Here is a 57671-nt window from a genome sequence, read left to right on the forward strand (position 1 = left end):
GTGCTCAGGATCCTGCTGCTGATAGCCCTTGGCCTGGTCGGCTTTGTGGCCTGCCTGAGGAACAAGCAGGAAAGCCGCCACTGATCCCGAAAGTATAAGCCAGGGCCCACGCTCCATCTTTCCATTCCATGAAGATGAGCGCGGGCCCTGTTTCTTTAATTCCTGTGCTGCTGCCGTTGCCGAAGCAGTATTCGCCACCAATTCGGACCGGACTGAGAGAAGACAGCATATTGCTTCTCGTCAGCTGGTTGCTGGGCCTGTCAGGGTCAAGAACTTGAATGGCTGCAAAACACCCGACTTGAATCCCAGATATTGCCCTTAATTTCTGTAGCCTTGAAAAGGCAAATAAAAATATAGATGCATTGTTGTGCTCTATGCAGTTGCCTTAATTGGGGGTAAGTCAAAAGCAGAGTTGATTTGTTCTAGAGCATGATTTCATTGTGATTTGGGGGGTATTGTATTGAAGCGTTTGCAAGAACGGGGCGCTAAGGGTTCACAAGGTGTGAGCCGTCCGATAATTGCCGTTCTGGTAACCCTTCTGGCGACACTGGCCATGGTTGTTCCGCTTGTGCTGAGCGCTCTGTCGGCTGGTCAGGCCAATGCCATCGATGAGCAGGACGAGACGGCCAGCAGGAAGCCTCTGCTCTATAGGATGTTGGGCTACAACAACAAGCTTGATTCCTATCAGGATGAGCTGCGCATGGACTTTATCCTGCGCGTGAAACACAACGAGTTCGACCCCTCTTGCGCCGATGCTACCAACAGTGCCGACACCAAGGGCAGTTGTAATCTGGCCTTTGTCTATCAGTACAAGGGGTCAGATGACACTTCCTTTTATCGCAGAATAAAGTATCTGAACACCATAGCTTCAGCATCATCCTCGGATCAGCCCTGGTCAGGAGCATATAAGTGGGCACAAAATAAAGACGAGTATTTCACCGTGCACACGATAATCAATTCCGGTTTATATGATTATCTGACCGTCTCCATCGAGGGTGATTTGGCGCTTAAGAATTCTGCTGATGCGTCATATTATCAGCCTGGTGGGGCCAGCGAGCCGGTGAATATCTACGCAGTTGTTGGCAAACAGGACGACGCACTATCTTGTCTTCGTCCAGGTAGTTCATGGAGTTGGAGCTCCGGAATCGATAATTGTCGCAATTTTAACCCTGACACCATGATTAATGCGCCGGACAGGGTATCCAACATTACCTCAGACTTAACGGCAGATGGCAAGGATTTCACCTTGTATATGCAGACATGCCTGGGCAAGGGCGCTGATCTTCAGTGCAGCGGCCCATATTCTTGGGTAGGCTGGAACAGCAACCCAAATCTCTATGGGGGCAATCAGGCTAATTGGGGCATGGTAACCGACTATGGTTTTCCTGACTATAAGAGCACTACTACTGGGGCAATCGCCGGCACTGCTCCGGGCACAGCCCCGGCACGATCCTTCTTCGTGTACTGGCTGAATGTGCGCGGCAGCACTAGAGATAATCCTGATGGCATCTGTTCTGAGACCAATTCGTATTATTACCAGTGGGTGGCTCTGAAGGATAGTGAATGGGTGCCTGTTGATGAGCTGACCCCTGAGCCGGTCCTGGTGACAGGCCAGCAGCCGTCTCCCAATTCGGTCACCACCACGGTTAGCAAGGCAGCCCAAGTCAGTAAGTATTCTGCTTTCAACTTGCCTCAACAAGCGGATAACCCCAATGAGATGTTTGCCACTGATAAGGATGGCAATCCTATGCCTGCCCAGAAGGCTGACGGCGGGATTGATTTCAAGGAGGCCAAGGCCAAGCAGGATCTTGATGGCTATTTCAAGATGGTCACCTGGCCAGTCACCACGAATCGGGACGGCAGCGCTTGTACCGTCAGCCCTGAGGTATACAACCCTGATCAGAAAGGTCTCGTTGGTATACGTGACGGCATGAGCAGCTCGGATATAGAGCGAAATATTGCTGCGGGCTGGACGATCAATAGTGCCTTCTATCAGTATGATGTGCCTCGTCCTGATGATCCGACGATCACGAAGATTGAGAACGATGCCGACAGCGCTCTCGATGCTTCAGGGAGCGTGTATACGTCGACACTTGATCCGGTGGTCAGTGGTGAGTGCACGCCTTCCAAGGATGCTGCGCGTCCCAACAAGGTTGTTCTCTATGGCGAGGATCCTGCCAATCCGATTGCTGGCGGGCAGCGTTCGAATGGTGAGGACCTGGTGAAAGCAGCGGATACGTGGGGGTTCAGGCTGGGCGAGACTGTCTGCAAGGTCGATCCCAAGAGCAAGCAGGGAGGATCCTGGCAGATACAGGACACCAATAAGCAGTATCCTTCACCAGACCCAGGCAACAAGTACAGCGGCTACAGGCGGTACCATGCCTGGGTGATCGAGTCTATCTCCGGGTTCGGTTTGACTTCCTTCTTCTCGAATGTTGGAACGGCTTATTTTGTCTCCGAGGAGAACGCGCCGGATGCGAGCAAACTCGCGGTCACTGTGCCTCATACCGTCAACGGGAGCCTGCCTGCGGATTCAGTTGTTGTGTTCAATGGCGAAGCGTCTCCTGTATATACGGCCTGGACCTCAGGAGAGCTGGGGATGACGGATTCCAGGATGGCTGTTTCGATGAAGCAGAAGACCGCCTCGGATTGGACGCCCCTGGTGACTACCCCAGCCAACACCTTCCAGAGGGATGCGGCGGCCGGCACCACGTCTTCCGTGGAAGATTCTGCAACAGGCCTCACGCTGGGCCTGAACAAGACAACGGCATCCACTTGGTCCTGGACGCTGAACATACCCACTGATAGGTTCAGCGGCTACGACGGCAGCGACGAGAAGCAAATGTATGATTTCCGCGTTGAAATGGTTAACCCGACGAGCAGCCGGTCAGAGCCTGCGTCCATCGAGCGAAAGGTCGACATGACACCGACAACGCTGGTCTTGGAGCGGTACGATGTGTTCCAGGTGGCTGGCAAGGCCTATAAATACGTGGACGGTGATACGAAGGTTCCCGAGACCAAGGGCACCGTGGTGCATGTGACCTGGCCTGGCGGCAGCGGCACGGATGTCGTTGTGGGGGACCAGGGTTCATGGCAGGTGGTTCCCCCTGAGGGTGTTAATCAGGGTGAGTTCTCTGCCCAGGTGCTTTCTGATGATGCTGAAGGTGCTGATGCGCAGGGCAGGTTCCAGGGTGGGAATCAGTCGGCTTCGGTGTCGCAGGAGTTGGAGTTCCGGCCTTCCAATTCGGCTTTGCCTTTGACCGGCGGCTGGCCGCTTTCCGTGCTCAGGATCATGCTGCTGATAGCCCTTGGTCTGGCCGGCTTCGTGGCCTGCCTGAGGAGCAGGCAGGAAAGCCGTCACTGATTACGGCGGCATAAGACAGGACTCGCCCCCACCTCATGAAATTGAAAGGCTGGGTGGGGAGTGGGTTCTGCCGTTGTCCAACCGACCCCCATCCCCAATGCAGACTGTGATTAGTCAAGACTCTGGACGGCCGCGAAACACCTTTGTCTGAATCCCGGATCACGCTTTCAGTCTCGGTACTCTTAAAGCATGTAAAGGGAAAAAGAAGATGCCATAAATGAAGATGCAGCACTTGTGCTTCAGGGTTTCGTGGCCTGCACCGGGGACCAATCAAGCGTGCAGTCCATCTGATCCTGGAGATGGTTGCATCGTGGTGTGGGGGGTAGCGTGTTGAACCGATTGCATGAAAGGGGCAATAAGGGTCCACGGCATGTGGATCGCCCCATAGTTGCTCTTTTGATAACCCTTCTGGCGACCCTGGCCATGGTTGTTCCGCTCGGGCTCAGCGCTCTGTCGGCAAACCAAGCCAATGCCATCGCTGGGCAAGGCGAGACGGCTAGCAGGAAGCCGCTGCTCTATAAGATGCTTGGTTACAACGACAAGATCGATTCCTACCAGGATGAGTTACGCATGGATTTCATCTTGCGTGTGAGGCACAACGATTTCAATCCTAATTGCGCCAATGCTACCAACGGTGCTGATACCCAGGGCACTTGTAATTTATCCTTTGTATATCCGTTCTGGGGTTCGCTGAATCAAACCTGGTATCGCAGGATAAAGTATTTGAATACTATAGCTTCAGCATCATCCACAGATAAGCCTTGGTCTGGAGCCGCCAAGTGGGCGAAGAATAGGGATGAGTACTTCACAGTACATAAGATAATTAACTCTGGTTTATATGACTACTTGGCTATTTCGCTTGAAGGTGATTTGAACCTCAGGGATAATTCCTCCGATCCTTCATACTATAAAGCTGGTGGTACAAGCGAGCCCTTAAATATCTTCGCGGTCGTTGGCCAACAGCAGGGAGCACTGTCGTGTGGTAGTCCAGGTTCTCCGTGGAATTGGAATTCCGGAGTTGATGAGTGTGGCAGTTTCGATTCTAAAACCATGATTAATGCGCCGGATAGAACATCCAATATTACCGAATCTTTAACGGCGAACGGCAAGAACTTCAAGCTGTATATGGGGGACTGCCTAGGCTCGGATGCTAATCTTCAATGCAGCGGACCATACTCGTGGATCGGATGGGATGACCAGCCGAAGCTCTACGATGGGAATCAAGCTAACTGGGGCATGGTGACCGATTATGGCTTTCCCGCCTATTCTGACGTTGATGATGGAAACATTGTTGGAAATGTCAACGGTACTCAACCAGGGGTGGCGCCGGCACGCTCCTTCTTCGTGTATTGGGAGAACCCCCGCGGAGGCAATGTCGGTAAGGGCATATGCTCCGAGACCACGTCATACTACTATCAATGGGTAGGTCTTAAAAACAATACTCAATGGGTGCCTGTCGATGATCTGACTCCTGAGCCGATCCTGGTGGAGGGCCAGAAGCCGAGTCCGAACACATTGACTACTACTACTTGGACCCAAGGAATAGTCGATGCTAATGCGGCCTTCAATTTGCCTAAGCAGCCGAATAATTCCAATGAGATGTTTGCCACTGACAAGAACGGCCAGCCTATGCCCGCTCAGAATGCTGATGGCTCCATTGACTTCAAGAAGGCCAAGGAAGACCAGGGTCTGGACGGCTATTTCAAGCTGGTTACCTGGCCTGTGACCAAGAACTTGAATGACACCGGCACCGTCAACAACTGCAATGTCAATCCCGAAGTATACAACCCCATGCGCAAGGGTCTCGCGGGCATTGATGATGGCATGTCTGACGCGAAGAAAGATGAGAACCTGACTGCAGGATGGACCATCGATACCGCCTTCTATAAGTATGATGTGCCTCGTCCCGATGATCCGACGATCACCAACATCCAGAATGATACTGACGGTTCCTTGAATGCCTCAGGGAGCGTCTATACCGGCAAGCTTGATCCTGTAGTCAGCGGTGAGTGCACTCCCTCCAAAGATGACACACATCCCAACACGGTTACTTTGTTCGGAGAGGATCCCGGCAATCCCTTCAAGGAGGGGCAGAGCAAGAGCAGTGACGATCTGGTGAAAAGCTCGGACTCTTGGGGGTTCAAGCTGGGAGAGACCGTATGCAGGGTCGATCCCAAGAGCAAACAGGGAGGGTCCTGGCAGATACAGGACACCAATAAACAGTATCCGTCGCCGGATCCGGGCAACAAGTACAACGGTTACAGGCGCTACCATGCCTGGGTGACTGAGTCCGCCTCCGGGTTCGGCCTGACCTCCTTCTTCTCGAACATAGGCACAGCCTATTTCGTCTCCAACGAGAATGCTCCGGATGGCAAGCTCTCTGTCACAGTGCCCCATACGAAAAATGGGATTCTGCCGGCAAACTCGGTCGTCACCGTCAAAGGGACTGTTTCACCTATATATACGGCCTGGTCCTCGGGAGGACTGGGGATGACTGATTCCAGGATGGCCGTTTCCATGAAGCAGAACACTGTTTCGGATTGGACCAGTCTGCTGACCACTCCGGCCAATACCTTCCAGCGGGATGCAGCAGCCGGCACCAAGTCTTCCGCCACGAACCCCACATCGGGCTCTGTGCTCAATATTGTCAAGACGACGGCTTCCACCTGGTCCTGGACCTTGAACATACCCGCTGACAAGTTCACCGGCTACAACGGTGACGATGAGACAGAGAAGTATACCTTCCAGGTCAAGATGATCAACCCTCTGAATGTCCCTTCGGATCCGGCTTCCATCAACCGGACGGTCGACATGACGCCAACTACTCTGATCCTGCAGCGGTACGATGTCTTCCAAGTGGCGGGCAAGGCCTATAAGTATGTCAACGGCAACACTAAGGTTCCTGAGACCAAAGGCACCATGGTCCATATAACCTGGCCCGGCAAGGGCAGCACCGATGTCGCCGTGGGAGACCAGGGTTCGTGGCAGGCGACTCCGCCTGAGGGCATCAATCAGGGAAAATTCACCGCTCAGGTTGCCTCCGATGATGCTGAAAGCAGTGATCCTCAAAGCGGCAACTTCCAGGGAGGAAACGAGTCGGCTGCGGTGTCGCATGGGCTGGAATTCCGGCCCTCCACCTCATCCCTGCCCTTCGCCGGAGGATGGCCGCTTTCCGTGCTCAAGATCCTGTTGATGTTGATACTGGGTCTGGCTGGCTTTGTGGCCTGCCTGAGGAACAGGCAGGAAAGCCGATACTGATTTCGGCTGCATAAGGCAGGGCCTGCGCTCACCTCCGTGGAATGAAGGGGATGGGGGCAGGCCCTGCTGGCGTTTCCTGTGCGCGAGATGGCGCTCGAACCCGCACGTCTGAAGGCAGCTGGAGTAAGAACCGCTTGACAGTATCAAACTGTCTTTCTTGCCATGACAGAGTGGCTTCCACCTACGACCCAGACCAGTCAGATGAAGACCGTAAACGGTCGCGAAATACCGGTTGCGAAACGCCCTATATGTATCCCAGATCGTGCTTGCAATTTCAGTGTTCGTAAAGCGCGTAAAGAAAAAGCAATGATGCTATTTTATTATCTCTATGATAGGGTCGAAGTTATTGGGGACAAATTAAAAGCAAAGTAGAGCCGCTCTAAGGAATAATTATATCTTGGTTTGGGGGTATGGTATTGAAGCGATTACAAGAACGGAGCGCCAAGGGTCCGCAGCATGTCAGCCGTCAGATCATCGCCGTTCTGGTAACCCTTCTGGCGACGCTGGCCATGGTTGTTCCGCTTGGGCTGAGCGCCCTTTCGGCCAATCGGGCCAATGCCGTTGATGAACAGGACGAAACGGCCAGTAGAACACCGAAGCTCTATAGGATGATGGCCTTCAACGACAGGATCGATGCCTACCAGGATGAGCTGCGCATGGACTTCATCCTGCGCGTGAAGCACAATGAGTTTAAGCCGGATTGTGTCGGTGTTGGTGGAACTGACACCAAAAATCCGTCACAATGCAATCTATCTTTCATCTATCAGTTTGTTGGTTCTGACAACCCTGGCTATTACAGACGCGTGCGGTATATGAACACCATTACTCCAGATGATTACGTAGACAACAATAAAAATGCCTATGCTTATGATGGGGCCTTAGCCTGGGCTAAGAATCAGGATGAGTTCTTCACCGTTCATAAGATAATCAATTCTGGTTTGTACGACTACCTGACCATATCCATTGAGGGTGATATGAATATCGCGGATTCGTCCAAAGATCCTGCGAAATTTGCGGCTGGCGGTCACCCCGAGCCCTTGAATGTCTTCGCCATCGTTGGTGACCAGAATAAGGCCCTGTCTTGCGGTAGTTCTTCCTGGTCCTGGACTACCAATAACTGCAGCAATTTTGATCCTGCTTCCATGAGTGATTTACAGGCTCAGGATAGATATTCAAATATCACGGCAAGCATGTCCCAGGACAAACAGATGAAAGTGTATATGGGTTACTGCTTGGACAGCAAAGCAGATATGAAGTGCAGTGGCCCTTATTCTTGGGTCGGTTGGGACACCAACCCAAATCTCTATCAAAACAATCAGGCTAACTGGGGCATGGTGACGGATTACGGTTTTCCTGACTATAAGGGCAACACTACTGGGCAAATCAATGGCACTGCTCCGGGCACAGCTCCGGCACGGTCATTCTTCGTGTACTGGTTGAATCCGCGTGGCAGTACCAATGATAATCCTGATGGCATATGTTCTGAGACCAATTCGTATTATTATCAGTGGGTGGCTTTGAAGGATAGCGAGTGGGTGCCTGTTGATGAGTTGACCCCTGAGCCGGTGCTGGTGACAGGCCAGCAGCCGTCTCCCAATACGGCGACTACCACGACCAGCAAGGCAGCCCAAGTCAGTAAGTATTCCGCTTTCAACGTGAGCCCAAAGGATCCGAGGTATCTCGACAACCCCAACGTGCTTTTTGCAACCGACAAGGATGGCAATCCTATGCCTGCTCAGAAGGATGATGGCGGGATTGATTTCAAGCTGGCCAAGGAGAAGCAGGATCTTGATGGCTATTTCAAGATGGTCACCTGGCCTGTTACCACGAATCGGGACGGTAGCGCTTGTACCGTCAGTCCTGAAGTGTATAACCCCAAGAGCGCTGGTCTTGTAGGGATAAACGATGGTATGTCCACCGTTGAGAAGGATACGAATATCGCTGCGGGCTGGACGATTAATAGTGCCTTTTATAAGTATGATGTGCCTCGTCCTGATGATCCGACAATCACCAAGATCGAGAATGATGCGGATGCCGACTTGGATGCTTCTGGGAGCGTGTATACGACCAAGCTTGATCCGGTAATCAGCGGTGAGTGCACGCCCTCCAAGGATGCTGCCCGTCCCAACAAGGTCACTCTCTACGGGGAGGATCCCAACAATCCTATTGCGGAGGGGCAAGGCGCGAATGGCGATGACCTGGTGAAAAGCTCGGACACATGGGGATTCAGGTTGGGCGAAACCGTATGCGAGGTCGACACCGGTAGCAAGCAGGGGGGCTCCTGGCGGATACATGACACGAACAAGCTGTATTCGTCCCCGGATCCGGGCAACAAGTACAGCGGCTACAGACGTTATCATGCCTGGGTAACTGAATCTATCTCCGGGTTCGGCCTGACCTCCTTCTTCTCGAATATCGGCACGGCGTATTTCGTCTCAGGCGAGAACGTTCCGGATGCGAGCAAGTTCTCGGTCACGGTGCCTCATACGGTAAACGGGAGTCTCCCGGCGGATTCGGTGGTCACATTCAAGGGTGAGGTGTCGCCTGTGTATACGGCCTGGTCCTCGGGAGGGCTGGGGATGACGGATTCTAGCATGGCTGTTTCCATGAAGCAGAATGCTGACTCGGACTGGACGCCCCTGGTGACCACCTCGGCCAACACCTTCCAGAGGGATGCAGCGGTCAGCACGGTGTCTTCCGTCGCGGATTCCGCGACAGGTCTTACGCTGGGCTTGACCAAGACGGCGGATTCCACCTGGTCCTGGTCGCTGGATATTCCTGCTGACAAGTTCGCTGGCTATAACGGCAGTGACGAGACGCAGACCTATACCTTCCAGGTTGAGATGATCAACCCGATGAACCTACGCTCGAACCCGGCATCCATCGAGCGCAAGGTCGACATGACACCCACCACACTGGTCTTGGAGCGGTACGACGTCTTCCAAGTGGCTGGCAAAGCCTACAAGTATGTGGACGGGGACAGGAAGATTCCCGAGACCAAGGGGACCGCTGTCCGGATAACCTGGCCTGGAAATGGCAACAACAGCACCGATGTCATTGTGGGGGACCAGGGTTCATGGCAGGCGACTCCGCCTGAGGGTGTCAACCAGGGTGAGTTTACTGCTCAGGTGCTTTCCGACGATGCCGAGGGCCCTGATGCCCAAGGCAGGTTCCAGGGCGGGAACCAGTCGGCGTCAGTTTCGCATGAGCTGGAATTCCGCCCCTCGACGTCCTCTCTGCCTCTTACCGGCGGCTGGCCGCTTTCGATGCTCAAGATCATGCTGCTGATAGCCCTTGGTCTGGTGGGCTTCGTGGCCTGCCTGAGGAACAAGCAGGAAAGCCGCCACTGATCCCGGCAGGATCAGACAGGGCCTGTTCTTGCAGGCCCTGTTCTTAATACCCGTGCGCGAGATGGGACTCGAACCCACACGTCCGAAGACACAGGAACCTAAATCCTGCGCGGCTACCATTACGCCACTCGCGCGTACGACATACCCTGCCATTGAAAGGGCAGCTGGTGGAAGAGCCACTTGACAGAATCGAACTGTCGACCTTCTCATTACGAGTGAGACGCTCTGCCAACTGAGCTAAAGTGGCCTTCGCCTCCCGTCCGGACCTGCCGGAAGAAGACAACATGCTACATCATACTGGATGCGCGCGATAAAAACGCTTTGGGTTTCGGGCCGAGGGTGTACAAGCTTCTTGACACAATGGAGGTATGGATCTCAATGATTTCTATGCCGTCATTCCGGCCGGTGGCGTGGGTACCCGGCTCTGGCCATTGAGCCGTCAGGACCGGCCCAAGTTTCTCTATGATCTGTTGGGGTCAGGCAGAACCATGATCCAGGGTACTTTTGACCGGCTGGCTGGCATCTGCGGGGCCGATCATGTGGTCGTCTCCACTGGCCAGCGGCATGTGGACCAGGTGCGCCAGCAGCTTCCGGATCTGGCTGAGGACGCGCTCTTTGCCGAGCCTGTTCCCCGCGATTCCACGGCGGCTATAGCCCTGGCGACTGCTGTGCTGGCCCAGCGGCACGGCGGGGAAATCATCGTGGGCTCCTTCGCCGCCGACCACGTTATCCGCGACGACAAAGCGTTCGCAGCCTCGGTGGGGCAGGCGGTGGCAGCGGCCCGGGCCGGTTATGTGACCACCATCGGCATCGCCGCCTCTCGTCCCTCCACCGCCTTCGGCTACATCCACCAGGGTCCCTCCCTGGCCGATCGCATTCCCGGCGCCCCGGATGCCCACCTGGTCAGCGAATTCGTCGAGAAGCCGGATGCCTCTACAGCCCAGGCCTACCTGTCTACAGGGGAGTACCGATGGAACGCCGGCATGTTCGTCATGCAAGCGCAGGTGCTCCTGGACTGCCTGCGTCGTTACAAGCCTGAGCTCCACGCCGCGGTCATGGCCATTGCCCAGGTCTGGGATCAGGGCGGGCAGGCCCGCAGCCAGGCCATGGAGGAGCACTGGCCGAGCATCGAGAAGATCGCCTTCGACTATGCCGTAGCCGAGCCCCTATCGGCGGCTGGTGGCGTGGCGGTTGTTCCAGGGGGCTTCGATTGGGATGACATCGGCGACTTCAATTCAGTGGCGGGCCTGCTGCCGTCGTCCAACAGGCGCAACATCAAGATCCTTGGAGACGCCGACCGGGTCATGTATCTGGATTCAGCCGGAGACATGGTCGTGCCCGGCTCGGAACGCACGGTTGCTCTTCTGGGTGTGGATGACATGATCGTCGTCGACACTCCCGATGCTCTCCTGGTGGCCCCCCGGGCCCGCAGTCAGGAAGTCAAGGACATGGTGGCCAAGCTGGCCCAGTACGGCTGTGACGACATACTCTGACAGCGATCCGGCTCCGTTAAGAAAATTGACTGATTTTGTTGTCTTCTGTCTGCTTTTGTGAGTAGTTTGGGTTACAGAACCGGGTGCTCGGTAGACCGGGCATCACCTCATGAAAGGACCCGAACAACCATGGCCATCAATCCTCCAGTGGACGCTACCAGCACCAAGGCCTGGGCGGCCTTGCACCAGCACTTCGACGACATGCAGCGCCAGGGGATCGATCTGCGCGCATGGTTCGCCAAGGACCCGCAGCGCACCGAAAAGCTCAGCTTCGAGCTGGGTGATCTCTATATCGATCTGTCCAAGAACCTGATTCAGCCTGAGACCCTGTCCCTGCTGGCCCAGCTGGGCCGCGAGGTCGGCCTTGAGGAGCGGATCGAGGCCATGTTCAACGGCGAGCACATCAACAACACCGAGGACAGGGCCGTTCTGCACACAGCCCTGCGCCGTCCCGAGGAGGATCGCGGCCGACTGATTGTGGACGGCCAGGATGTGGTGGGCGATGTCCGCGACACCCTCAAGCGCATCTATGCCTTTGCCGACCAGGTCCGCTCGGGCAGCTGGACCGGTCTGACCGGCAAGCGGATCACCACCGTGGTCAATATCGGCATCGGCGGTTCCGACCTTGGTCCGGTCATGGCCTACGAGGCTCTGAAGCCCTATGCGGATGCCGGCATCAGCGCCCGCTATATCTCCAACATTGACCCCAACGACCTGGCCGAGAAGACGCGCGATCTGGACCCGGAGACCACGCTCTTCATCATCGTCTCCAAGACCTTCACCACCCTGGAGACCCTAACCAACGCCCGCCAGGCCCGCGCCTGGCTTCTGAAGAGCCTGGGGGAGCGTGGCCTGCTGTCCAAGGACGGCGAGGATCTTTCGGCCGAGGCCATCCGTCGGCACTTCATCGCCGTTTCCACCGCCCTGGACAAGGTGCGCGACTTCGGCATCGATCCTGACAACGTCTTCGGCTTCTGGAACTGGGTCGGCGGCCGGTACTCGGTGGATTCCGCCGTGGGCACCTCCCTGGCCATCACCATCGGCCCCGAGCGCTTCGAGGAGTTCCTCAAGGGCTTCAACACCGTTGATCGCTACTTCCGCGCCACTCCTCTGGATCGGAACGTAGTTGCCCTGATGGGTCTGCTCAACGTCTGGTACGTCAACTTCTTCGGCGCCCACTCCCACGCCGTGCTGCCCTATGACCAGTATCTGCACCGCTTCCCGGCCTACCTGCAGCAGCTGACCATGGAGTCCAACGGCAAGTCCGTGCGCTGGGACGGCACCCCGGTGACCAGCCTGACCGGCGAAATCTTCTGGGGGGAGCCCGGCACCAATGGCCAGCACGCCTTCTACCAGCTCATCCACCAGGGCACTCGCCTGATTCCCGCTGACTTCATCGCCTTCGCCAACACTCCCAACCCGGCCAAGGACGGCGACCAGGACGTGCATGAGCTCTTCCTGGCCAACTTCCTGGCCCAGACCAAGGCATTGGCTTTCGGTAAGACCGCCGACGAGGTCCGCGCCGAGGGCACTCCGGAGGCTATCGTCCCTGCCCGTGTCTTCACTGGCAACCGGCCCACCACCTCCATCTTCGGCGATGCGCTGACCCCGGCAGCCCTGGGCGAGCTGATCGCCCTCTACGAGCACATCACGCTGACCGAGGGTACTGTTTGGGGCATTGATTCCTTCGACCAGTGGGGCGTTGAGCTGGGCAAGAAGCTGGCTCGCGAGATCACCCCGGCCATCTCCCGGGACGACCAGGCGCTGGCCGAGCAGGATCAGTCCACTAAGTCCCTGATTGCCTTCTACCGGGCCCACCGCCGCTAATGTCCAGCCGGGCCCATGCAGGTCCGGCTCGTGGTATATTATTGGACAGTTGTTTGCCGGAAGGGTAGCTGCCGCATGGGCTCCCTTCCTTTCAGGTCCAGCCGGATGCTCCGGCGGATCGGCACCCCCGACGGCAGACCGTCGGGTTCCGTCGAGGATCGCCTCCTTTGGTGGTTGCGGTCCATGTCATGGGTCGATGTGCGGCGGCCATGGAGGAACAGCATGAACGCGATTCAGGAATTTGACGCCAGCCACATGAAGCCTGCGGAGCAGATCCCCGACTTCCGTCCCGGCGATACGGTCGAGGTCAACGTCAACATCACTGAGGGCAATAACTCCCGTATCCAGGCTTTCACAGGCGTGGTGATCGCCCGCCAGGGCTCCGGCGTGCGCGAGACCATTCTGGTGCGCAAGGTCAGCTTCGGCGTGGGCGTCGAGCGTCGCTTCCCTCTGCACTCCCCGCAGATTGACTCCATCAAGGTGCTGCGCCACGGCCGTGTCCGCCGCGCCAAGCTCTACTACCTGCGTGGGCTGCACGGCAAGGCCGCCCGCATTGTCGAGCGTCGCGACAACAAGGCAGAGTCCAACAAGTAGGATTCAGCCAGGGCGACCCAGTCCAGGCCTGGCCGCTAACACCCGGGATGTAATGCTCCCGGGTTTTTCCATGCTTGGGTGTGTACGCTATGAGGCATGCGGAACCTTTTTGCGTGTGGGTTCCGGCGGATGACAAGGAGTGGATATGGCCCTTCGGGATGAGGAAGCAACCTCGTCGGGACTCTGGTACCCGGACGGCAGGCAGGCCACCTCAGCCCCGGTGCCGCCCCGTCATGCCTTCGACCGCCCGGGTGGGCGCGGCTCCACCAAGGGCAGTCACCCGCGGCTGGGCGAGCGCGGTTTCCTGCCCGAGTTTTTGTTCGAGCTGGTTGCCTTGCTGGCCGTCGTCGCCATCCTGCGCATATTTTTGTCAGCATCTACGTCATCCCCTCCGGTTCTATGGAGAACACCCTTGGCATCGGAGACAGAATCCTGACCACTCACCGGCTGACCAGGTCCATGATGGCCCCCCGCCGAGGTGATGTGGTGGTTTTCACTGATCCTGCCAACTGGCTAGGCGAAGAGTCCACACCCAGCTTTCGCGGCAGTCACCTGGTCAAGCGTCTGATCGGCATGCCCGGCGACACAGTGGCCTGCAAGGGTCATGGCGCCCCAGTCACCGTCAACGGTGTCGCCTTGGATGAGAGCTCCTACCTGCGTCCAGGAGTGGAGCCCAGCTCCTTTGCTTTCAAAATCAAGGTGGATCCTGGGTACGTCTTTGTCATGGGCGATAACCGTTCCAACTCCGCCGATTCCCGCCTGCACAAGGACGACGGCCACAATGGTCTGGTCCCCATGGACAACATCAAGGGCACCGCGCTGCTGACCTATTACCCGGTGGGCAGCTGGAAGCTGCTCAACAACCAGCACAAGGTCTTCGACTCTGTGCCCGAGCCGACGCAGGACTGAACCGGCTGTGAGGCGGATCCTGCCGACCCTGGCCACCGAGGCTGCCTTGGCTGACCAGGGAGCTGAGTATGTGCTGGGCCTGGATGAGGTCGGCCGTGGGGCCCTGGCGGGTCCGGCCATGGTCGGCGTGGTGGCGGTCCGGTCCGCCGACCTGCCTCATCTGAAGGTCCCTGACGGGGTGGCTGATTCCAAGATGCTGACCCCTGCGCGTCGACTGGCCATGTACCGTGACCTGGAGGACTGGGCTGCCGGTTGGGCGGTGGGGGCCTGCTCCAATCATGAGATCGATCAGTGGGGCATCGTCCACGCCCTGGGCATCGCCGCCCTGCGTGCGCTGGCCGAGTTGGAGCATGGGATGGGCCTGGGAGCAGACTGCAATCTGGCTGCCATCCTCGACGGTCCCCATGACTACATCACACCGGCAGCCGACAGTTTTGACGCCCCTGACCTCCCGGTTCTGCCCAAGGTTTCCACCCAGGTCAAGGGTGATGCCCACTGTGCCAGTGTGGCCTGCGCAGCAGTCATCGCCAAGGTCACCCGTGACCAGCTTATGGTTCGGCTGGCTGCCTCCGATCCCGCCCTGGCCCCCTACCAGTGGGAGCACAACAAGGGCTATGGGTCGCCTGCGCACCTGGAGGCCATTCGCCGTCTGGGGCCCAGCCGTCTGCACCGGGTCAGCTGGCATTTGCCTTCGTCCGGTCCCGGCAGGGGCTAATATCGGAACGGTCGACACGGCTATCGGAAGAAGGTCACATGCCCGCAGGCAGCGGGGGCAGGTCACGGTCCAAACGCCCCTCCATGTTCGAGGTTGCCCGGCTGGCCGGGGTTTCTCACCAGACCGTGTCCAGGGTTATCAACAACTCTAAGGACGTTTCTCCAGCCACCCGGATCAAGGTCCAGCAGGCCATCAGGAAGCTGGGCTACCGTCCCAGCAACTCTGCGCGGGCCCTGGCATCCAGCCGCAGCCGGACCATCGGACTGGTGGCTGGCGGTGTCAGTCTCTTCGGGCCTGTTTCGTCAATCACGGCCATCGAGACCGTGGCCCGTTCCCATGGACTGTTCATGTCGGTCATGATGGTGGACGAGTCGGCCTGCACGCTTGCCGGATTCCAGGAACTCTGCGGCACCTTCTTGGAGCAGAATGTGGATGCCTTCATCTTTCTGACGCCGACCGACACCATGTTCCAGGCCGCCTGCCAGGTTGAGGTGAGCCAGCCCCGGGTCATCGTCACCTCCACGCATGGCATCACCAGCGTCGAAGAGGCCTTGAGCCGCAGGCGGGGTGACGGCCGTATTGCCCTAACCGGAATCGACCAGTGGGGTGCCGTTCAGCGGCTGGCCCGACTGCTGGTCTCCCGGGGCCATAGGCGGGTGCTCTACATGGCCGGACCTGCGCAGTGGCGGGATGCAGCCACCCGGCTGGCCTCCTGGAAGGTGGCCTGCGCTCGCTGCCGCATACGAACAGCCGTGGTCCACGCCCGCAGCTGGGAGGCAGGGGAGTCCTACACGCTGATGAACCACCTGATCGATCAGCGGGGCATGAGCGGTACCTCCCTGCCTTCAGCCGTGGTCACTGCCAATGACAATCAGGCTGTGGGCGTGGCCCGGTCCCTGCAGGAGCATGGCATCCGCATTCCCAGTGACATCAGTCTGGTGGGCTTCGACGATGTACCCACGGTAGACAACATGTATCCGCCGCTGGCCACGGTCCGTCCCCGCTTTGAGGATCTGGGGGTGGCCACCATGCGGCAGGTCCTGGCCCTTCTTCACCAGGGGCAGCCGGTGGACTTCCCGGTCACCCACCATGGGGTGGGACTGATCCAGGCGGATGTGATTCAGCGTCGGTCACTGGGCTACGCCATCAAGCGCCTTTGACCACTGTTGGCTAGCACCCGCTGGTTTGCCTGATGCTTTGGTCTCGGTTACAATCGTAACCAGGCTATGTGAGCGTTAACATATCAGGCAAAGGAGCAGACATGGTTGTTGGCGAACAAGGCGTCATCGTGAGTGAATTAAAGGAGGGCGCGACTAGTCTGGGCATCGAATTCGGCTCCACCCGCATCAAGGCTGTGCTGATTGACCATGACTACCGGACGCTGGCCACCGGGGATGTCGAGTGGGAGAACCGGCTGGAGGACGGCCTCTGGACCTACTCCATGGACCAGATCCACCAGGGTCTGCAGGCGGCCTATGCGGCCATGGCCGAGGATGTCCGTCGCCAGTACGGGGTGACGCTGACCAAGATCGGTGCCATGGGAATTTCGGCCATGATGCACGGCTACCTGGCCTTCGACAAGGATGGCCAGCTGCTGGTGCCCTTCCGCACCTGGCGCAACACCAACACCCGTCAGGCCCACGAGGAGCTTTCACAGGCCTTCAAGATCAATATTCCCGAGCGCTGGTCCATCGCCCACCTCTACCAGGCCATTCTGAATGGCGAAGAGCATGTGCCCAGGGTGGCCTACATTACCACCCTGGCCGGCTACATGCACTGGAGGCTCTCCGGCCGCAAGGTCATCGGCATCGGTGATGCCTCGGGCATGTTCCCCATCGATTCCTCGCGCAAGGAGTTCGACCAAGGCCTGCTGGACATCTTCTCCCGACTGCCCCAGGTCCAGGCCCAGCCCTGGGACATCCACGACCTGCTGCCTGAGCCATTGACCGCCGGCAGCGACGCGGGGGCACTGACCGCAGAAGGTGCCGCCTTGCTCGATCCCAGTGGTCAGCTGCAGCCCGGCGTGCCCATGGCTCCGCCCGAGGGTGATGCGGGAACCGGCATGGTGGCGACCAACGCGGTTCGTCCCCGCACCGGCAATGTGTCTGCGGGCACATCCATCTTCGCCATGGTGGTTCTGGAGCATCCCCTGCGTGACTTCCACCCCGAGGTGGATCCGGTCACCACACCGGCTGGGGATCCGGCCGGCATGAGCCATGCCAACAACTTCACCTCGGACCTGAACGCCTGGGTTGGGTTGTTTGGGGACTTCGCCAAGGCCGCCGGTCTGGACCTGAAGGGGAATGCGCTCTACGCCACCCTGTTCAACCAGGCGCTCCAGGGAGATAAGGACGCCGGCGGGTTGATCAACTATTGCTTCTATTCCGGGGAGTTCCTGGCTGGCCTGGAGGAGGGCCGCCCCGTCTTTGCCCGCGGCCCCGAGGGACGGATGACCCTGGCCAACTTCATGCGGGCCCAGCTCTTCTCGGCCTTCTCGCCGGTCACCATCGGCATGGATGTGATGACCCGGCAGGAGCATGTCCAGGTGGACACCATGGTCGGTCACGGCGGCATCTTCGCCACCCCAAAGGTGGCCCAGCGAATCCTGGCCGCCGCCTTCAATGCCCCCATCAAGGTCATGTCCACCGCTGTGGAGGGGGGCGCCTGGGGCATGGCCGTCCTGGCCGACTATCTGGGTCATGCCGACCAGACCCTGGCCGACTACCTGGATGCCAATGTCTTTGCGGGTGTCCAGTCCACAACAGAGCAGCCGGATCCGGCTGATGTAAAGGGATTCAGAACCTTCTTCGACCGCTTCACCAAGGGCCTGCCCATCGAGCAGGCGGCCGTGAAGACCATCCCCCTGCAGGGATGAGACCGGGAGCTGAAAACGTCAAGCGGCCGGATCAGCGGGATCGGGCCGGGAAAAGGAGTTGCTGATGGTGTCCTTGGCTGATTATTCGCCCGAGGTGCGCGACGAGGTGAAACTGGTGCGCGAGCAGGTGGCCACCCTGCATGCGCAGTTGACCAGGTGGAATCTGGTGGTCTGGACGGCGGGCAACGTTTCGCAGCGGTTGCGCTCTGCCGATCTGATGGTCATCAAGCCCTCGGGGGTGCGCTATGAGCACCTGACCCCGGGATCCATGGTGGTCACCGATCTGGATGGCAATGTTGTGGACGGCGCCGAGGCCCCCTCTTCGGACACGCTATCCCATGCCTATATCTACAGGCACATGCCAGAGGTCTACGGCGTGGTTCACACCCATTCCACCTATGCCACCGCCTGGGCGGCCACCGGCAGGGACATTCCCTGCGTGCTGACCATGATGGGCGACGAGTTCGGCGGCCCCGTACCGGTGGGTCCCTTTGAGCTGATCGGCTCGGAGGCCATCGGCAAGGGCGTGGTTGATACGCTCAAGGATCACCCGGGCTGCCCGGCCGTGCTCATGCGCAACCATGGGCCCTTCACTGTGGGAACGGATGCGGAGGCTGCAGTCAAGGCGGCGGCCATGACCGAAGAGGTGGCCCACACGGTCTGGGCAGCCGAGCAAATCGGCACGCCCAAGCCCATCGATCCGGCTGACATAGCCAAGCTCAACGACCGGTACCAGCACGTCTACGGCCAGCACTGAGCCGGAAAGCACAAGCAAAGGAGCAAGAAGTATGAGCATGAAAAATCCCTTCGAGGGCAAGGAGCTTTGGTTCGCCGTTGGTTCGCAGGACCTTTACGGCGAGGAGACCCTGCGCCAGGTGGGCGTCCAGGCGGCGGACATCGCCAAGTCACTCAATGACTCGGGTCGGATTCCGGTCAAGCTGGTCTTGAAGCCCACCCTGAAGGATTCGGATTCCATTCTGAACTTCATGGTCGATGCCTCGTCGAACCCGGCCTGCATCGGCGTGGTGGCCTGGATGCACACTTTCAGCCCGGCCAAGATGTGGATCAGGGGCCTGGAGAAGCTGCGCAAGCCGCTCCTGCAGCTGAACACCCAGCACCATGTGGAAATCCCCTGGGATACCATCGACATGGACTTCATGAACCTGAACCAGTCAGCCCATGGCGATCGTGAGTTCGGCTACATTCTGACCAGGCTGGGAATCCCGCGCAAGATTGTGGTCGGCCACTACACCGACCCCGAGGTTGCCGACAAGATCGGCGTCTGGGCGCGCGCCTGCGCCGGCTGGGATGCCGCCAACAATATGAAGGTCTGCCGCTGGGGCGACAACATGCGCGACGTCGCCGTCACCGAGGGCGACAAGACCGAGGCTGAGCGGGTCTTCGGCGTCTCCGTCAACACCTGGCCGGTCAACGAGCTGGTGGACCATGTGAACGCCGTCACCGACGACCAGGTCAAGGATCTGATCGAGGACTACAAGCGCAACTATGAGGTGGCTCCCGAACTTCTGGACTCCCGGTACGACTCCCTGGTGGTGGCCGCCCGCGAGGAGCTCGGCATGCGGGCCATGATGGAAGAGGTGGGCGCCACTGCTGCCGTAGACAACTTCCAGGATTTGGGAGGCCTGCATCAGCTACCCGGCGTTGGAGCCCAGCGGCTGATGGCTGACGGGTACGGATTCTCGGCAGAGGGCGACTGGAAGACCTCGGTCCTTATTCGGATTGGCAACGTCATGGGCTACGGGCTCAAGGGCGGCTGCTCGCTCATGGAGGACTATTCCTACAACTTCGTGCCCGGTCACGAGGAGATCATGGGCGCCCACATGCTGGAGGTCTCGCCCACGCTGCTAACTGAGGGGAGGCCCCGCTTGGAGATCCACCCCCTGTCCATCGGCGACAGGGAGGACCCGGTGCGTCTGGTCTTCACGGCCACTCCCTGCACTGATGCCGTGGTCGTCTCCCTGGCGGATGTACGCGAACGCTTCCGCCTGGTCATGAACGTGGTGGATGTGGTCGAGCCAGGCGGGTCCCTGGCCAAGCTGCCTGTGGCACGTGCCCTCTGGAAGCCCCGGCCCTCGCTCAAGATCTCGGCTGAGTGCTGGCTGCGCGCCGGCGCGGCCCACCATACCTGCATGACCACCACCGTGGGTCGCGAGGCCTGGGAGGACTTCGCCCGGATGGCCGGCGTGGAGCTCGCCGTCATCGACGAGAACACCGAACCGCGCCGTTTTGAGGCCGATCTGCGTGCAGCCGAGCTCTACCATCGGCTGGACAACCGGCACTGATCGCCTGTTTCAGGACAGATTGCAAGGCCCTGCCACAACACACGTGGTGGGGCCTTTGACATTCGGCTTGTCGGTTTGCGTTGTCCCTACTTTGTCGGTACAGTGATGATTAGGCAATGGGAACAGTGGCATGTCCCAAAGTTGACATATTGCCCACCCCCCTGAGTCGGGGAAGTGATCGGTTGGGGAGGCGAAGATGTGCCTGGCCATCCTGTGCCTATTAACAAAGAAGGGAATGCGTGCATGCACATGCAACGAGATAATGAAGGGATAAGGCTCCCTAAGCTTTTAGGCTTGGCGGTTGCCGGAGCGACGCTCCTGGCGGGCATGGTAGTTTTGCCTGCCGCCCACGCTTCAGCCGCTGAGACCTACGGATATAATGCCGAAGATGACTTCAGGCCGGGTCCGCTGCAATCAACAGTGAATCCTAAGCTGACAGTCACCAAGTACCTGTCGTTGGTTCAGGGGTACAGCCCCACGGGTTCCTCTAAAGATGCTGACGTTTTGAGTTCGAAGGCAGATCTGGTTCCCGCTAAGGACGTCACTTTCAATGTCTTGGATGTCACGTCTACGTCAGGTAATTTGGCTGACATCGATCCAATGACTCCAAGTACATACAGTGTCCAGAAAACGTATGCCGGTGTGACTGACGGCCAGGGTGTAATCACTAAGTGGTACCCGGCCGGTGACGGCGGGGCTATGCCGGCTGATGGTACGGCAGAAGCCACCTTCCCGGCAGGAGCCAACCATTGGTACATCCTCCAGGAAAATCGTGAAAAGTCGTGGGCTTTTAACCAGGATAATCCAAACAAGATTGATTCTTCGAAGTATGCAGACGCGGCACCCTCATTCTTCGGCCTGCCCTATGCAGCCACTTCGCTCACCGACGACACCAATACTGCAAATAAGGTTCAAGGATATATCTATAATCTGCACCTGTATCCGAAGAACATGAACACCACACAGTTCTCCAAGACCGTGCAGGCCGTCAAAGATTTGCAAGGTAACCCGAAGCCTCAGCGGACAGCTGTCGCCGGTGATACGGTTTCTTACAAGCTGTCGCAGAGGCTCTACAACGCTGGCAAGAAGACTCAGAATGATGGCAAGCTTGATGTTAGTGAATTACAGGGCGATAGCAAGGATCTGATTATTGTAGATCGGATGTCGAGCTCCCTAAAGTTGGTTAGTAATTTCACTGTTAAGCTCGAATCCGATGGCACTACTCCTAAACCTGTAGAACTCGAAAAGGATACGGATTACACCGAGGCAACACCTACAGAAAATCCTGATAGCCTGGTTACTGGTAAGAAGATGTTTGCAAATGATGTGCCAAGTAAAGACGTCTCTTATTATCAGTTCAACTTCTTCAAGGCTCTTAGCAAGGTACAGGGTTTCGATGCCCCATCTTTCCGGCTCAATATCTATTATGATGCCAAGGTAACCGGAAATGGTGATTCTACTGGCACTGATGGTGTTGCCAACGATGCAGCTTCTGATTTCATCGAAAACCTTGATAGCAGCGGTAAACACCAAGATCCTATTCCTGAACATACGAATTTGATCAACGGTGTCGTTGCCTTCGGTAATGTGAAGAATAAAGCATCGAAGTTTGCAGCTCTGCCTGGGTCTGAGTTCCGTCTGGTTAAGTCGCAAGCCGAGTCAGACAAGTATCTTGCCTCCGATGGCAACTTCTATACCACTGCTGAGACGCTGCCGTCTGGTGTCGAGCTCTACAAGGCTACCGCTAACGACAAGGGTGTGGTGGCATTTGCTGCATTGCCTATCTTTGGCGCTGCAACGAGTACACCAACACCAAAGGCTGCTGGAGATCCTGGTAAGACGGTGCAAGCTGGCGATTGGTGGCTGCTCGAGACCAAGACTCCCAATGGCTGGCGTAGCCCTGGCTTCCCCTTCCAGAAGGTGACGTTTAAGGATGCAGGTAAGACTGAGCAGGACATAGCACAGTTGTATGGGCCTCATGCCACGGTTCAGCCCGATTATTCTAAGCTGTCATTCGGCAAGTTCGGAAAGGCACCTGCGGATATAACGGCTGCTGGTGGCCAGGAGATGAAGTTTAATAATGTGCCAGTCCAAACTTATCTGATGCATTATGCGACTACTGATGGTGATTCACCATTGGCCCTGCCCCTGACTGGTGGTCGTGGCATCCTGCTGCTGCTGGTTGTCGGTGCCCTGATCATGGGTGGTGCCCTCTACGCCCGCAATCGGCGCAATAACGCCGCCCGGGCCTGATGATCACGGTCACATCAAGAATCATGTGAGGTGACCCGATGGCGGACGGTTCCTCCGTGAATCGTCCGCCATTTTAATACGGAACGTTGAACTTCTGCGGTCCGCACATGTCGGGATGCTGGTCTGGTTTTTGGATCAGCAGAACTGACGCAACCACGTCGTCGAAAGGCGGCCTTGGAAGGGAAGGTTTATGAAGGGAATTGCCTTGCCGAAATGCCTCACCCACCGGGTCCTGCCCTGTCTGATCGCGGCCTTGGCCTGCTTAGGCCTCACCGCTTTCGATATGACGCCGGCGGCAGAGGCGGAGACGGTCAACCCGACCCTGACGGTGCAACTCAAGAGAGGGCATTCAGGTCAAGGTGGTCAGAACGACATCCTGCCGAGTGCTCCTGTATCTGCTGGAGCAGGATATGTCTTTCGTGCCCTGAGGCTGGATGCTGGTACTCTGAAGAGCCGGGTGGAGGCACTAGACCACAATCCTGGCGCTGATAAGGCACAGGCGGCCATCAGTAACGAGGTGGCAGCCAACCCAGATGCTTTCAAGGACAAGACACAACCCGCTGAATACTACGGTGTCTCTGATCAAGAAGGCACCATAACAAACGCATCCGAAGCGAAATCGCAAGGTGTTTGGCTTACAGGAGCTCAGCTCGATTCAGACGTACCCAGTCTGACAGGCGGAAGTCCTGCTGTTTTCGACGGTGACTATTTCCACGCCTCGTACTGGCTGGTAACTCTGGTGGCCACACCCAAGAATGCAAAGGTAAAAGCCGACCCAGTGGTCGTGCAGTTGCCGCTTTACCGCGAACAGGGTGAAGTCCATCCGCTTTATGATGTGACCATTAGCCCCAAGCTTGTGGACGTGCCTCAGGTCGTGCCAGTAGTGCGACCAGGACCAGGCAGGCTTGCCGCTACCGGTGTATCCATGGTAGCGCCGGGCGTTCTGCTTATGATCTTGGCCATGATGGGCCTGTACTTGGCGATAGTCGCACGTTCCTGGAACAGGAATGAACGCTAGGTTTTCGCGTGCCCATGTCGGTGTGATGCCATCAAAAGGCATTGTAGGCATCTGTGAGGATGCGTAAGGACCGGCGGTATCATATAGGTGCCGCCGGTCCTTGTATGTCAAAAGCTATCAACTGGACTATTTGAAGTGCAGCACGAGGAAGGCTATAGATGGACCAGAATACTGACTCCGCTACTATGAGCCCAGTTCATGCCATCGGCAACGCTGATGTTGCCTATGAGTCCATTCCGACTGAATCATCCCCGTCAGACGAGCCTGTTGAGCAAGCGGAGATGCCGCCTACCTATGCTCCTGGTTCCGATGTGCCGCCTTCCTATCCGCCTTCGGCAACGCCTAAGGATCGTGGAGCTTCAAAATCGGATGATGCAGATGTTGTTGCAGCTCCTGTGTCTGTCCCTGGCCAAGCTACAACGTCGGCTCCGATAATTGTCGTTTCAGGCAATCATGCCCAGGGTGCAAGCCAAAATGGCGACGCAGGTCAGGCAGCTGCTACTGCAGATAAGCAGGCCAAGAACGTTGGCAAGGCTAGCAAGTCAGGGCGAGGGTTCGGTCTCCTGGAGACCTTGGCCTTCCTGATTGGTCTGGCAATCTTCCTATACCCGCTATTGGCGGCATATGTAAACTATTCCAAGGATTCCACCGCAGTAGACAACTACGACCAGATCGTGGATGCTCTCTCGCCTGCACAGCGCAGAGCCATGTGGCGCGATGCCAAGAAGTACGACGAGGAATTAGGCAAGCCTACGCTGAGGGACCCCTTCAAGTACAAGGAAGTCAAGGAACCACTGGGTCGCTACTACAAAATCCTCAATGTAGACGGCAAGGGCATGATGGCCTATGTGGAGATTCCCAAAATTAATGTTAAGCTGCCCGTGCGGCACGGCACCAGTGATGCCGTGCTCAAGGATGGCACAGGGCACATCGCCACCACCCACGTGCCTACAGACAACCGAACCATCCACTCCGTCATCACTGGACACACCGGCGAAGTCGGCTACATGTTGTTCGATAACCTAACGCAGCTGCGCAAGGGGGACGTCTTCCAGATACGTGTCCTCAAACGGCATATGAGCTACAAGGTAGATCAGATTAAGATCATTGAGCCCACCGATGTCAGCGCACTGCAGCCAATCCAGAATTCCAACTATGTGACCCTGCTGACCTGCTACCCCTATGGCGTCAATTCCCACCGCCTGATCGTGCGTGGGCACTATATCGGCGACGACGTGCCACCGACTCAACCTGAAGGGGCGCCCATTTACATGGTCTGGGTGCTGCTGGCCCTGTTTTTGGCCTGCCTTGTGGGTTGGTACCTGCTTTCACGTCGCAGGCGCAACTGCCGTCACGAGCTGGAGCAAATGGAGCATCTGGAATCTCGGGCGACCGGACCGGGGACCATGGGGGAGCCGCTGGCCACGATCATGGTCAGCCATGAGCAGGAGACCCGTTCAGAAGCCACACGCCGTCGCCGGTTGATCAAAACCCGACGAATCTGCAGCGCTTTCATGTGGCTGTTGGCTGTGCTCGGCCTGTTCTTCGCCTGGGGCACGGTCGGCATGATGATGAAGATCAGCCTGCTGCCCGTATTCGACCTTGGCTACCACTGGTTCGATACCCACCTGCTGTACTTCTTCAGCATCAGCAAATTCTGAGCCGGTGCATGAGCGGGCAGGTTCGACCACATAGGACTGTTCTGTTGCAGCCGGGCTTTTGCCTGGCTCTAGAATGGAGCGAGCATGGCCCGGCAGACTGCTGGGCGGCATCCTGGGAAGGTGTGGACCATGACAGCAGTTCCTGACATCCAATTGTCTGACGGCAATCGCATTCCGCAGGTGGGCCTGGGCGTGCTCAGGATCGACGATGATCAAACCGCTGGAGTAGTGCAATCCGCCTTGGAACTGGGTTATCGCCACATCGATACGGCAGCGGGCTACCGCAATGAAGGAGGCGTGGGCCGTGGCCTTAAGGCCTTCGGTTGCCAGAGCGGACCTGAGCGTGCCAACCTGTGGCTGACTACCAAGCTGCGTGATTCCGAACAAGGTTATGACAGTGCCCTGCGGGCTTTCGACCGCCAGCTGGCTCTGCTGGGCACCGACTATGTCGACATGTATATGATCCATTGGCCCACGCCGTTTGATTGGCGGGCCGACCAGGTTTGGCGTGCATTCCATCGGCTGCGCGATGAGGGGCGGGTGCGGACCCTGGGGGTCTGCAACTTCCTGCCAGAGCATCTGGAGAGGTTACACAGGGAGACGGGGGAGTACCCTGCCGTGGATCAGATCGAGCTGCACCCCAGCTGGCAGCAGCGCACGGTGTCCGCCTTCTGCAAGGAGCATGGCATCGCCGTCCAAGCATACTCGCCATTGGCACGTGGCGCAGATCTGACAGCCGGAGGCGGAAGGCTGGAGCAAATCGCCCAGGCCCACGGGGTCACGCCGGCCCAGGTGGTGCTGCGCTGGCACATCGAGAACGGGACCATCATCATCCCCAAATCTGTTCACCGGGAAAGGCAGGCGGAGAACCTGGACCTGTTCGGCTTCAGCCTGACCCCTGAGGAGCATGCCGCCATCGATGCCATGGACTCCCCCGTGCGTGCAGGACACGACCCGATGACCTACGCCTACGCCTGACCGCTATGATGGATGATTCATGCAAGCAGTCGACATAGGAGGTATCGGCGGTAGATGACCGGTCCGAGACGCAGAAGATATCGGTATCGAGGCCGCAGCCGGTATGGTTCTGTCTGGCGCAATCCCGCACCGGCCCGCTTCCGTCGTGAATCGCTCACGGAACGGGTGCTGATTCTTCTGGTGGTGGCTGTGGTCCTGGGCATCACCATCGGTCTGATATTGCCAAGGGTCAATGGTGGAGTCGGACGGCTGACCGGCCGATATACGGCAACCGGCGATGCGGCCCAGACCCTGCAGAGTCTGACAGTGGACGATCATGCCCGCCCTGGCCACCAGTACCGGCGTGATTCCTTCGGCTTCAAGGAGACGGATGAGGATGGCAACGGCTGCAATGTGCGCGAGGATGTGTTGACCCGCGACCTGACTGACCTGCGTACCACTACTCCCGGCGGGTGCAAGGTGGCCAGCGGTCGTCTGCAGGATCCCTATACCGGGCGAACCATCGAATTCGTCAGAGGGCCGAAAACCAGCTCGGCCGTGCAGATCGACCATGTGGTCGCTCTGGAGAATGCCTGGCGGTCAGGAGCCAGCAAGTGGGACACGGCCCGCCGCTATCGGTTTGGCAACGACCCCTACAATCTGCTTGCTGTGGACGGCCCGGCCAACCAGGCCAAGGGGAGCGCCTCGGCCGACTACTGGCTGCCCGAGAACAAGGACTATCAGTGCTCGTATGTGGCCCGTCAGATAGGAGTCAAGGACAAGTATTCCCTGAGTGTCACCAGCTCGGAAAAACAGGCCATGCTGGCCGTTCTGCACACCTGCCCGGGCCAGCCCCTCCCGCAGGATCGCTGATCGCTGGCCTTGGCTGACAGACGGAATTGATTGCCATGTAAGGGTCTATTCGCGTAGGTGCTTGATAGCCTGACTTTCTGCACTGAACTGGACCTCTTAAGGTGTGATAGCATTGTTGCAGTTTGATACACAGTTGTATCAACAGCATAGATTTCGATTTGCCTCGGGCCTATGGCCGCAACCATCAGCAACAGAGAGGTTGGCTATGAATGAGTATATCGGCGCGTATATAGCGGGAAACGGAAACCGTATTCGGGATCATACGCTGGCAAGGCACAGATTGGCCGTTCTTCTTATCGCTCTAGCGATGATTTTGGGCTTGTCCTTTGGAGCGCCAAAGGCGGTTGCTGCTCAAGGAGCAGGGCAAAAGTCCGATTCTGCAGGCGGAAGTGGGCTGATCGTCAATGACCGTTTTTGGGATGACGCTGACGGTAATCCAATGTATATGCAGGGCGGAGGAATTTTCGATTTCCCGGATCCCGCGACGGGGAAGGTCTCTCATTTTTGGTACGGTGTTCACTTTTCCCAGGCTGAAACTTATCGCCAGGATCCAACCCATGCGCTCACTGGCAATGATTTCATCTCTGTGGATGTCTACAAATCCACGAATCTGACCGATTGGAGATATCAAGGCGTGGCGTTGGATAGGGCGCAGGCTGATGCATTCTCCAGTGACTTTGGTGGCCGTCGTGCGGGTTGGGTGTGCAGGATGGGAGTTGCTTATGTCCCTGAGTTGCACACCTATGCCATGCTTATCCAGCATGAAATGCCAACGGATGCAACGGGTCGCAATTTCGACAAAAAGGTGATGATCGCTACAGCCGATTCGCCTGCTGGACCGTTCAAAGCCCAGAGGCGTATTGACATGCGAGATTACGGGCTGGGCACCAGCAATACCGGTGACCAGAGTGTCTTCCAGGATGAGGACGGCACAGGTTATCTGATTTATTCCTATGGCCGTGGCCGTGGCAGTGTCTGGGCGGCCAGAATAGGGGCCAAGGGGGGTAAGGTGGATTTGCTTGAACCTACCAAGCTCTACCAGGGCTTCGGGCGTGAAGGCAATGCGCTTTTCAAGCATGCTGGCCGGTATTATCTGGCTGGTTCCGATCTATTCGGGTGGGATGCATCCCGAATTCATTTTCAGGTAGCAGATCATCTGTTTGGTCCCTATCAGCCCGTCAATCAGACGGTGATCATGGATGGCAGCCGAGCGGATTTCGGCCACATCACTCAGACCGGTTTTTACTACACCTTGCACGGCAGCCGAGCAGAGACCGTCATTCACTGCGGCGATCGATGGGCTGACTTTGCGGGTAATGGGCTTGGATACAACCAGTGGAATCCGCTGAGTTTTGATGATTCCGGCACGCCTCGCTTCAATTCCATGAGTCGGTGGAAGCTGGATGCCGATACCGGCCTTTGGTCGGTTGACGATGCCAATGACTATGTGCTCAACGGTTCATTCGAAGCGGACAGGGTTTCGGTGGGTGAACAGGGGTATCGGGACAAGGACGGCAACGTGATTGCCGATATCGCCGGATGGCGGCGGGTCAATCCAGATGCCGTGAACAATATAGCCGATGCCTATGGGCGAGTGGGCGACTATGATCTGCGATTCGCCCCTGGACGATCCCGGAGCGCCTCCATTGTCCAGGATTTGGATGAACCAGGTCATGTTCCCCTGCACGCCGGCCGTTTCCTGCTGAAACTCTCCTATGCGAACCCCAAAGGCGTGGACCAGGCCAGGATCGCGATTGAATCCGGCGGGAAGACCTCGGAGATTGACCTGGCTGCCTCTACCGGCACAGACTGGAAGCAGGCCTCCTTACCGCTCGATCTGCCCGGCGGGCATACCAAAATCACTATTGAAGCCTCCGGCAGTTTGGGCCAGACCCTGCATGTGGATGACGTGTCCCTGACAGGTGTGCCTGAAAAGGGGGATGAGACCAATGACGTGGTCGATCACGACGGAAATGGTACGCCGGCAGGCCCTGGGGGTTCCGCGTCCGGTTCTGTGAATTCAGACCAATCTCTACCCCTCCGTCCTGCAGCTGGCAGCGGCGGTCTATCCGCCACTTTGGCTGCAACGGGCATCGCTATCGGCCGCACTCCAATTTTCGTAGCGAGCTGCCTGTTGGCGGGCATTCTGTCCATGGTCGTAGCCGTGTACTGTCGGCGACGTCTCATTGAGCGGAATTGACAATCCAAGGCTATGGGTTATACTGAGTAACACGTTGGTACACAGTTGTACCAACGGTTGGAAGGAGTAGGGCGCCAAAACCTTATTAAGCACGTGGTTTTTACAAACATCGAAAGGTTCATCATGAATTCAGCACGGAAAATCCTGACCATGGGTGTCACCATGGTCGCCCTGGCATCGTTCGCTGCCTGTGGAAGCAGCGGGTCTGGATCAGCAACGAAGCCAGCGGACACCAGCAAGGCCTCTGGACGTATAGTCTTCTGGGGCTGGGGCAATGGTATCAAGGAGACCATTGCTGCTTTTGAAAAGGACAACCCCGGCATCACTGTGAAGTACAACAACACCGGCACTGCCGGTGACACTCAGGTGGCCTTGTCCAACGCAGTCGCTGCAGGCAAGGGCATTCCCGATGTCACCATGTTGGAGGATCCTACCGTCCAGCAGTTTGCGATTGAAGATAACTTGGAAAACCTGTCGGATTATGGGGCCGACAAGTTTGCTGACGACTTCACCCCGGGGCCCTGGAACAAGGTCCAGTACGACGGCAAGCCTTATGCTCTACCCATTGATGCTGGCCCCGAGGTTTTCTTCTACAACAAGGCGGTCTTCGATAAGGCTGGCATTCCCGATCCTCCAAAGACTTGGGATGAGTACTACCAGGATGCCAAGAAGATCCGAGCTGTTGGTTCCTACATCACCAACAACGCCGGTGATAAGAACGCCTATCAGCCATTCACCGCACAGGCCTGGCAGGCTGGGGCCCACCCATGGAAGGTCGATGGCGACAAGATCACCATCAACATGACCAAGGATGCCGGCATGAAGCGGTATATCGATTTTCAGCAGAAGCTGATCGACGAAGACCTGCTCGATACCAAGACCGCCAACTGGTCCGATGACTGGAACAGGGCGCTTAATGATGGGTCGGTGGCTTCGTTGACCATCGGTGCTTGGATGCCCACCAATCTGGAGTCCGGCGCACCCGATCAGAAGGGCAACTGGAGGGTCGCGCCTCTGCCCCAGTGGGAAGAGGGGGACAGTGTGTCCGCAGAGGACGGTGGTTCGGCTCTTGTCGTGCCCAAGAAAGCCAAGAACAAGGCTGCCGCCTGGAAGTTCGCAGAGTACCTGACGCACGGCAAGGGAGCTCAGGTCATGGCTGACCAGGGCAGCTTCCCCTCGCTGAAAAGCATCCTGAGCTCGACTGAATTCACCAGCAAGAAGAACGAGTACTTCGGAGGTCAGGAGGTCAACAAGGTGCTGACCGATGCAGCCAACCTCAAGGTCTCCAAGTTCCAGTATCTGCCCTACAACCCCTTCGCCCAGTCAACCTACGGAGATTCCATCGGCAAGGCCTACATGAAGCAGACCACGCTGGAGAAGGCTTTTGAGGACTATCAGCAGAAGCTGGTGGATCACGGCAACCAGCAGGGGTACCAGGTCAATAAGTGAGTGATGACGGAGGCGGCTGACCATGGTCGCCTCCGGCCAGCGACAGGAAAGAAGGAGAGGCATCATGAGTGAAGTCGAAGGTTCGACTGTGCGGGTTCCAGCCCCCGTACGGGCTCAAGACCCTGGCGGAACCGAAGAGAGTCACGCTGGGGAGCGGCCTCACAGGCCCGACTGGCGTGGATGGAAGTTCATGGGACCCTTTGTCCTGGTCTTCGTGTTCGTTTTCGTCCTGCCGGTGCTCTATGCCATCTACCTGAGTCTGTACGAGAAGCGCATGATCGGAGGGAACGTCTTTGTGGGACTGGCCAATTACGCCAGGCTGATCAAGGACAAGCAGTTCTGGTCATCAGTTGGCCGTGTGGCGCTCTTCACCGTGGTCCAGGTGCCTATCATGCTCTTTCTGGCGGCATTGATGGCGCTGGCCCTGGACTCGCTCAAGCTGCATGGCACGCGCTTCTTCAGAATCACCACCTTCCTGCCCTATGCAGTGCCAGCTGTGGTCGCGGCTCTGATGTGGGGGTTCATCTACGGCACCAAGTACGGGATGGTAGGTTCCTTGAATCAATGGCTGGGCACGCATATCGACGTTCTGCAGCCCAGTGTGCTTCTGGCTGCCATTGGCAACATCAATACCTGGGAGTTCACGGGCTACAACATGCTGATTTTCTATTCCTCGCTGTCGACTGTGCCGCACTCGCTCTATGAGGCAGCGGCCATCGACGGGGCCTCGGAGTGGCAGATCGTGCGCAGCATCAAGGTTCCTGAGCTCAGGAGCTCCCTGGTCATCACGGTCATTTTCAGCATCATCGGCAGTTTCCAGCTCTTCAATGAGCCCTCGGTGTTGCAGACCATGGTTCCAGGCAATGCGATCACCACCTATTACACCCCCAACATGTATGCCTACAACCTGAGCTTCATGGGCGGTCAAAGCAATTACGCGGCGGCCTTGGCCATCGTCATGGCCATTATCACCATGGTCGCTGCCTACGCCGTCCAGCTCAGGGGTATGAAGGAGCAGATGCAATGAGTACGGTTGATTCCAGGACTACCGACGGGGCCAAGGCTGAGCGTATGCGTGCTCGGCGCGTCGCACGTGATGAGCGCGCGGAGCGTCGAAGGGCAGCTCGAACGGGATTCTCCAATCCGGACAATCCGCGACGCAGCTGGCTGCTGACTCTCGTTGCAGGGATATTCGCACTCTATTGCCTGTTTCCTCTGATCTGGCTGGTTATCAATGCCACCAAGACCCAGTCGGACTTCATTGGCACCTTCGGCTTGGCCTTTGGGCATAAGTTCGCCCTCTGGGACAACCTGCGTGAAGTGTTCACCTATGAGGGCGGAATCTTCGGGCGTTGGCTGCTTAACACCCTGCTTTACGTGGTTGTGGGAGCTGGTGGCGCCACCTTGCTGGCTGTGCTGGGTGGATATGCCCTGGCCAAGTTCCGTTTTCCTGGCCGTCGCCTCGTCTTTGCTGTAGTCATCGGAGCCATCAGCGTGCCGGGCATTGCTCTGGCTGTGCCTCAGTTCCTCCTCTTTGCCAAGATCGGACTGACCGATACGCCTTGGGCCATGATCATTCCCAGTCTGATCTCGCCCTTTGGGCTATACCTGATGTGGATCTTTTCCGACCAGGCGGTGCCTACTGAGCTGCTGGAGGCTGCCCGAGTCGACGGGGCCGGGGAGTTCCGTACTTTCTGGCAGGTCAGCCTGCCTCTGCTGGCCCCCGGCATCGTAACCACGGCGCTTTTCACTATTGTGGCCACTTGGAACAACTACTTCCTGCCCTTGATCATGCTCAAGGATTCCAATTGGTACCCGCTGACAATCGGGCTCAACAATTGGAAGGATCAGGCATCGACTGCTGGTGCCCATGCCATTCAGAACCTGGTGGTGACAGGCAGCCTGGTCACCATCATTCCCATCGTCGTTGCCTTCCTGCTGCTGCAGAAATACTGGCAGTCCGGTTTGGCTGCCGGTGCTGTCAAGGAATAGCAGGAATACGCAGACGGGATTCAGCATGAGCAAAACGGACCATCATGACCGTCGACAGCCCCGACCATATAGACCCTATCGGTGGCCAAAGAAGCCCGACGGTCATTCGGGAGGAATCTGGTTCGGCGGGGATTACAACCCGGACCAATGGCCAGAGCAGGTATGGGCCGAAGACGTTGCACTGATGAAGCGGGCCGGCGTCACTATGGTGACACTGGGCATTTTCTCATGGGCACGTCTGGAGCCAAGCGATGGAGTCTGGGATTTCGGATGGCTGGATCGGGTGGTGGCCTTGCTCGGAGAAGCCGGTATCGCCGTGGACATGGCTTCGGCTACAGCTACGGCCCCATACTGGCTCTATCAGGCGCATCCTGAGGTGCTGCCTGTGGAGGCGGACGGAACCCTGGTCCATCCTGGTACTCGACAATCCTGGAGGCCCACCTCGGCTGTTTTTCGACGCTATGCCCTTCGCCTTTGCAGGGTCATGGGAGAGCACTTCCGCGACAATCCGACTGTGGTCGCCTGGCATGTAGGCAATGAATATGGATGGAACAACGCAGCCGACTACTCGCAGGATGCCTTAAAGGCCTTCCAAGGCTGGTGCCGTCGGCGCTATGGCAGCATCGAGGAGCTCAACCAAGCCTGGGGCAACGATTTCTGGTCCCAACGTCTGCAGAACTTCGATCAGGTTCCCCTACCTGAACATGCCGGCGTGCGTGATGCCTTTATCAATCCGGCACTGCGCCTGGATTTTCGTAGATTCTGCTCAGACGCGCTGATGGATTTTTTCTGTGCTGAACGTGATCAATTGCAGGAGCTCACGCCTGATAAACCGTTGACGACCAACTTCATGGTCTCGACAGACCAGTGCGTCCTAGATTATGAGCGTTGGTCCCACCAGGTCGATTTCGTGGCCAATGACCACTATTTCGCACATGGACCCGGACACTTGGATGAGCTGCTCTGCTCGGATTCACTGGTGGATGCCTATGCCCAAGGTCATCCTTGGTGCCTGATGGAGCATTCTACATCAGCTGTCAATTGGCGCAATTTCAACGCTTCCAAGCGTCAAGGTGAACTGATCCGGGATGCTCTGGCCCACGTGGCTATGGGGGCGGATGCAGTCAACTTCTTCCAATGGCGGCAGTCCGCCTTCGGAGCGGAGGCCTTCCACTCGGCCATGATCCCCCACGCAGGGCCGGATTCGGCGATTTATGCACAGGTTGCCGATTTGGGAAGTATTCTGCGCACACTCTCCAGGAGTGGACTGGCCGGGACCCAATTGGAGCCCTCGTCTATTGCCCTGCTTTTTGATGCCGACTGCCAGTGGTCTATGGCTGATTCAACTCTGCCCGATTGTTCTCTGGATCATTGGCGACAGGTCTATACCTGGTATCAGGCTCTGCTCGATGCCGGATACAGGGCGGATGTAATGCCACTGAAAGGGCAGTGGGAGCGCTATGACGTGGTGGTGTTGCCGGCCCTGATTCTGCTGGATCAGAAGCAAGCCGACCGTCTGCGAGACTATGTGAGCGGCGGTGGCCGGCTGGTGGTGGACTTCGCCAGTGGCATTATGGACGACCATATGCACGTCGGCCTGGGTGGATATCCTGCGGTTTTGCGTGATTTGACAGGTATCGCTTCCCAAGAGATGATCGCCTTGGGTACCAGGGACCAAGGTGGTGGATCCATCCTGGTGTCGGAGGGCATTGAGGGCAATATATGGGTCAACGAGCCCTTGTACATAGAGGATTCGGTGAAGGTGCTGGCTCGTTATCAGGGACGTCGTTCCTATGACCTCGACATGGTTGGAAAGCCTGCGGTGACCATCCATGGATATGGTCGGGGCCGCGTTCTCTATCTAGGGACGGGCTTTGCCAAGGAATCGCTGGTTTCGGTGATCAATCGGGTCTTTCCCCCTGATTTTCTCACTGGTTCAACAGGGGTAGGGCTGCATAACGGAGGTGATGGTGACCCGAGGTTGGTGCACCTGATCAGATCCGGGCCACAGGGTCGGTATCATTTCTATTTCAATCGGGGATCGACAGTTGTCAGAGATGTGTCTACCATGGGCGAGGCCTTGGTGGTGCAACGAGCGACCCGGTGCAGTGGAGGTGGTTTATCCGGTAATCGGTACACTATAGGAGTGCATGGTGTGGTGGTCACCCGTCAGTAGATCTGATCGCCATAGTGCCTTGGAGGTTGTTGCATTCTAGGGGGTGCCTATGGCTACGGATGAAGGACGTCCAGGTAAGCGGATCACCTTGCGCGAGGTGGCCAGCAAGGCGGGTGTTTCGCTGAAGACCGCGTCCAATGTGATCAACGGCAATGGCCGTATGTCCAAGGCGACACGTGCGCGTGTGCAGCAGGTGATTGACGAATCGGGATACAAGGTCAATGCCGCGGCCCGTAATTTGCACCGGAACAAAACCGGTATCATTACGCTGGCTGTGCCTTCGTTGACACCTCCCTACTTGGCCGAATTGGCTAATAGGGTCATCGACAGCGCCCGCCTGCGGGACTATGCAGTCTATGTCAGCACCTATGCCGAGGGGTCTGCCAAGGGTGCGCATGAGATTTTGGCATCCTTTAACAGCACCATCAGTGACGGCATAATCCTTTCTATGTCGGAGCTTGAGCGGTTCGCTGTGGAGGACCTGGATGTGCGCTACCCCTTGGTTTGTGTAGGAGCGCGCACTACCCATGGAGTGGCGGATCATGTCATGGTCGATGATGCCGAAGCAGCTCGCATGGCCGCGGAGTACCTGTTTGATCGATCGGTGCGCTCGCTGGCGGTTGTTGGTCTGCATGCGCCGCTCGACCAAAATCAGTTGGAGGCCGCAATCGAAGGCAATGCCGAATTAAGGATGAAAGGCGTGCTTAAGGCGGTCCATGCCAGGGGACTGCAGCTGGATGATCGACTTCTGGGGGTTACCGGTTATGACTGGACCTTGGGCAGTGGGTACCTGACCATGCAGAGGATATTAGAGACGGGGGTGCCCTTTGATGGGGTGGTTGCTCTCAATGATCAGCTGGCTATCGGCGCACTCTCGGCTCTGACTGCTTACGGCAGAGCCGTACCCGACCAGGTCCAGATTATCGGGTTTGACAATATCGAAGAGTCGGCTTATCTGCAGACTCCGCTTACTACCATGGATTCCTGCTTGGGATGGATCTCGCGGACCTGCGTCGACCGCGTCCTGGGACGTATCGGAGGCAGAGCTACGGCTCCCCAGGATCTTGTCATAGGATCGCAGGTCATAGCCCGCAAAACCACTCGGTGATCAGTCCTGGGCCTTGGATTCGGCGGGGGAGGCAGTGACGGCAGGTGTGTCGGTGTGGATGATGTGCATGTGGCGCAGGAGCATGCGGGTCATCTGACGGCCGGAGCCGGCGCCGTTTCCACGAACGCCGAAGTAGACCAGCAGAACCATGCCCAGGCAGATCAGTGCCGAGATGCGCAGGGCCCACTGTACGCCGAAGATGTTGGCTGCGATCTGGGTGGAGTGACCACCGCCCATGGCGTTGTGACGCAGGGCAGTGATGGTCTCCATGAGAATGACCAGGATGGGTGCGCCGACAGCGCCGGCAATCTGACGGGCCGTGTTGGTGACGGCCGAACCAGCTGAAACATCCTTGGGAGCCAGGTTGTTCAGGGACCAAGTGGTCAAGGGCATCAGGGTGAAGCCCATGCCGATCTGGCGGATGAACTGGCAGATGGAGACCAGGCCGATCCAGGTGTTGGCGCCGATCATGCTCATGGCTATGGTGCCCAGCAGCAGCACTGAGCATCCCGTCATGGCCACGGGCCGTGCGCCCCAGCGATCCAGCAGCCGACCTCCGAAGAACTGGGCGATAGCGGTGCCGATGGCTCCAGGCAGCATGACCAGGCCGCTCATGGTGGCCGAGAAGCCGCGATCGGTCTGGATGTACATGGGCAGGATGACGGTGACCGAGCTGAAGGCGAAGAAGGACATGGAGGCGATGATGGTGCCTACGGTGAAGTTCTTGATCCGCAGCACATGCAGGTCCAGCAGGGGCTTGTCGTGGTGGAGCTGGCGAAGGACGAACCAGATGATCCCGATCAGGCCTACCAACATGAAGGGCCAGGTCATGAAGGAGGTGATGGGGAAGTTCTCGATGTTGGTGAAGCCGAACATGAGGCCGCCGAATCCGAAGATGGACAGGGCAACCGAGAAGAAGTCCGCCTTGACGCTGGTATCGCGCTGGCCGAAGTTGCGCAGGCCGAAGATGGACAGGAGCAGCGCCACGGCCCCGCAGATGCTCAGGGTCAGGAAGATGGAGCGCCAGCCGTTGGCGTCGGTCTGCCAGCCGCCCAGGGTGGGGCCGATGGCCGGGGCCACACTCATGGCCAAGCCCACAGTGCCCATGGCCATACCGCGCTTGGCCAACGGATAGATGGAGAAGACGGTGATCTGCAGGACGGGCCACATGGTTCCCGTGCCTACGGCCTCCAGGATGCGGCCCAGCAGGACCAGGGCGAAGGTCTGCGACTGCCAGCTGAGCAGGGATCCCAGGGTGAAGACGGCCATGGAGGTGATGACGATCTGCCTGGTGGAGAAGCGTTTGGTCAGAAAGCCGGTCAACGGCACCATGACGCCCATGACCAGCTGGAATACCGAGGTCAGCCACTGGCCGGTGGTCAGGGTGATGTGGAACTCGTCCACAATGGTGGGCAGGGCCGAAGCCAGCTGCAACTGGGTGAAGTTGCCCAGGAAGGTGATGACGGTCAGGATGGCCAGCGACAGGAAGGCTTCATGGGTGAGCTTTCCGTTGACGAAGGCTCCATCCTTGCTGAGGGTCCGCCCTTGCCTGGCGAGCTCCTGCTTCCTCATGCACCACCACTTCCTTCGGGTTAGTCCTCGCTGCGCATACCGCTCCCTGCGGTGCCGTCCTAGAAAGCAAATCAGGGCATACCGATACCGGTGACACTATGAAAAAGAACAAGAGAGCTAAGCGTCTGACAATGACCTTATGATATACCCGGCTGTGGATTGTGATTGGTTTTTTCCACATGGCTGACGCGGATGTGACGAGTTTGTCCGACGGCCAGCGTTTCCAGTATGCTGTGTGAGGCGGGCTTCGCTAATGTGAATACGGGAAAGTCCAACACGGGCTGATAAGGACGGACGTTTGAAATGAAACGGCGGTCAAGGTAGGTAGCATGCACGCACATGGTCATGGTCGTGGTAGATTCCCGGCCCTCCTCATGTCCCTGGCAATGATTATTCCCCTAGCGGCCTGCGGTGACAACGTCCCCATTGCAAGCAGCACAACAGGCAACACTGCAAATCAGACGCTGTTCCAGGGCGAGTTCGCCGGATCCGGCGCATCCTCCCAGCAGAGCGCCGACGAGGCCTGGATAGCCGGCTTCCGCAAGCAGCATCCAGGGGCGCGTATTTCCTATGATCCGGCAGGTTCCGGTGCTGGTGTCAACGCCTTCCTTTCGGGCTCAACCATCTGGGCCGGAACCGATGCGCCGCTGACAACAGAGCAGCTTGAGCGCTCGCGTAAGGTCTGCGGTTCCGGTACGGCCTTTGACCTGCCCGTTTACGCCACTCCAATCGCCGTGGCCTACAATCTTCCTGATCTGTGGCCCAAGGGTTCAGGCGGCCATTTGCGGATGGATCCGGCTCTGATCGCCATGATCTTCTCCGGAAAGGTCACCAATTGGCGGGATCCGCGCATAGCGACCCTCAACCCGGGAGCCAATCTACCTGACCTGGACATCACCGTGATTCATCGTTCGGACAAGTCGGGCACCACAAAAAGCTTCCTGAACTACCTGCACGACACGGCCGGGTCCGCTTGGCCTTACCCAGCGGGCGAGAATTGGCCTAACGACCTGGGGCAGGGCGCCAAGGGCACTGCTGGGGTGGTCATGACCATGAACCAGGCGAAGGGTACCTTTGGCTATGCGGACGCAGCCCAGACCACCGGGCTGGGTACGGTGGCCGTCCAAGTGGGGAAGACCTGGCAGCCGCCTACGGCCAAGACCACGGCCAACCTGCTCGATCTGGCCCAGCGGGATCCCCAGGCCAGCCAGCCTGGACGGGTGGTTCTGGCTGTGGACCATCGCACCAGCCGGAAGCATACCTATCCCATCGTCCTGGTCTCCTACGACGTGGTCTGCACCGCCTATCGAGATGATCAAGACGGATCCAAGGCTCGGTTCGCCAAGGCCTGGCTGACCTATCTGCTGAGCGAGCAGGGCCAGCGCATGGCTGCGGCCAACGCGGGCAGCGCCGAGCTGGGCCAGGGGCTGCGCAGTCAGGCCATGGCTTCGGTGGAGACCATCGGGGGGAAGGCATGAGCGAGCAACCTGACGGGACCGCAACCCTGAACAAGGCCAAGCGTGTGGATAGGATTTTCAAGGCCTGTGCCACCGGGGCGGGCATCCTGATCCTGTTGGCCCTGGCTGCGGTCACCCTCTTTCTGATCCTGCGGGTCTTTCCAGCCTTCACTGGGGACCCGGATTCCCGCACCCAGGCCATCCTCTCCCTGAGCGGTGGACGGGCCAGCAGTTTCCTGGGCTATGTGGGCCCGCTGGTTTTCGGCACCATTCTGATTGCCGGCCTGGCCTTGCTCTTGGCCTTCCCTGTCTCCCTGGGCATCGCCCTCTTCATCGGCTACTACGCCCCCGCCCGCTTGTCCACGCTACTCAGCACAGTGATCGACCTGCTGGCCGCCGTGCCCTCGGTGATCTATGGGCTCTGGGGAGCTCTGGTCCTGGTTCCCAATATCACCGGCTTTTGGCGCTGGCTGTCTGTTCATTTGGGTTGGATTCCGCTCTTTTCCGGACCCGTTGCAGCCCCGGCCCGGTCCGTGGCCACCGTGGCCCTGGTGCTGGCGGTCATGATTCTGCCCATCATTACCTCGGTCACCCGCGACATCCTGGTCCAGGCCCCCCGACTGCAGCAGGAGGCCGCCTTGGCCTTGGGTGCCACCAAGTGGGAGATGATCCGCCTTGCAGTTCTGCCCTTCGGTCGTTCGGGCATCATTTCGGCCTCCATGCTGGGGCTGGGACGCGCCCTGGGCGAGACCATGGCGGTGCTGATGATTCTCTCGCCAGGCTTCAGCTACTCCCTGCGGCTGCTGCAGGCTTCAAAAAGCCAAACCATCGCCGCCAACATCGCTGCCCAGTTCCCTGAGGCGGACTCCCAGGGTGTGGCCCTCCTTGTGGCCACCGGTCTGGTCCTCTTCATTATCACCTTTATCGTCAATTATCTGGCGCGTAGGATCACAGCAAAGGCGGGTGCATGATGGCAAGCCGCACTGATCGTGGGCCGGTTATCGATTTTGATCGTTTCAGGCCAACCAGGTCCTCCATACGGGCCCGCAAGCGCAAGGACCGGCTGATGACCGTCCTGATCGGGCTCTCCTTCCTGGTCGCCCTGATTCCGTTGGTTTCGGTGCTTTGGGTCAGCCTGTCCAAGGGCGTGCGACGGTTGACACCGGACTTCCTCACTCACAACATGAGCGGTGTGGTAGGGGGCAACCCCACGCCGACCGGGGGCTATGGCGGTATTCTGCACGCGGTAATCGGCACCCTGGAGATCACCCTTGGATCCATGGTCATATCCATTCCGGTGGGCGTCATGTGCGCGGTCTACCTGGTTGAGTACGCCCATGGAGGTCGCCTGGCCAAGGCCATCAGTCTCATGGTGGACGTGATGAGTGGGATTCCCTCCATCGTGGCCGGCCTCTTTGCCTTCTCCATGTTTGCCCTGGTGGTCGGACCGGGTACCGTCAACGGATTGGCCGGTTCAGTGGCCCTCTCCCTGCTCATGCTGCCCACGGTGGTCAAGACCTCCGAGGATATGCTGGCCGTGGTTCCCAACGACCTGCGCGAGGCGGCCTATGCCCTGGGGGTGACCAAGCAGCGGACCATCACCAGCATTGTTCTGCGCACGGCCCTGCCTGGCATTGTTTCGGGCACCATTCTGGCTGTGGCACGGGTCATCGGGGAGACAGCACCGCTGTTGATAGCCTCGGGCTTCATCGCCACCACCAACCCCAACCTCTTCTCCGGGAGGATGACCACCCTGCCGGTCTTCGTCTACAACGAGTATTCCCAGGGGCTGGCCGTCTGCGGGCCGGGCGCTGACCCGGGTTGCCTGACCGACGTCCACATGCAGCGGGCTTGGGCGGCGGCCCTGGTGCTGATCCTTATTGTCCTGCTGCTCAACCTGCTGGGGCGGCTGGTTTCACGCATCTTTGCTGTTGGGCGGACCCGTTGAGCGCCGCCATGAGAGGAACGGAGGCCGGAACATGGGCCAACGCATAGACATCAACCATTTGAACGTCTACTACGGCGACTTCCTGGCCGTCCAGGACGTGAACATGCGCATCCAGGCCAACAAGGTCACCGCCTTCATCGGTCCCTCCGGCTGCGGCAAGTCCACGGTCCTGCGCACCTTGGACCGCATGCACGAGATCACTCCGGGGGCGCATGTCAGCGGGCAGGTGCTACTGGAGGGTCGTGACCTTTACGGGCCGGACGTGGATCCGGTCGAGGTGCGCCGGGACGTGGGCATGGTCTTCCAGAGGGCCAACCCCTTCCCGACCATGTCCATCCGGGAGAACGTCCTGGCTGGCATACGGCTCAACAAGAAGCACATCGCCAAGTCTGACGCCGACGATCTGGTGGAGTGGGCCCTGCGCGGTGCCAACCTTTGGAATGAGGTCAAGGATCGCCTGGACAAGCCGGGTATCGGGCTTTCGGGCGGTCAGCAGCAGCGACTCTGCATTGCCCGTGCCGTGGCCGTCCACCCCCAGGTCCTGCTCATGGACGAACCCTGCTCGGCCCTGGATCCTATCTCCACCTTGGCTGTGGAGGATCTGATCAACGAGCTCAAGCGGGACTACACCATCGTCATCGTCACCCATAACATGCAGCAGGCCGCCAGGGTCTCGGACTATACAGCCTTCTTCAATCTCAAGGCCGTGGGTCAGCCTGGCCACCTGGTGGAGATGGACGACACCACTACCATCTTCTCCAATCCGCACGAACCGGACACCGAGCGCTACATCTCCGGTCGCTTCGGCTGAGACAGACCCGGTCTGCGCCCCCGCCCGTCAGGTATCATGGTTCCGGCATCCACGGAAGGAGCGAGGGCATGGGAGTACTGCTGGAACCGGCCACCCTCTTGGGCATCATCCTGGTGGGCTACCTGTTCAAGCGTTTTGGACTCTTTCGTCCGCTGGACTACCGGGTGCTGCAGACCGTGGTGTTCGACCTGGTCCTGCCCGGGGCCATCATCTACTCCTTCGCCACCAACCCTCACGATCCCAGCCTGCTTCTGGTCTCGGCCTTCGCCTTCGTGGCCTCGCTGATTCCGCCCCTGGCCATCTTCCTGACCAGCAGGCATCGGCCTACGGCTCAGCGGGCTTTTCTTATGCTCAATGGATCGGGTTTCAACATCGGGTGCTTCTGTTTCCCCATGCTTCAGTCGCTGCTCGGCACAGCGGCTCTGGTTCCCGCCGCCATGTTCGACATCGGCAACTCGGTCATGGTTTCTGCGGGGACCAACGTCATGACCCAGGGGCTTCTGCATATTCGACCCGGCCAGTCCCTGGATCCCGATGCGGGGGAACCGGTCAAGCTGGATGACCCTGATGCGCGCAAACTCCATCGCAAGGCCGCAGCCGTCTCCATAGTCAAGGGCTTCCTGAGCTCGCCCTCCTTCGACACCTATATGGTCATGGTGTGCTTCACGCTGGCCGGAATCTCGTTGCCGGACTGGTCGGCCCAGATCACCCGGCCATTCTCAGCGGCCAACGCCTTCTGCTCCATGCTTATGGTGGGCATGCTCATGGACTTGCCTGGCGGATGGGATGATATTAAGTCCGTACTGCAGATTCTGGCCTGGCGACTGCCCTTCGGCATCCTGTTCGCGACGGCCGCATGGTATTTGCTACCCTTCGAACCCTTGATTCGTCAGGCGGTGGCCCTGTGTTGTCTGGCTCCGACGGCGGTTTTCGCCACCATGTTCACCGACAAGGTTCTCGGCAACGCCCGTCTGGCGGGTTTCACCCTGGCGCTGACTGCGGTCATCGGTGCGGTCCTCATGGTTTTGGCACACTTGCTGATGGGCGCCCTCTGAGGATTCATTCTTTCTTGTCGTCTTTCTTATCGTCTTTGCCCTGGTCGCGACGCTCCTGCTCCTGGCGCAGGGTGCGGCCCTCGCGGGTGCGTTGTTTGTTGACTGTGGCGGCTGCGATCCGCTCAGCGGCGCGTTCATCCTGTCCACGATCGACTTCGCTGTCATGCACGTGCTGATACTGCTTCTGATCGTCCGGATCCCAATGATTGTTCCTGGCCATATGTCCCTCCTCGAAAGCGCCGTGCCCTTCAACTCATCCCCAGGTAAGGAAGGCTTCAGGGCCCTGCCGGTATGCCGATTATAGGTGAGCGGACAGTTCTGCGGCGGTATTGGAACTCAATAGGAGGGACTTGTAACAGAAAAAGCCGAGTGCTCGTGATATTCTTTCCTTGTCTCATCGCCAAATAAGACAATAAGGAATCGAATATGCATAAGCTATTTCGGCTTTCGGATAATAATACCACAGTCTCTACAGAAGTGGTAGCAGGCATCACCACTTTCTTCGCTATGGCCTACATCATCGTGGTGAATCCCTCGGTGCTTTCTACAGCGGGCATGCCTTGGGGTGCCGTCTTTCTTGCCACCCTGATCGCTGCCATCATCGGCACCCTGATCATGGGGCTGGTGGCCAACGTGCCCTACGGCGTGGCGCCAGGAGTCGGGTTGGATGCCTTCTTCACCTTCACCGTGGTCAAGGGGCTGGGCTTCACCTGGCAACAGACCATGTGCATGGTCTTCCTGTGCGGCCTGATCAACATCCTGGTCACGGCAACCAAGCTGCGCAAGATGATCATCCAGGCCATTCCGCCTCTGCTTCAGCACGCCATCGGTGGCGGCATTGGCGTCTTCATCGCCTATGTGGGTCTGCTCAATGTGGGCATCATCAAGTTCACCCCTGACAAGACCTCGGCGGCCGGCGCCAACCCTGGGCTGACCACTTTTAACACCCCTGGGGTCATTCTCTTCGTCATCGGCTTGCTGCTGACCGTCTTCCTGCTGATCTTCAAGTTCAAGGGTCACCTGGCCTTCATCAACAAGGGCGCCTTTGTCATCGCCATCATCGTGGTCACGCTCCTGGGCATTCCCATGGGGGTCACCAGCATGGCCAAGTCGGTCGATCTGGGTCAGGCCTGGTCACAGTTGCCGCAGACCTTCCTGGCCATTTTCAGTCAGGATGGATTCCCTGCGCTCTTCTCCGACCCGGCCAAGCTGCCGGTGGTTCTGGTGACCATCTTCGCCTTCTCCCTGTCGGACACCTTCGACACCATCGGCACCTTTGTGGGCACCGGCCGGCGCTCAGGCATCTTCTCAGCCGAGGACGAGCAGGCTCTGGAAAACGGCCGAGGCTTCAGCTCCAAGATGGATAAGGCTCTGTTCGCCGATGCCACGGCGACCTCCATCGGCGCCCTCTTCGGCACCTCCAACACGACCACCTACGTGGAGTCCGCAGCGGGCATCGCAGCTGGTGGCCGAACCGGCCTGACCTCGGTGGTCATCGCCGCCTGCTTCGCGCTCAGCGCCGTCTTCGCTCCCTTGATCTCGGCCGTGCCTTCGGCGGCCACTGCGCCCGTCCTGGTCATTGTGGGCTGCATGATGATGAGCTCCTTCGCCGAGATTGAGTGGGGCGAGCTGTCTGAGGCCATTCCGGCCTTCTTCACGGCCATCTTCATGGGCTTTGCCTACTCTATCTCCTATGGTGTGGCCGCCGGCTTCATCACCTACTGCCTGACCATGGTCTGCAAGCGCAAGGGCAAGGAGGTCCACCCCATCATCTGGGCGGTCTCTGCCCTCTTCATCCTGGACTTCGTGCTCCAGGCTGTACTCTAAGCCAGGTTTTAGAATTACGAGCCATCCACAAGCATCATTCTTCAGAGCTGTTGCTCAGCAGTGCGGTTCGTCGTCATGCTGTTGTCAGGTTGACCTGACTGTTTGAGGGTGCATATATAGAGCGAATCAGGCACAGAGACCGCAGCAGGGCCCCGACACCTTTTAGTGGCGGGGCCCTGCTCGTTTATGCCTGTCAGTGCTTGTGCCGAGCGGCTGCTTTTCTGCCTTGTGTGCTTTGTGCTTCAAGGCGTTGCCGGTTGGCGGCCAGGCCAGCGACTGCGGCCAGCAAGCCGGTTAGGATGGTCACTAGGATGCCTGCCTCTCCGGTCAGGGGGAGGATGCCATAGTGGATGAAACGGAAGGCATTGGTCTCATCGTTGGGTTGTGGAGCCCCATTGAGCGTCCAAGCGATGCTGACAGTCGTGTCGCCGGCCTGGTGGTTCGGCGTAAGCACAGTCCAGGCGCCGTCCTTCTGCCCCGTGGAGCTTAGGCTGGTTCCTGAGGTGCCTCCGAATTGTACTGCGGACGGGGTGCCGAGTCTGAAGGGGAAGAGCACGTTGACAGGAGAATAAGTTGTTTGTGTCGCGTTGTTTCCCAGCCTTCCTTGGCTGTTGTTTCCCCACCCCAATGTGCTGCCGTTGGAGGCGACGGCCAGGGTGTGGCCAGTGCCGGCGCTGACCTTGACGAAGTGGTCAATGCCTGATGGATTTCTCATTTTTGTAGGCTTGTTTAGGCTGCCTGTGCCTCCAGTCCCCAACATGCCTGTTGAGTTTTGACCCCAGCCCCAGATGCTTCCATTCTGGTCCAGAGCCAGCGAATTGCCGCTAACTCTGCTGCCTGTCAACTGCGTGAACGTGCTGACGTTTGTAGGCATGGCTACCAAGGATGGGGCAGTCCTTGTGGTGGTGTCGCCCAGGCCGAGCTCTCCATTGCTATTCCCGCCCCAGGACCATAGGCGTCCCAGATCATCGAGGGCGGAGGAGTGGCCGCTGCCGGCGATGATCTGAACAGGCTTGAAGCCGCCTGTCGGGTTGGTGCCCGGCTTGGCTTGGACAGGTGTGAAGGTGTAGCCATTAAGCGCCACATCGCTAGTATTGCCCAGGTCACCGTTCTGGTTCGATCCCCAGCCCCAGGCACGGCCCTGGGTGTCAGTTGCCAGAGAATGTGAGCCTCCCGCACTGACCTGTGCATAGTGGAATCCCGTCGTCTCACCTTGCGGGGTTGCGACCTGGACGGGTCTGGTGGTGATTCCTGTCATCGCCACAGTGCCAGAGGAAACACCCAGTTTGCCGAATTCATTGGATCCCCAGCCCCAGGCTCTGCCTTGCCCGTCTACGGCGAGGACATGAGTGATTCCTGCACTGATGCCGGTGAGGCTGAAGCTTGTTGCCGTCATCCCGCTTGGGGCTTGCACGCGAATCGGGCTTGAACTGTATGCAGATGAGCCATTGGTAGCAACAGTATTGTTGCCCAGCTGTCCAGAGCTGTTAAGCCCCCATGCCCAGACGTGACCCTGGTCATCCAAGGCCAATGAGAAGGCTTTTCCTGCACTGACCTGTGTGAATCGGTTCACGCCTGTCGGCTTGGGAATCTGAACCGGGGTCAAGCGGTCCGTTGTGGTCCCATCGCCAAGCTGTCCGTATGTATTGGCACCCCAGGAATAGACGTTTCCATCCGATCCGAGAGCCAATGAATGATCATCGCCGGCACTGACCTGGCTGAACCTAATGCCTCGCGCTGCAGGTGGAACCAGGGTCACCTTGGTCTGACCACTGTCGGGACCCTGCTTGGGAGAGATGTTCCATTGCCCAGTGCCTGCCGTCCAGTGGGCTGTCAGTTTCGTGGAACCCTTGACGGGGGAAGAAAAGTCGTAGGCCGCATCGCCGTTGAACCAGCCATCAAATAGGAAGCCGGGACGGGTCGGGTCTTGATCCGGTCTGGAAGCCATCTGGTCTTCGATGACCGACTGACTGGTGGGCTGGCTGCCGTCGGCCTTGTCGAAAGTGACAACATAGGTGAGCGGGTCATAGGTGTAGTCCAGGATCTCATCGGGCTGCGGACCATAGAGATTCCAGGTGATGGCCGTATCCACTCGACCCTTCCTATGAGCTGGTGTCACCACCTGCCAGTTTGTACCTGCTTTTTTGAGATTGCTGCCCAGTGTTTGGTCGAATTTGACCGCAGTAAGATCCGGTGTAAGCGGGAAGGCCGCCAGACCTGGTGTCAGCCTCTTGGCTTTGCTGTTGTCGTAACCTGTGGGAATGGTCGGATCACCTAGTTGGCCCCCGCAGTTCCACCCCCAAGTATACAGGTTTCCGTCTGACCCTAGGGCTAAGGATTGCTCCCATCCAGCGTAGAGCTGAACCCAGCTGGTTTCCTGTCCGGCCACTGAGGGTTTCGGTTTTTGCACCGGCCGCGGTCTGATGACGGTACTGGTCTCGCCGGTGGGTACGTCCGGAAAGCCTAGCTCGCCGTACCGGTTGACGCCCCAAATATAAAGATTGCCATCTGAACCGATGCCCATGCTGTGATAGTCCCTGCCCATGACCTGCTTCCAGGTGAATCCTGCAGGTGTCCCATCGGGGCGCGGTATGAGCGTAGGTACATGCCTGTCTGTTGTGGTGCCGTCTCCCAGGCGCCCGCTGTCATTCCATCCCCAACCGTAAAGATCCCCATTCGTAGTGATGGCGAAACTGTAGTCGGCTCCTACACTGAATTGCGAGAACGTGACCCCATTGGGCTGAAGGACTTGGGTTGGCGTCAAACGATCTGTTGTGGTGCCGTCTCCTAGGCGCCCATAACTGTTCCATCCCCAGGCATACAGTTTTCCGTCGGATCCCATGGCCAAGCAGCTGTATCGTCCCGTGGTCGCCCGGGTAAGGGTGATTCCCGCCGGCTTGCTGACGGGGACGGGTTTAGTGCTATATGCAGCTGGATTGTTAGGGCCTCTCGGAACGCTGGTATTGCCGAGTTGTCCATATGAGTTCAGTCCCCATGCATAGAGATTGCCGTCTGATCCCAAGGCCACAGTGTGGTCCCACCTGGTGTTTGCCTGCTTCCAGGTAAATCCAGGCGCGGCCCCATCCGGCTTTTTCACCGGAGCAGGTCTACTGCGGTTTTCGGTAGTTCCATCGCCCAGCTGTCCAGAAGCATTGAATCCCCAAGTGTAGAGGTTGCCATCTGAACCCATGGCCAGGGCGGAATGATCACCAGCGTCTACCTTCGTGAAAATGAATCCTGCTGGTACATTGGCTGGTTTGGCTACTTTTATTGGGGCTTGGTGATCGATGTTTGTGCCGTCGCCCTGTTGACCATAAGCGTTTTTGCCCCAGGAATAGATGTTGCCGTCCGAGCCTAGGGCCAGTGACTGGGTGGATCCTGACGTGATCTGTGAGAATTTGATGCCCCGGGTTGCCGGAGGAGTTACCGTCACGGTGGTGCCCCCCGATATAGCTCCATGTGCAGGTGCCAGGGACCAATGGCCATCGCCGGTTGTCCATTTTGCGGTCAGCTTCAGGTTGCTGGTGACGGGCTGGTTGAAGTCGTAGGCTACCTGGCCAATAAACCAGCCGTCAAAGAGGTACCCGTGCCTGGTGGGATCGGTCGGACGTTTCGCCTGGCCTTCCGAAGGGACGGTCTGAGTGTCAGGGGTCGTTGTGTCAGCTTGTGCCGTGTCAAAAGTGACCGAACATTGATTATTTAAGCAGGGGCTTGTCAACCGGGTGGAAGGAGCAGGGCTTGCTGAGCCTAGTGAAGTGGGGGATGGAAAGGCGGGAGAAGGTGTTGTTTGGATAGGGGAATCCAGCTTTTGAGTTACTGTTGGCGTTGGAGCATTAGGGGGAGCTTGGGTTGAGCTAGGTATAGTAGGGGTCACCCCCTCAGCTTCATTTTCCGTGCTTTGCGATGCTGTCGGGGATGCGGTTGCATCCGCCTGCGCCAGGTCAATCTCCGAGAGATTTCCCAATATCAACACTGAGGCGATAATGGCTGCAAGAGAAGCTACGCAGCATGCACGATTCCTATATGACGATTGCATACAGTCCCCTTTGAAAGCAACGGCGCATGCAACGTGGCATCTGCATCCCCAGCTCAATCCCCATGGCCAGCGTGCATGACGTTTCAATCAAAGTTAGTTTATATCATATGGATCTGGAATACCAAGTTCTCATTGATGCCTCTCTTTTGCATTGACGGTCGGATTGTCGACAGGAAATCGGGACTGGTTGTTTCGTATATACAAAAAGAACTTCCGGCAAGCCGAACCAGCCTGCCGGAAGTTCTTGATTGAGTTTTATGAGAAAGGGATCAGTACCAGTTGGATGACTGGGATTGGGCCCACGCGCCACAGGGATTCCCGTAACGGCCCTGGATGTAGCCCAGTCCCCAGACGATCTGGGTGTGGGCATCGGTCTGCCAGTTGGGGCCGGCCGAGGCCATCTTGCTGCCGGGCAATGCCTGGGGAATACCATAGGCACCTGAGGGGTTGGCTGCGTTGGTCCGCCAGCCGGACTCCTTGTTCCACAGCTGCACCAGGCAGGTGAATTGATCCTCGCCCCAGCCGCGGGAGGTGACCAGATCATGGGCGATGCTCTGGGCTTCGCCTACAGGGGTCGTGGTGGTGGTCGAGCCGGACTGTGCAGGGGTGCCACCGCCAGTGCCCACCAGGATCACCTTGTCCACGGGGACGGTCTTGACGAAGGATGCGAAGATGTTGCTGGTCAGGTGCTTGCTGCCGGCTGCGGTGACCAGGCTGGTGGTCTCCATGACGCCGTTCTGTCCCTCGGTCTTGACCTTGGTGGTGCCTGACGGCAGGGAGTCGGTCTTCTCCTCGATGGTGTTGAAGGGGATGGGCGATTCGTCCGTCTTGACCTGGGCGTTGGCCCGGTCGATGCGGATGACGGTCTTCTCACTGACCCGGCTGGTCAGTGAGGGGGTAATTTGGTCGCCCGGTTGCAGGGTGATGTCTCCGGCCTCCAGAACCGATTTGACATTGGTGAAGCCGTTGCCCAGCACCACCTTGTTCTTTCCGTTGATCTGCACATTCACGTAGGAGGTATCGGAGTTGGCGCCGCCAGCACCATTGCGGATAGCCTGTCTGGTGCTCCCGCGGGACACTGTGCCCAGATCCTGGGTAGCGGAATAGGAAGTTACGCCTGACTTGGCAGAGCTCTCAGTGGATGTATAGAAGTCGCGCGAGACGAAGCCCGCGCCAATAACCATGCCGAGAACGGTGACACCGGCAGCCAATCGCAGCCACTGACGCTTGGTCAGAGCCTTGACCGCACTCATCCGTCCTCTACGGTGGTTCGCCATTACTCTCCTCTGTTGGACCGACAGATCCTCAGTGATCAGTCGACTGGTCAGTTCCTATCGACCGCACGCTTCCGGCAGTGCCGAAAGGGTCACTGGACAAACACAGCTCTACTGTAGTGCAAACCTGCTTTGGAACCAACTCGACTGACTCAAACCCGCGCCGGGGTTGACACATCGGCCTTGCGTGCCTGGTCGATCAGGTCGTCCAGATCCGAAGACCTGAGCGCGCCGGCCTGCTTGAAGATGATCTGCCCCTGCTTGGTGATCATCAGCGTGGGCACCGCCTGGATGTCGGCGGCCGCGGCCAGATCCTGGTTCTGGTCGATGTCCACCTTGCCGAAGACGATGTCGGTGTTAGCCTGCGACGCCTTCTCGAAGATGGGGCCGAAGGCCTTGCAGGGTCCGCACCAGGTGGCCCAGAAGTCAATCAGCACCAGGTCGTTGTCCTTGATGGTCTGCTCGAAGTTTTCCGAAGTAATAGTCGTGGTGGCCATGATAACGCTCCTTGAAGTAGTTTGACTGTCGCGCGGGAAGCTCCCGTGCTTAGCAACCGCTTTCAATCATCAGCATTCCATCAAGGCTGGAGAAAGCGCCCGAATATGCTCTGGGTGGAGATGTCCGCCGGGGTCCTGTGGGCGGTCAAGCCTGGTACGGATAATGGAACTATGCCAGTGCTGAACGACGAGATTCCCGATGATGACGACTTCGATGCCGATCGCGACCGTGGTGCTTTCTCACACATCACCCCAGAGGACTTCAACCGGGGTTTTTCGGGTTCGAATCCTCCCGGGTGGCTGGACCGTGACGCCATTGACCGTGCCCGGCGTTGCCTGCCCATGCCCTACGTGGAGGTAGTGCCGGTTCGCGTGGATGAAATGAGCGCTGTCACCCAGGTGGGTACCCTTTTGCGAGTGGATGATCAGGGCAACATCGAGCGCACCCTGATCACCGGACGGATCCTCTACCACGAAACCATCAGGGAGGCTCTGGCCAGAAACATTGCCAAGGATCTGGGCCAGCTGGCCCTGCCTATGCTGCCTGCCAGCCCGCAGCCCTTCACCGTGGCTGAGTTCTTCCCCACCCCAGGAGTCTCGGAGTACTACGATCCGCGCCAGCATGCCATTGCTCTGTGCTATCTGGTGCCGGTGGCCGGGGACTGCAAGCCCCAGGATGAGACCCTGGATGTGGAATGGATCGATCCCAAGGGCGACATGCTGGAGTCCTTCATAAGCCAGATGCCCGGTGGACACGGCAAGGTGCTGATGAGCGCCCTGACCTGGGCCGGTGCGCTGTGAGCCGTGAATCCTTGGAGGCGGGCATGACCATTGCCAATACCGTATATCGAAAGGGGGAGGGGCTGCCCTTGGTGCTGGTCCATGCCTTCCCCGTGGACCATCGCATGTGGGATCGGTGTGCGGCCTCGCTGATCGACCAGGCGGATCGTGCGGGTATGGCCCCCTTCCCTGTCTATGCTCCGGATATGCCCGGGGCAGGCGATTGTCCCCTGCCTGAGCCGGCATCCTGTGGTCCAGCTGACTCTGATGGCGCCCTGCCCGGTGCCCTGGATGCCATGGCTCAGGCCTTTGTAGACATGGTCGCCGCCACGGGGGCGCAGAAGGCCATCTGGGTCGGACTTTCCATGGGAGGCTACCTGGTCGAGGCCGTAGCCAGGCTTTACCCTCAGATGGTGGCTGGGCTGGCCCTGTGCGATACCACCATGAAGGCTGACCGCCCGTCCTCCCGAGCCAACCGGCTGCAGATCGCCAGAACCTGCGAGGTGGAGGGGACACTGGATCCGGTCATGCACTTCGCCAGGCCCCAGGAGGGCGATTCCACGGTCAAGCGTTCGCCCGCTTTTGTACAGACCATGACCGAATGGATACAGTCCCAGGACCCCCGGGGCATCGCCTGGCGTGAGCGGATGGCCGCAGGCCGCCAGGATCAGGGTGATCTGGTCGGCCGCATCAGAGTGCCTGCGGCCCTTGTCAGCGGCCGCTGCGATCCCTCCAGCCCTCCACGCACCATGGAGCCTCTGGCTCAGGCCATGCGCCAGGCCGGAACCGATGTCACTTTTACCGCCATCGACGACTGTGGCCACTTCAGTGCCGTCGAGCATCCAGACCAGGTGGCCGCTGCCCTGCTGGACCTGGTTCAACGCGTAGGGAGGCAAGCATGAGCGATCCTGAAACGGTCTTTTCCCCGCTGGCCCTTACCGGGCCCCTGCCCTTTTTGCCTTTGGCCCAGGGGGATGTGGACTATGACACGGCATCGCGGCAACAGCCCGGGTTGCTTGACCGTCTGCTGGACCAGGAGGGTACCAGTGTCATCCTGGTTCGGGGCGGGAAGGTGGCCGTGCCTAGGGGCAAGGGGGCCTTGGCCGGTCGCACCGGGGCCAGCATCCGTCTGGCTACCCTGCCCGCTGCCTACTTGCGGGGTCCTCTGGCAGGCTCGACGGGCCGGTTTGAGCCGCCCTGCTACTATCTGGGGAAGGCCGACCGTCAGGCCTGGCTGGCCCTGGATCTGGATCTTGCCTGCGCCGGTCAGGCTGTCCAGGGCCCTCTTCGTGACCTGGCTCAGGCCGCTGACCAGCGCTTCGATTGGCTGGCCCTGCGTGAGTATGCTCCTCATGGCCGTCCGCGGCAAGTGGGCCTGGCAACCTGCGCGGTCGCCCTGTCCGTGTGGCATGGACGCCAGGCCTTCTGCCCCCGCTGCGGTGCTCCGGTCCATCCCAGCCAGGCCGGATGGGCTCAGATCTGCCAGGGGAGTGCATCGGGAGACAGGCACACGCTCTTTCCCCGCATCGAGCCCGCAGTGATCATGGCCGTGGTGGACAGCCACGATCGGCTTCTGCTCCAGCACAATCGGCAGTGGGCTCCCGGTTTTCGTTCAGTCACCGCTGGATTCGTCGAGGCCGGGGAGAATCTGGAGCATGCAGTCCGGCGGGAGACCCTGGAGGAGGTGGGCCTGAACCTGGGTGAGACGCGGTACCTGGGCTCCCAGCCCTGGCCCTTCCCATCCTCCCTTATGGTGGCCTTCAGAGCCAGATCCATGAATACGGACATCCGGGTGGATGGTCAGGAGACCGATGCCGCCGACTGGTTCACGCGGGAGGAATTCGGCGCTGCTCTGGCCTCGGGCCAGTTGCGCATACCACAGGCGGCTAGTGTGGCCAGGCACATGATTGCACAGTGGTATGGCAGCGAGCTCTGACCCATTTGGGAAGTCCCGTGCTTTCGGACCTGGTCCTGTCGTAAGATATTGCAGGGAACTGTAAGCAGCGAAAGGTGTGCTATGGCCATGGAGGGGCAAGAAGAGCCTCGTATCTCGGACGTCGACCAGGCCGAAACTGTGACCATGCCGCCGACGACCGGCGACGGGCCCGACCCTGTGGACCTGTCCGCTGATAAGCAAGCGAATCGGGCACTGGGCGCAGGTCCCGCCCACGAAGCCCAGTCGAGCCGTCATCGGGGGCGTACCATCCTGGCCCTGCTGCTTCTGGCTGTGCTGATTCTGGTAGGGTGCTGGTTCGGCGCTCGCGCCTTCTTCCGCGATCGGGTGGCCCCCGGCGTCACCCTGGGCGGAAAGATCATGATGGGTCGGACCAACGACCAAGTCCGTCAGATTGTCGATCAGCAGGTGCGTGACTCCCAGGTGGAGCTCAAAGGCGAAGGGGCCTCCGCGCGGGCGGGGCTAAAGGACTTGGGCGTGAGTGTGGATCAGGATGCCACGGTCACAAGGGTCATGACTGCCAAGGGCTCTGCAGGTATTTCCCGGCTCAACCCCTTCCATAGCGAAGCTGTACCCCTGGTGGCCGAGCGGGACCAACTGGCCATGAACAAGTATCTGACCGAGCACTTCATCGACCGCCAGGACCGTTCCGTCCCCTCTACCATCGTCTTTGACTCCGGCGCTCACGCTTTCAGGGCCCAGGAGGGGCGTGGCGGCAAGGGTCCTGAGATGGGCCGTGTGCAAAATGCTGTCTCCTCTCTGATAGACAAGCCTGGCAGGCGGCTGGCCGTTGGGCTGGTTTACAAGGACGTGGGCATGCCCATCAGCCTGGATACCGCCAATCAGGTGGCTGCTCAAGCCAATCAACGGGTGGCCAAGGATCTGGTCATCAAGGGGACCGATGACGATGTCATGACTGTTCCGGCCGCCACCGTGGCCACCTGGGTCAAGCCGGTGACGGACCTGGGCAAGGGAACCATGGAGCTGGGCTTCGATCGGCAGGCAATTCAGCAGTACCTGGATCAGGAGCTGGCCCGGCATCTGGATCGGGATATGGTCACCGCCGTCAATGTCAAGAACACCAAGGGCGAAGTGGTGGCTGAGACCACCAAGGGTGTGGACGGGGTTCGGGTTTCGGATGTACCCGCCACAGCTGATCTGGTCGTCAAAGCCCTGGTCCAGGGTGACACGAACCCGGTCCAGGCGCGTGCCGAGGTCACCCCGCATAAGGAGCAGACACGTGTGGCCCGCTACGACGTGCCTGACGGCGACACCTGGATCCAGGTCAACCTGAGCGATCAGACCGCCACCGCCTACCATGGCACCACCGAGGTCAAGACCTTCCCCATCTGCTCAGGTAAGCCCTACGACGGGGACCAGTCAGATACCGGCACCTTCTTCATCAACGTGCGTTACACAGTCCAGACCATGCGCGGCCCCGGCTACGTCTCGCCCAACGTCAGATGGGTCTCCTACTACAACGGCAGTGAGGGCTTCCACACGGCCGACTGGAACTACGGGGGCATCGCCAAGGGCGACCCCACCCACTACGGATCCCACGGCTGCATCAATATGTACGAGCAGGATGCCAAGTGGATCTATGACAACGCCCCGGCCGGGACCATGGTCAAGGTGGAGGGTCAGGTTCCGCCAGGTCCGGCCCGGTAGATGCACCTGTCGCGGCAGACGGTCGAGTAGGCTGGAACCATGAGCGATGAACACAGTGATGGAACCTCCCGTTTGGACGTGCCTGACCACTTGAGGTATTCCCAGGATCACGTCTGGATCGACCCCAGTCAGTCTCCTGCGCCCATGGGCGTGACCGAGTATGCGGCTGACCAGTTGGGAGACCTGGTTTTTTTGGATCTGCCTGAGACCGGCACCCACGTCGATGCTGGCGACGAGGTCATCGAGCTTGAGTCCTCCAAGGCGGTGGAGCCGGTGGTTTGCCCAGTGGCGGGCACCATCGCCTACGTCAACAGGGCGGCCTCGGACGATCCGGAGGTCATCAATTCCGACCCTTATGGAGAGGGCTGGATAGCCAAGATCGACCTGGAGGACGATGAGCCTGATCTGATGAGCGCCGAGGAGTACGGTCAGCTACTGAAGAGCCTGAACTGACGGTTCAGACATGACCAGGCGATCCGGCCGCGATGAAAGGCCCCTGCGGGTCCGATCGGTCAGCACCACCTTCGATTCAGCCGCGCCCGGGGAGGGCATCGAGAGCAGACCTGCTCCGGTGCGTCTGCTGAGGCGCCTGGTAACGGGCGCCTTCGACCTCTGGGTGGGTCTGTCCATCAATATGACCGATCGCATGGGCTGGTCGGCCGACGTCCAACCCTATGTGGGCTACGGTACCGAGTCATACTCCCGACTGATCTGCCGCACTATTCTGACCGACGGCCGCAGACGTGAGGATCCGGCCATCCGGGGCATCCGCGGTCTGCTGACCGTACCCGCGCCCAGGACCAGGGTCAGGCTGGCCATTGACAGCACCGCCATCGGGAGGGTCCAGGTGGGCGATTCCTCGGTCTACGATGCCGTCGATCCCAGCCGCAGCCTGAGTGCGGATGCGGTCTTCTCCGACCGATCGGGCTATCTTGATCTGGTGGCCGAGCATCGGCTGACCCCAGGCGTGCACCGGGTCTCCTACCAGGTGCGGGGCCGCCGACCTGTCGACGCGCCGCTGTACATCGTGCCCAGTCAAACGCCGGTCGGTGTCATATCCGATGTGGATGACACCATCATGATCAGCCAGGTGCCCAATCATTGGAAGGCTGCCTGGAACCTGCTCCTGTCAAATCCGCACCGCAGGTCTTCGGTGCCGGGCATGGCCGTGCTCTACAACCGCATCCGCGACCTGGACCCCCGGATGCCCTTCTTCTATCTGTCGGCCTCGCCCTGGAATGTGGAGGGGTCCATACGCGGCTTCATCCGTGACCACGGCTTTCCGTCCGGCCCTCTGCTGCTGCGGGATCTGGATCCCAGGCCCAAGACCTTCGTGCCCTCCATCGTGCAACACAAGATGGAGTTCATCCACCAGCTCATGGCCGACTTCCCCCAGATGCGCTTCGTGCTTATGGGCGATGACGGGCAGAGCGACCCCGCCACCTTCGCCCAGGTGGTGCATCAATATCCGGACCGGGTCCTGGCCATCGGCATCCGTCAGCTGAGCCCCTCGGAGACCGGGCTGGGATCCTTGTTCAAGCGCACTGCCACCCAGCCGATGCCGGTGACGCAGGTGCCGGTCTTCTACGGGACCACGGGCGCCAATCTGATGCGGACCCTGTTGCCCTATCTGCGTCGTCGCGCCCGAATATAATCGCTCCATGAGTTTTTCGGCCGTCAACTCCATTCCTCCTCGTGCACAACGCCGTCCCACCGATCGATGCTTCCATGGGGATCACTTCGAAGATCCCTACGAGTGGATGCGCAACAGGGAGGATCCTGCCACCAAGGCCTATGTGCGCGACCAGAACAGCTACTGCCAGGAGCGTCTGGCCGGTCAGAAGGGTTTGCGGGCCACTTTACTTAAGGAGTTCACCGACCGGGTACAGCAGACCGACATGTCGGTGCCAACTCGGATGCACGGTTACTGGTACTTCTCCAGAACGCTTAGGGGCCAGGAGTACGGGGTGCAGTGCCGCCTGCCGGTGCGCGACCAGGATGACTGGGATCCTCCAACGGTTCAGGCCTCATCGGCGCCTGGATCCATGCCTGGCGAGGAGGTCATCTTCGACGCCAATGCCGAGGCGGAAGGCCACGACTTTTTCTCCCTGGGTTGCCTGGATCTGAGCGCCGACGGTCGGTGGATGCTCTATGGCCTGGACACCAGGGGCAACGAACGCTACGACCTGCGTATCCGGGATCTTTCCCAAGGCCGAGACCTGCCTGATCGGATCGACCAGGTCTCCTCCGGGGCAGTGCTGACCCCCGACGGCCGATGGGTCTTCTACACCGGCCTGGACAAGGCTTGGCGTCCGGACACGGTCTGGCGGCATAAGGTGGGCACTTCGGTCGACCAGGATGTCATGGTCTACCAGGAGGACGATGAGCGCTTCTGGGTGGGGCTGGGCCTGAGCTAC

42 protein-coding genes, 2 tRNA genes and 1 pseudogene (1 of these 45 running past the window's edge) are annotated in these 57671 nt (G+C 58.8%); 37 read left to right on the forward strand and 8 right to left on the reverse strand.

Going from position 1 to position 57671, the window contains the following annotated elements:
* The first annotated feature begins 502 nt into the window (after positions 1-502).
* From P273_RS0105185 to P273_RS0105195, 3 genes are all read left to right on the forward strand, one after another.
* A complete protein-coding gene (locus P273_RS0105185) occupies positions 503-3364 on the forward strand; it encodes a hypothetical protein (protein WP_024627414.1) in 2862 nt (953 codons plus the stop codon).
* Positions 3365-4600: 1236 nt separating this feature from the next.
* Positions 4601-6622: a hypothetical protein gene (locus tag P273_RS09815; RefSeq protein WP_253269579.1), complete on the forward strand. Its 2022-nt coding sequence runs from the start codon at positions 4601-4603 to the stop codon at positions 6620-6622.
* A 410-nt stretch (positions 6623-7032) separates the two neighbouring features.
* Complete coding sequence (locus P273_RS0105195) at positions 7033-9972, forward strand: hypothetical protein (protein WP_024627416.1); 2940 nt, start codon at positions 7033-7035, stop codon at positions 9970-9972.
* 53 nt (positions 9973-10025) lie between these two features.
* Here the strand turns inward: P273_RS0105195 and P273_RS0105200 are convergent.
* Together P273_RS0105200 and P273_RS0105205 are read right to left on the reverse strand one after the other, a co-directional pair.
* A tRNA-Leu gene (locus P273_RS0105200) sits at positions 10026-10106 on the reverse strand.
* Between the two features lie 40 nt (positions 10107-10146).
* Positions 10147-10219, reverse strand: a tRNA-Thr gene (locus P273_RS0105205).
* Positions 10220-10340: 121 nt separating this feature from the next.
* On the opposite strand from P273_RS0105205, the gene P273_RS0105210 reads away from it, so the two are divergent.
* From P273_RS0105210 to P273_RS0105305, 21 genes are all read left to right on the forward strand, one after another.
* Positions 10341-11465, forward strand: a complete 1125-nt coding sequence (locus tag P273_RS0105210) for a mannose-1-phosphate guanylyltransferase (protein WP_024627417.1) — start codon at positions 10341-10343, stop codon at positions 11463-11465.
* A gap of 129 nt (positions 11466-11594) precedes the next feature.
* The gene (gene pgi, locus P273_RS0105215; protein WP_024627418.1) at positions 11595-13292 is read left to right on the forward strand and encodes a glucose-6-phosphate isomerase; all 1698 of its coding nucleotides are present in this window, start codon (positions 11595-11597) and stop codon (positions 13290-13292) included.
* 222 nt (positions 13293-13514) lie between these two features.
* Positions 13515-13886 carry a 50S ribosomal protein L19 gene (gene rplS, locus P273_RS0105220; RefSeq protein ID WP_024627419.1) on the forward strand — a complete coding sequence of 124 codons (372 nt, stop codon included), beginning with the start codon at positions 13515-13517 and terminating at the stop codon, positions 13884-13886.
* 145 nt (positions 13887-14031) lie between these two features.
* Positions 14032-14322 carry a hypothetical protein gene (locus P273_RS09535; RefSeq protein ID WP_051354136.1) on the forward strand — a complete coding sequence of 97 codons (291 nt, stop codon included), beginning with the start codon at positions 14032-14034 and terminating at the stop codon, positions 14320-14322.
* Positions 14286-14795: a signal peptidase I gene (lepB, locus tag P273_RS09270; RefSeq protein ID WP_051354137.1), complete on the forward strand. Its 510-nt coding sequence runs from the start codon at positions 14286-14288 to the stop codon at positions 14793-14795. The genes P273_RS09535 and lepB overlap by 37 nt, the downstream gene beginning before the upstream one ends.
* Positions 14796-14802: 7 nt before the next feature.
* Positions 14803-15510: a ribonuclease HII gene (locus P273_RS0105230; RefSeq protein WP_024627420.1), complete on the forward strand. Its 708-nt coding sequence runs from the start codon at positions 14803-14805 to the stop codon at positions 15508-15510.
* A 38-nt stretch (positions 15511-15548) separates the two neighbouring features.
* Positions 15549-16670: a LacI family DNA-binding transcriptional regulator gene (locus tag P273_RS0105235; protein ID WP_029676182.1), complete on the forward strand. Its 1122-nt coding sequence runs from the start codon at positions 15549-15551 to the stop codon at positions 16668-16670.
* A 101-nt stretch (positions 16671-16771) separates the two neighbouring features.
* On the forward strand, positions 16772-18385 hold the full coding sequence (locus P273_RS0105240; protein ID WP_024627422.1) for a xylulokinase: 1614 nt from the start codon (positions 16772-16774) through the stop codon (positions 18383-18385).
* 64 nt (positions 18386-18449) lie between these two features.
* Positions 18450-19142 carry an L-ribulose-5-phosphate 4-epimerase gene (locus P273_RS0105245; protein WP_024627423.1) on the forward strand — a complete coding sequence of 231 codons (693 nt, stop codon included), beginning with the start codon at positions 18450-18452 and terminating at the stop codon, positions 19140-19142.
* A gap of 31 nt (positions 19143-19173) precedes the next feature.
* Complete coding sequence (gene araA / locus P273_RS0105250; RefSeq protein WP_024627424.1) at positions 19174-20688, forward strand: L-arabinose isomerase; 1515 nt, start codon at positions 19174-19176, stop codon at positions 20686-20688.
* Positions 20689-20931: 243 nt separating this feature from the next.
* The gene (locus P273_RS0105255; protein ID WP_024627425.1) at positions 20932-22941 is read left to right on the forward strand and encodes a pilin N-terminal domain-containing protein; all 2010 of its coding nucleotides are present in this window, start codon (positions 20932-20934) and stop codon (positions 22939-22941) included.
* Positions 22942-23131: 190 nt separating this feature from the next.
* Complete coding sequence (locus P273_RS0105260) at positions 23132-23959, forward strand: hypothetical protein (RefSeq protein WP_024627426.1); 828 nt, start codon at positions 23132-23134, stop codon at positions 23957-23959.
* A 158-nt stretch (positions 23960-24117) separates the two neighbouring features.
* Positions 24118-25620 carry a class C sortase gene (locus tag P273_RS09540; RefSeq protein ID WP_024627427.1) on the forward strand — a complete coding sequence of 501 codons (1503 nt, stop codon included), beginning with the start codon at positions 24118-24120 and terminating at the stop codon, positions 25618-25620.
* A gap of 129 nt (positions 25621-25749) precedes the next feature.
* Positions 25750-26598 carry an aldo/keto reductase gene (locus tag P273_RS0105270; protein ID WP_024627428.1) on the forward strand — a complete coding sequence of 283 codons (849 nt, stop codon included), beginning with the start codon at positions 25750-25752 and terminating at the stop codon, positions 26596-26598.
* A 54-nt stretch (positions 26599-26652) separates the two neighbouring features.
* A complete protein-coding gene (locus tag P273_RS0105275; protein WP_029676184.1) occupies positions 26653-27450 on the forward strand; it encodes an HNH endonuclease family protein in 798 nt (265 codons plus the stop codon).
* Positions 27451-27655: 205 nt separating this feature from the next.
* On the forward strand, positions 27656-29650 hold the full coding sequence (locus P273_RS09545; protein WP_081709273.1) for a family 43 glycosylhydrolase: 1995 nt from the start codon (positions 27656-27658) through the stop codon (positions 29648-29650).
* Between the two features lie 123 nt (positions 29651-29773).
* Positions 29774-31099 (forward strand): ABC transporter substrate-binding protein, encoded by a 1326-nt coding sequence (locus P273_RS0105285; protein ID WP_024627431.1) that lies wholly within the window; start codon positions 29774-29776, stop codon positions 31097-31099.
* Between the two features lie 64 nt (positions 31100-31163).
* On the forward strand, positions 31164-32126 hold the full coding sequence (locus tag P273_RS0105290; protein WP_081709274.1) for a carbohydrate ABC transporter permease: 963 nt from the start codon (positions 31164-31166) through the stop codon (positions 32124-32126).
* A complete protein-coding gene (locus P273_RS0105295; RefSeq protein WP_024627433.1) occupies positions 32123-33091 on the forward strand; it encodes a carbohydrate ABC transporter permease in 969 nt (322 codons plus the stop codon). The genes P273_RS0105290 and P273_RS0105295 overlap by 4 nt, the downstream gene beginning before the upstream one ends.
* A 25-nt stretch (positions 33092-33116) precedes the next feature.
* A complete protein-coding gene (locus P273_RS0105300; protein WP_024627434.1) occupies positions 33117-35267 on the forward strand; it encodes a beta-galactosidase in 2151 nt (716 codons plus the stop codon).
* Between the two features lie 49 nt (positions 35268-35316).
* On the forward strand, positions 35317-36375 hold the full coding sequence (locus tag P273_RS0105305; protein WP_024627435.1) for a LacI family DNA-binding transcriptional regulator: 1059 nt from the start codon (positions 35317-35319) through the stop codon (positions 36373-36375).
* Here P273_RS0105305 and P273_RS0105310 read toward each other — a convergent pair whose 3' ends face one another.
* Positions 36376-37947 carry an MDR family MFS transporter gene (locus P273_RS0105310; RefSeq protein WP_024627436.1) on the reverse strand — a complete coding sequence of 524 codons (1572 nt, stop codon included), beginning with the start codon at positions 37945-37947 and terminating at the stop codon, positions 36376-36378. It abuts the gene before it with no gap.
* Between the two features lie 329 nt (positions 37948-38276).
* On the opposite strand from P273_RS0105310, the gene P273_RS0105315 reads away from it, so the two are divergent.
* From P273_RS0105315 to P273_RS0105335, 5 genes are all read left to right on the forward strand, one after another.
* Positions 38277-39425 (forward strand): phosphate ABC transporter substrate-binding protein PstS, encoded by a 1149-nt coding sequence (locus tag P273_RS0105315; RefSeq protein WP_024627437.1) that lies wholly within the window; start codon positions 38277-38279, stop codon positions 39423-39425.
* Positions 39422-40375: a phosphate ABC transporter permease subunit PstC gene (gene pstC / locus P273_RS0105320; RefSeq protein ID WP_024627438.1), complete on the forward strand. Its 954-nt coding sequence runs from the start codon at positions 39422-39424 to the stop codon at positions 40373-40375. Before P273_RS0105315 ends, pstC begins: the two co-directional genes overlap by 4 nt.
* The gene (pstA, locus tag P273_RS0105325; RefSeq protein ID WP_024627439.1) at positions 40372-41352 is read left to right on the forward strand and encodes a phosphate ABC transporter permease PstA; all 981 of its coding nucleotides are present in this window, start codon (positions 40372-40374) and stop codon (positions 41350-41352) included. Before pstC ends, pstA begins: the two co-directional genes overlap by 4 nt.
* 31 nt (positions 41353-41383) lie before the next feature.
* Positions 41384-42163, forward strand: a complete 780-nt coding sequence (gene pstB / locus P273_RS0105330) for a phosphate ABC transporter ATP-binding protein PstB (RefSeq protein WP_024627440.1) — start codon at positions 41384-41386, stop codon at positions 42161-42163.
* A 68-nt stretch (positions 42164-42231) separates the two neighbouring features.
* Positions 42232-43218, forward strand: coding sequence for an AEC family transporter (locus P273_RS0105335; RefSeq protein ID WP_024627441.1), 987 nt, complete (start codon positions 42232-42234; stop codon positions 43216-43218).
* A 4-nt stretch (positions 43219-43222) separates the two neighbouring features.
* Here P273_RS0105335 and P273_RS0105340 read toward each other — a convergent pair whose 3' ends face one another.
* Positions 43223-43438 carry a hypothetical protein gene (locus P273_RS0105340; protein WP_024627442.1) on the reverse strand — a complete coding sequence of 72 codons (216 nt, stop codon included), beginning with the start codon at positions 43436-43438 and terminating at the stop codon, positions 43223-43225.
* A 206-nt stretch (positions 43439-43644) separates the two neighbouring features.
* Here P273_RS0105340 and P273_RS0105345 point away from each other — a divergent pair, with 206 nt between their 5' ends.
* Positions 43645-45045 (forward strand): NCS2 family permease, encoded by a 1401-nt coding sequence (locus tag P273_RS0105345; RefSeq protein WP_024627443.1) that lies wholly within the window; start codon positions 43645-43647, stop codon positions 45043-45045.
* Positions 45046-45238: 193 nt separating this feature from the next.
* Here P273_RS0105345 and P273_RS09820 read toward each other — a convergent pair whose 3' ends face one another.
* From P273_RS09820 to trxA, 4 genes and pseudogenes are all read right to left on the reverse strand, one after another.
* A complete protein-coding gene (locus tag P273_RS09820) occupies positions 45239-48478 on the reverse strand; it encodes an InlB B-repeat-containing protein (protein ID WP_253269580.1) in 3240 nt (1079 codons plus the stop codon).
* A 72-nt stretch (positions 48479-48550) separates the two neighbouring features.
* Positions 48551-49081 (reverse strand): annotated as a pseudogene (locus P273_RS10255) (InlB B-repeat-containing protein); the annotation flags it as partial.
* 269 nt (positions 49082-49350) lie between these two features.
* Complete coding sequence (locus tag P273_RS0105355) at positions 49351-50334, reverse strand: G5 domain-containing protein (RefSeq protein WP_034524889.1); 984 nt, start codon at positions 50332-50334, stop codon at positions 49351-49353.
* 173 nt (positions 50335-50507) lie between these two features.
* Positions 50508-50852 carry a thioredoxin gene (gene trxA / locus P273_RS0105360; RefSeq protein ID WP_024627446.1) on the reverse strand — a complete coding sequence of 115 codons (345 nt, stop codon included), beginning with the start codon at positions 50850-50852 and terminating at the stop codon, positions 50508-50510.
* Between the two features lie 171 nt (positions 50853-51023).
* Between trxA and P273_RS0105365 the strand changes: the two genes are divergently transcribed.
* The 7 genes from P273_RS0105365 to P273_RS0105395 form a co-directional block, all read left to right on the forward strand.
* On the forward strand, positions 51024-51653 hold the full coding sequence (locus tag P273_RS0105365) for an NUDIX hydrolase family protein (RefSeq protein WP_024627447.1): 630 nt from the start codon (positions 51024-51026) through the stop codon (positions 51651-51653).
* Positions 51654-51676: 23 nt separating this feature from the next.
* A complete protein-coding gene (locus P273_RS0105370) occupies positions 51677-52534 on the forward strand; it encodes an alpha/beta fold hydrolase (protein ID WP_024627448.1) in 858 nt (285 codons plus the stop codon).
* Positions 52531-53568: an NAD(+) diphosphatase gene (nudC, locus tag P273_RS0105375; protein WP_024627449.1), complete on the forward strand. Its 1038-nt coding sequence runs from the start codon at positions 52531-52533 to the stop codon at positions 53566-53568. The genes P273_RS0105370 and nudC overlap by 4 nt, the downstream gene beginning before the upstream one ends.
* Before the next feature lie 87 nt (positions 53569-53655).
* The gene (locus P273_RS0105380) at positions 53656-55254 is read left to right on the forward strand and encodes a L,D-transpeptidase family protein (protein ID WP_216476356.1); all 1599 of its coding nucleotides are present in this window, start codon (positions 53656-53658) and stop codon (positions 55252-55254) included.
* A 39-nt stretch (positions 55255-55293) separates the two neighbouring features.
* Positions 55294-55707 carry a glycine cleavage system protein GcvH gene (gene gcvH / locus P273_RS0105385; protein WP_024627451.1) on the forward strand — a complete coding sequence of 138 codons (414 nt, stop codon included), beginning with the start codon at positions 55294-55296 and terminating at the stop codon, positions 55705-55707.
* Positions 55708-55717: 10 nt separating this feature from the next.
* Positions 55718-56908, forward strand: a complete 1191-nt coding sequence (locus P273_RS0105390; protein ID WP_024627452.1) for an App1 family protein — start codon at positions 55718-55720, stop codon at positions 56906-56908.
* Between the two features lie 7 nt (positions 56909-56915).
* Positions 56916-57671: the 5' portion of a S9 family peptidase gene (locus P273_RS0105395; protein ID WP_024627453.1), read on the forward strand. The gene runs 1668 nt beyond the window's last position; only the first 756 of its 2424 coding nucleotides appear in the window; it begins with the start codon at positions 56916-56918; its stop codon lies off the right edge, out of view.

This window comes from Bifidobacterium sp. A11, from assembly GCF_000499185.1.
GTDB lineage: Bacteria > Actinomycetota > Actinomycetes > Actinomycetales > Bifidobacteriaceae > Bombiscardovia > Bombiscardovia mizhiensis.

Coding starts and splice junctions, on each gene's coding strand:
- P273_RS09815 (WP_253269579.1), top strand. CDS start 4,601: ATGGTGACCGATTATGGCTTTCCCGCCTATTCTGACGTTGATGATGGA.
- P273_RS0105195 (WP_024627416.1), top strand. CDS start 7,033: ATGGTATTGAAGCGATTACAAGAACGGAGCGCCAAGGGTCCGCAGCAT.
- P273_RS0105210 (WP_024627417.1), top strand. CDS start 10,341: ATGGATCTCAATGATTTCTATGCCGTCATTCCGGCCGGTGGCGTGGGT.
- pgi (WP_024627418.1), top strand. CDS start 11,595: ATGGCCATCAATCCTCCAGTGGACGCTACCAGCACCAAGGCCTGGGCG.
- rplS (WP_024627419.1), top strand. CDS start 13,515: ATGAACGCGATTCAGGAATTTGACGCCAGCCACATGAAGCCTGCGGAG.
- P273_RS09535 (WP_051354136.1), top strand. CDS start 14,032: ATGGCCCTTCGGGATGAGGAAGCAACCTCGTCGGGACTCTGGTACCCG.
- lepB (WP_051354137.1), top strand. CDS start 14,286: ATGGAGAACACCCTTGGCATCGGAGACAGAATCCTGACCACTCACCGG.
- P273_RS0105235 (WP_029676182.1), top strand. CDS start 15,549: ATGCCCGCAGGCAGCGGGGGCAGGTCACGGTCCAAACGCCCCTCCATG.
- P273_RS0105240 (WP_024627422.1), top strand. CDS start 16,772: ATGGTTGTTGGCGAACAAGGCGTCATCGTGAGTGAATTAAAGGAGGGC.
- P273_RS0105245 (WP_024627423.1), top strand. CDS start 18,450: ATGGTGTCCTTGGCTGATTATTCGCCCGAGGTGCGCGACGAGGTGAAA.
- araA (WP_024627424.1), top strand. CDS start 19,174: ATGAGCATGAAAAATCCCTTCGAGGGCAAGGAGCTTTGGTTCGCCGTT.
- P273_RS0105255 (WP_024627425.1), top strand. CDS start 20,932: ATGCACATGCAACGAGATAATGAAGGGATAAGGCTCCCTAAGCTTTTA.
- P273_RS0105260 (WP_024627426.1), top strand. CDS start 23,132: ATGAAGGGAATTGCCTTGCCGAAATGCCTCACCCACCGGGTCCTGCCC.
- P273_RS09540 (WP_024627427.1), top strand. CDS start 24,118: ATGGACCAGAATACTGACTCCGCTACTATGAGCCCAGTTCATGCCATC.
- P273_RS0105270 (WP_024627428.1), top strand. CDS start 25,750: ATGACAGCAGTTCCTGACATCCAATTGTCTGACGGCAATCGCATTCCG.
- P273_RS0105275 (WP_029676184.1), top strand. CDS start 26,653: ATGACCGGTCCGAGACGCAGAAGATATCGGTATCGAGGCCGCAGCCGG.
- P273_RS09545 (WP_081709273.1), top strand. CDS start 27,656: ATGAATGAGTATATCGGCGCGTATATAGCGGGAAACGGAAACCGTATT.
- P273_RS0105285 (WP_024627431.1), top strand. CDS start 29,774: ATGAATTCAGCACGGAAAATCCTGACCATGGGTGTCACCATGGTCGCC.
- P273_RS0105290 (WP_081709274.1), top strand. CDS start 31,164: ATGAGTGAAGTCGAAGGTTCGACTGTGCGGGTTCCAGCCCCCGTACGG.
- P273_RS0105295 (WP_024627433.1), top strand. CDS start 32,123: ATGAGTACGGTTGATTCCAGGACTACCGACGGGGCCAAGGCTGAGCGT.
- P273_RS0105300 (WP_024627434.1), top strand. CDS start 33,117: ATGAGCAAAACGGACCATCATGACCGTCGACAGCCCCGACCATATAGA.
- P273_RS0105305 (WP_024627435.1), top strand. CDS start 35,317: ATGGCTACGGATGAAGGACGTCCAGGTAAGCGGATCACCTTGCGCGAG.
- P273_RS0105310 (WP_024627436.1), bottom strand. CDS start 37,947: ATGAGGAAGCAGGAGCTCGCCAGGCAAGGGCGGACCCTCAGCAAGGAT.
- P273_RS0105315 (WP_024627437.1), top strand. CDS start 38,277: ATGCACGCACATGGTCATGGTCGTGGTAGATTCCCGGCCCTCCTCATG.
- pstC (WP_024627438.1), top strand. CDS start 39,422: ATGAGCGAGCAACCTGACGGGACCGCAACCCTGAACAAGGCCAAGCGT.
- pstA (WP_024627439.1), top strand. CDS start 40,372: ATGATGGCAAGCCGCACTGATCGTGGGCCGGTTATCGATTTTGATCGT.
- pstB (WP_024627440.1), top strand. CDS start 41,384: ATGGGCCAACGCATAGACATCAACCATTTGAACGTCTACTACGGCGAC.
- P273_RS0105335 (WP_024627441.1), top strand. CDS start 42,232: ATGGGAGTACTGCTGGAACCGGCCACCCTCTTGGGCATCATCCTGGTG.
- P273_RS0105340 (WP_024627442.1), bottom strand. CDS start 43,438: ATGGCCAGGAACAATCATTGGGATCCGGACGATCAGAAGCAGTATCAG.
- P273_RS0105345 (WP_024627443.1), top strand. CDS start 43,645: ATGCATAAGCTATTTCGGCTTTCGGATAATAATACCACAGTCTCTACA.
- P273_RS0105355 (WP_034524889.1), bottom strand. CDS start 50,334: ATGAGTGCGGTCAAGGCTCTGACCAAGCGTCAGTGGCTGCGATTGGCT.
- trxA (WP_024627446.1), bottom strand. CDS start 50,852: ATGGCCACCACGACTATTACTTCGGAAAACTTCGAGCAGACCATCAAG.
- P273_RS0105365 (WP_024627447.1), top strand. CDS start 51,024: ATGCCAGTGCTGAACGACGAGATTCCCGATGATGACGACTTCGATGCC.
- P273_RS0105370 (WP_024627448.1), top strand. CDS start 51,677: ATGACCATTGCCAATACCGTATATCGAAAGGGGGAGGGGCTGCCCTTG.
- nudC (WP_024627449.1), top strand. CDS start 52,531: ATGAGCGATCCTGAAACGGTCTTTTCCCCGCTGGCCCTTACCGGGCCC.
- P273_RS0105380 (WP_216476356.1), top strand. CDS start 53,656: ATGGAGGGGCAAGAAGAGCCTCGTATCTCGGACGTCGACCAGGCCGAA.
- gcvH (WP_024627451.1), top strand. CDS start 55,294: ATGAGCGATGAACACAGTGATGGAACCTCCCGTTTGGACGTGCCTGAC.
- P273_RS0105390 (WP_024627452.1), top strand. CDS start 55,718: ATGACCAGGCGATCCGGCCGCGATGAAAGGCCCCTGCGGGTCCGATCG.